Origin of the sequence: Faecalibacterium prausnitzii (genome assembly GCF_003287495.1) — a bacterium.
Taxonomy (GTDB): Bacteria; Bacillota; Clostridia; order Oscillospirales; family Ruminococcaceae; genus Faecalibacterium; species Faecalibacterium prausnitzii_I.
The window spans coordinates 1-55,657 of sequence record NZ_PRLE01000004.1; the positions used below are offsets into that span (position 1 = coordinate 1).

Here is a 55,657-nt window from a genome sequence, read left to right on the forward strand (position 1 = left end):
CACCGTGCTCCTGAACTGGTGCGCGGTTTTCTGGAAAAGATTCTTGCTCCCAAGCAGGAGCGCACCATGAATGTGCCGCAGAAAAACCGCAAGCGTGGGCAGGATATGGAACTTTGATTTTCGGAGGATACCATTTGAACAAAAAGAAGAAGTCAAACAAATCCGGCTACCCGGATGAAGCAATCAAGACCCTTGCACGTTGCTTTTATCCCTCCATGGTTGAGTTTTTCAACAGCGAGGAAGGCCAGCGTGAATATGAGGAATGGCTGAAAGAGCAGGAAGCTCTACAAGCCTTGCCTGTTGCAGCATAAAAACAGCAGGACGCTCCCAGTAAAGGGAACGCCCTGCCTTATATAGATGTATCTCACCGAGGTGTGTCCAGTTGGGCACACCTCTTATTTTTTTGCCCTCAATCTTCTAGCCCATGGCTCCCGGCTGCATTTTTCAAATATTCCTCCGGGTCACCGTTCAGAATCAAATCCGCATAGCCCAGTGGGTCGTTGTAGATGAGGTAGTCCAGTTCAGTCTGCTGGGCCATGGTCACATCCAGCGCATCCTCGACCCCGGTACAGTCGATGGAGATTTTTCTCCCATCCCGGAGCCGCAGCTCCACACATCCAGTGTCCATGTTGAAATGGCAGGCTCTTGCATCGTACTTCATAATCGCATCCTCCAAATCTCGTTATTGGCTTACGGTCTATGACAAGGTATCGGAGTTTTACGCCGTCCACGGGAGCCTTCATTCTCAAACCCGAAGAAAACGAAAAATCCGAACCCTTCTCCAATCGGAAATAGGTTCGGATTTTTCTTGTTTGGTGGGCGCGGGTGGATTCGAACCACCGAAGCTGAAAAGCAGCAGATTTACAGTCTGTCCCCATTGGCCACTCGGGAACACGCCCATATTCTTTTCACAGTCCGTGCCGGACTGCCTGTATATCTTACCACTGCCCCGGGGATTTGTCAAGTTTTTTGCCGCAAATTATTTTACAGGAATGCGGGCAGCCTCTTCCCAAAAGAAAAACACCCGAACCCTCAACGGATTCAGGTGCCTTAAATGGAGCTGGTGACAGGAGTTGAACCTGCAACCCACTGATTACAAATCAGTTGCGCTGCCATTGCGCCACACCAGCAGACATTACATGGGATATTATATCACCAGAATGCCGGTTTGGCAAGTTCAACTTTTGCAGCTGCTTCATTTTGCTTTTTCTTATGCGTTGGCCGCTTTCAGCGCCTGCTGGATGGCGGCAAAGTCCTCCAGGGTCAGCGCCTCGGGGCGGATACGGGCGTCGAAGCCTGCGGCCTCAATGGCGTGGATGACATTCTCTTTGGGCAGCGAGAGGCCGCTGGCGATGGCGTTGGCAGCGGTCTTTCGGCGCTGGCCAAAGGCCGCGCGGATGAGGGCAAAATAGCCCTCCTCGTCCTCTACCTGCACGGCGGGGGTGGGGCGGATGTCCATGCGGACCACCGCGCTGGTCACCTTGGGAGCCGGGTAGAAGCTGCCCGGAGCGGCGGTGAACATCATCTTCGAGGTGGCGTAGTAACTCACCGCGCAGCTGATGGCGCTGGAAGCCCGGGTGCCGGGGGTCGCGGCCAGACGGTCGGCTGCCTCTTTCTGGACCATGACGGTCAAGCTCTCGATGGGCAGGCGGTCGCCCAGCAGCTTCATGACGATGGGGCTGGTGATGTAATAGGGCAGGTTGGCGCAGAGGGCCACTGGCATCCCGGGGAATTCCTCGGCAATGAGGGCCCGGAGGTCCACTTTCAGCACGTCCTGCATGACCAGTTTAAAATTGTCCACCCCGGCCATCGTCTCAGCCAGCAGGGGCGGCAGGCGCTCGTCCACCTCAATGGACACTACCTTGGCAGCCCGCTTGGCCAGCTCCCGGGTCAACACACCGATGCCAGGGCCGATCTCAATGACACCATAGCGCTTGTCCACGCCGCTGACGTCCACGATCTTCTGGGGGATGCCCGGGTTGATGATAAAGTTCTGCCCGAATCCCTTGGAAAGGGCAAAATCGTATTTTTCGCACAAAGCGCGGACGTAAGACAGGTCAGTCAGCTCCGGCATAGGTTCCATCCTTTCGTGTTATCACATTTCTGGCAAAAAGGCCTCCGGCACTGCGCCGGGGGCCTTTTGTTGATTCACTTGTTGTTTCAGCCGTTGGAGGATGCGGCGCTTTCAGCCGCCTCACTGGATGCTTCGGAAGATGCAGCCTCGCTCTCGCTGACGGCTTCGCTCTCCGCGGCAGACTCGCTTTCAACGCTCCCTTCACTGTCGGCACCGGCATCCTCTGCAGCCGCGCTGGAAGCGGCCTCGTTGACACCGCCCACAGTGGTAGTACCGCTGAGCTGTTGAGCCGTGCTGACGGCACGCTGGATCTGCGGGTCGGTATCGAGGGTAAAGTCGTAGTAGCTGGTCTGCTCATCGGCAGTCAGGCTGCGCTCCACATCCACGGTCAGGCCCGTGCCGTCAAAACAGGAGCCGTCGCCGCAGAGCAGCTTTGCCACCGTGACCACCACAGCGCTGCCATCGGACAGACGCTGGGGGCTGGACTGGATGGTGCCCTTGCCCATGGTGGTGGTGCCCACCAGCCGGGCCCCGCTTAGGGTACGCAGGCTGGATGCAAACAGCTCCGCCGCGCTGGCCGTGTTGCCGTTGACCAGGCAGACCAGCGGCAGGGCGATGGCGCTTTCGCCGGTGCTGCTGCCCAGTAGGGTGCGGTTGCCGTACTTATCCTCGGCATAGGCCAGCGTCCCCTCCGGGGTGATGAGGTCGATGCAGCTGATGGCATCTTCGAGGATGCCGCCGCCGTTATCCCGCAGGTCAAACACCAGGCTGGTGGCCCCGCTGGCGGTCAGGCTGCGCAGGGCGTAATCCAGCTCACTGGGAGTGGTGCCATCGAACTGCCAGATTTTGATGTACCCCACCGAATCCTGCAGCAGAGCAGAATCCACGGTGGTAGCGGTATAGCCGGAATGGGTCAGGTCCGCGTTGTGCTCCGAGGCCTCACTGTCCAGCCAGGTGACTTTGACACTGGTGCCGGACTCGCCCCGCAGGCGGGTCTGGACGGCGTCCACACCCGACATGCTCTTGACATCATCGCCGTCCACAGCGGTGATGTAATCGCCCACTTTGATCCCTGCTTCCTGGGCGGGAGAATCCGTATACACCTTGGTGACCTTGGCATAGCCGGACTGGTCGATGGCCAGCTCCACACCAATGCCCAGCAGGGTGCCGTTCTGGACGTTGATCAGGTCGGTATAGGCGGAGGCAGTGTAGTACCGGGCGTACTTATCGCCGGTGCCCAGCAGGTAGCCGGCGCTCAGGCGGTCGTAGAGCACCGTCTCGTCGATATCATAGTAATCGTTGCCGCGCACATAGCGGTCTACTTCGGCCAGCTTGTTGTACATGCTCTCTTTTTCTTTGACGCTGGACACGGTGCTGTCAAACAGCCGCATGGCCAGCAGCATGGTAATGGAGAACGTAACGGTCATGGCCAGGATGACGATGGTGACCGCCATCCCCAAAGAGATCTTCCGATTCATTTCCGTTCCTCCACGCTCAGACCAGCAGCATCAGCACCACGCTCCCGAGGACCGAGAGCAGGAACACCCCTGCAAGCAGCAAACAGCCAACGCGCAGAAAGCGCTTGCGTTTTTCTTCGTTCATAATCGCCAAATGGCCTCCTTTATCTCATGGGGATATAACCGCGGGGGTTGACCGCGTTCGCCTTGGAACCGCCGCGCCACACTTCCAGGTGGAGGTGGTTGCCCGTGGAATTGCCAGTGCTGCCCACATAACCGATGACCTCACCCTGCTTGACATACTTGCCCGCCGAGGTGGCCACCGAGCGCATATGGCCGTACAGCGTACTGTAAGCCACACCGTCCGACATTTTGCCGTGATAGATGATGACATAGTTGCCATAGCCGCCGCTGGACCAGCCAGCCACCTGCACATAGCCGCTGGCGGCCGCGTAGATGGGCGTCCCCCCCGGGGCGGCAAAGTCGGTGCCAGCGTGGAGCTTGTTGACGCCGGAAACCGGGTTTTTGCGCCAGCCGTACTCACTGGAGATGCGGGTATAGCTCTTGAGCGGGCAGATGAAGCCGGTAAAGCTCAACTGGGGCTGCGCCGCCGCAGCCGCGGCGATCAGCTTCTGGATCTCTTTCTTGACGGCCTCGTAGTTCATCTCATCAGACTCGATGGCCGCCTTGGCATCCTGCTGGGCTTTCTGGGCCTCAGCCGCACTCAGCTGGGCTTCCCGGACGCTGGAATTCAACTCGTTCTGCTTGGACTGCATCTGGCTGTTCTGGGCGTCCAACTCGGCCTTTTTGCTCTGGAGCTGGGTGCGTTCCTCTTCCAGCACAGCCTTATCGTTCTGGAGCGCCTCTTTGGCGTTCTTCATGTTGTTGAGGATCTCGGTGTCTTTGATGGAGATATCCTGCATCACTTCATTGAACGTCAGCAGCTCGTACAGGTCGTTCACCGAGGCCAGCATGGCCACGCTGCCGCCGTCCCGCAGCTCCTGCATGGCGGCCATGTGCTGCTTGAAGCCGTCCCACTGGTCCGCGATCTCCGCTTCCTTGGCGGCGATCTCCGCTTCCTTGGCGGTGATCTCCTGCTCCTTGACGCCGATGCTGTTCTGCACATCGGCGATCTGGCTCTTGAGCACGCCGATCTGCCCCTGGATGACCGTGACCTTTTCTTTCAGGTCGGACTCCAGCTGCTTGGCGGCGGCCTCTTTCTTCTTGGCATTCGAGAGTTCTTTCTTGTGCTGCTCAATGGACTGCGAGAGCTTGTTGAGCTTGTTCTGCAGTGAGGACATGCTGGTGGCTGCAGAGGCCGGATAGACCGTGACACTCAGGGTCAGGCAGGCCGCCGCCACAAAGAGGCTGGCTGCCCGGAGGAACGTGCCGCGGCCGCCGCGGGGCTTTTCGTGGGCCGGGCGGTGGTACAGGACAAACCCTGCGGAATGTTTTGGGTGTTTCACTGAGGGTGCTCCTTTCGCTTACACATTGAGATGTTTGCGGATGGAGAACATACTGCCGAAGCCGCCGACGATGGCACCGCCGGCCAGGCTGTAGACCAGGATGTTGCGCCAGACATATTCCAGCGGCACCAGAGCCGTGCCCATCAGCAGCTGCCACAGGCCGCCCAGCGTGCTGGACGCCTGCACGATATACGCGTACCCGCCGATGGTAACGCCCGCTGTGAGCAGACCGGAGAGCAGGCCCATGGTCAGACCCTCAATGACGAACGGCAGGGTGACAAGGGCGTTGGTGGCGCCCACATATTTCATGATCTCAATTTCCCGGCGGCGGGCAAAGACGCTGAGGCGGATGGTGCTGCCCACCGTGATGATGCTGACGATCATCAGCACCAGCACGATGCCGCGGCCCATCTGCGTGACGGCCTGCTGCACCTGCACAAACGTGTTGGTCATCTCAATGGGAGCCGCCACGCTGTACACGCCGGGGATCTGCTGGAACGTCTGGCTCATGGCGCTCATCTGGCTCAGGTCGCCCAGTGAGACGCGGTAGTTGGCCTTGAACGGATTGTCCGTCTCAAATTCATCCAGCAGGACGGCGTAATCCGCCATATACCCCCGGTACTGGTTGAGGACGTCCTCTTTGGACATATACTGCATCCGGCTCACACCCGGGGTGGCGGCGATCTTCTCCCCTACCGACTGGATGGTGGCGTCGTCCGCATTGGGGTCCACATAGACCACCATCTCGTTCTGCTGGCCCAGGTAATTGACCATGCTGTCCACATTGACTTCGACCAGGGTGGCAAAAATGTTCAACGTCATGCAGACGCTGAGGGAGGCGATGCAGGCAATGGTCATGGCCCAGTGCTTGCCCAGGTTGCGCACGCCGCGCTTGGTAAGGAACGCGAAAGTCGAGGGCTTCATACCAGCACCTCCTTTTTATCCGCGGGAACGTCCGAGATGATGCGGCCCTCTTTCAGGGTGACGACACGCTGATGGAAGCGGTGCACGAGCTCGTGCTCATGGGTAACAACGAGGACGGTAATGCCCATTTCGCTTACCCGCTCCAGCAGCTCCATCATCTCAAGGCTCAGCTCGGGGTCGATGTTGCCAGTGGGCTCGTCTGCAATGACCAGCTTGGGGGCGTGGGCCAGGGCGCGGGCCACGGCCACACGCTGCTGCTCACCGCCGGAGAGGAACTCCGGGTAGACATTGGCCTTATCCTCCAGATGCACCAGCTCCAGCATGTAGCCCACCCGCTCTTTGATCTGTTTGCGGCCGATGTTGGTCACATGCATGGCAAAGGCGATGTTCTCATACACCGTCATACTGGGGATGAGGCGGAAATCCTGGAAGATAATGCCCATCTGGCGGCGCAGGTAGGGGATCTGGCGGCGGCGCATCCGGGCCACATCCCGGCCGTCCACAAGCACCTTGCCCTCGCTGGGCACTTCCTCGCGGAGAATGAGCTTGAGCAGGGTGGATTTGCCCGCGCCGGAGTGGCCCAGCAGGAACACGAACTCGCCGTCGTCCACATGGAAGTTCACATCCTCCAGCGCCAGCTTGCCGCCCTTTTTATATTCTTTGGAAACGTGTTCAAAATCTATCATGAGATGGATACTCCTGACTTTTGAATTTGCGGGTCAAGAATTTTTCCCGAAAAAAGAACCGGCCAGCATCGGGTTTCGAGCGGCCGGTTCTGCGCCGGCGGCCCTTGCAGCCGCCTTGGCGAAACATCAATATTTGGCCGGGTTGTTGGACAGGTACTTCTTGACCATCAACGCCACCTTGAAGACGATAGCGTCATCGAACTCACGCAGGTCCAGGCCGGTCAGCTTTTTGATCTTTTCCAGACGATACACCAGCGTATTGCGGTGGACAAACAGGCCGCGGCTGGTTTCAGAAACGTTCAGGTTGTTTTCAAAGAAGCGCTGGATGGTGAACAGCGTCTCCTGATCCAGGCTCTCGATGCTGCCCTGCTTGAACACCTCGCGCAGGAACATCTCACACACGGTGGTGGGCAGCTGGTAGATCAGGCGGGCGATGCCGAGGTTATCGTAGCGGATGATCTGCTTCTCGGCATCAAACACCTTGCTCACTTCCATGGCGATCTGGGCTTCCTTGAAGCTGGTAGCCAGATCCTTGACGTTGGCAATGGGGGTGCCAATGCCGACGACAGCCTTGATGTAATGCTCGCCGGAGAGGGTATCCACAATGCTGGCGGCCAGCTTCTCCATATCGGAGCGGTCGATGCCCTTGCGGATCTCCTTGACGAGGACGGTGTCCGTCTCGCTGATATTGAAAACGAAGTCCTTCTGCTTATCAGGGAACAGGCTGCTGACCACATCGTAAGCGGAGATATCGCCGCCGGAGGTCACGCGCACGATGAACACCACACGGGAAACATCGGTGGCAAAGTGCAGCTCGCGGGCCTTGGCGTAGATATCGCCGGGCAGGATGTTGTCCAGCACGACGTTCTTGATAAAGTTGGACTTATCGAACTTTTCGTCATGATACTGTTTGATGCTCTGCAGGCTGATGGAGAGCACCGCGGCAAACTGGCCAGCCGTCTCGTCAGCGCCTTCCACAAACACGGCATAGTCGTTATGCTTTGCGCTGGAGAACTGCTGGTAGGTGTAACCGTCCCGCACAAAGCGGTCGCCCGCGGTCAGGCGTTCAGCCATAAAGCCCTCACGCACCTCGCCGATCAGGTTCAGCTCGGAGCAGGAGATCACCGCGCCGGTCTCATCCACCACGCCGACCACACGGTCGATCGCGTCTTTCATCTGGTAGATCACGCTCTGAAATACTCTATTGGCCATAAATGGATACCCCTTTTCCTCTTTTGTGCAAGCCGCTGTGGCATGGATTGTGATTTTTAACAATTTCGCCGCTTTACAATCTATATTTTACACAAAAGAATTTACTTTTGCAACATATTTCACCAAAAAAGTTTCTATTTTCTTGGTCAAATTATCTGCCGGAGTCGCTTTTCGGCCAAAAAGTGCCTTTTTGCGTGGTTCTTGGCCCTATTTTAACGGCTAAATGTGATGCTTTTTTGAAATCCGCGTGAAAAGCCGACCTCATTTCGTGGTAATTTCTGCCACTTCAGCCGCCGTCAGCTCCCGCCACTGGCCCGGAGTCAGCGTTTTGTCCAGCTCCAGCCCGCCGATGGCATCCCGGTGCAGCCCGTTGACGCCTGCGCCGTACACGCCGAACATCCGCTTGATCTGGTGGTACACCCCCTGTTTGAGCACCACCCGCACCACAAGGCCGTCCTCCGAGAGGGCGCTCACCTCTGCCGGGGAGAGGGCCGTGCCGTCCGCCAGGGTAACGCCCTCGGCAAAGCCCTGCCGCATCTCTTCGGTCAGCGGGGTGTCCAGCGTGACGGTGTAGGTCTTGGAGACATGGCGCTTGGGGGCCAGGATGTCGTGGGCAAAGCCGCCGTCGTCCGTCAGCAGCACAAAGCCGGTGCTGGTCTTGTCCAGCCGCCCGGCCGGGAACAGCTCCCGCCGGGGGTAGGCATCCCCTATCAAGTCCACCACGGTGGTGTCCCGCTTGTCGGTGGACGCGCTCACCACCCCCTCGGGCTTGTTGAGCATGAGGTAGACGAATTGCTGGTACGCCAGCGGCTGGCCGTCCACGGCCACGGTGTCGCTGTCTTTGAGCTGGGTGTCGCCTTTTTTGCAGACGGCTCCATTGACCGTCACCCGCCCCTTTTGCAGCAGGTTTTTTGCCTCGCTCCGGGTGCACTGGGCCGTTTCGGCCAGATATTTATCGAGACGCATTGTTTTGCTCCTAAAATCATTTTTGTCCCATTTTATCATGTATCGTGTTTTTCCGCAACAGAAAAGAGGCCACCGCCTTACGGCAATGGCCTCTCCATTCTGATTCTCAGACGCTCAAACTCGCGTGCTGCTCCACAGCATCGGGGTTGGCGTCAAAAATGGGCTTGAGGATGTGAGCGATGAACTCGTCCACCTGCTGGGGTGCACGGCCCACAAAATTCTCCGGCACCAGACCGGCCACGATCTCCTCTTTGGTCAGGCCAAAGGCGGGGTCCGCCGCAACGCGGTCCACCATATCGTTGGGCAGGCCCTCTTCCTTGACCTGCTTGCCGGCGGCAATGGCGTGCTGGCGCAGGCGCTCGTGCAGCTCCTGACGGTTGCCGCCCTTTTCCACGGCCTGCATCATGATGTTCTCGCTGGCCATGAACGGCAGCTCTGCCATCAGACGGCTGCGGATGACCTTGGGGTAGACCACGATGCCGTCGGTGACGTTGAGCATGATGTTCAGGATCGCGTCGGCAGCCAGGAAGCCCTCGGCCATGGCGATGCGCTTGTTGGCGCTGTCGTCCAGGGTGCGCTCAAACCACTGGGTGCCCGTGGTGATGCTGGGGTTGAGCACGTCCACCATCAGGTAGCGGGCCAGGGCGCAGATGCGCTCGCACCGCATGGGGTTGCGCTTGTAGGGCATGGCGGAAGAACCGATCTGATTCTTCTCAAAGGGCTCCTCCATCTCCTTGAAGTTGGCCAGCAGACGCAGGTCGGTGGCAAACTTCATGCAGCTCTGGGCAATCCCGGCCAGCGCGTTGAGGATGAATGCATCCACCTTGCGGCTGTAGGTCTGGCCCGAGACAGGGATGACGGCCTCGCGGTCAAAGCCCATCTCCTCGGCGATGGAGGCATCCACGGCGCGGATCTTGTCGGCGTCGCCCTTGAACAGCTCCATAAAGGAAGCCTGGGTGCCGGTGGTGCCCTTGACGCCGCGCAGCTGCAGGGTAGCCAGCCGGTGGTCGATCTCGTTGAGGTCCATCACCAGCTCGTTGGCCCACAGGGTGGCGCGCTTGCCCACGGTGGTGGGCTGGGCGGGCTGGCAGTGGGTGTAGGCCATGCAGGGCATGTCCTTGTACTCCTTGGCAAAGTGGGCCAGCTTGGCCAGCACGCCAATGAGCTTTTTGCGGATGAGCTCCAGGCCCTGCCGCATCACGATGATGTCGGTGTTGTCGCCCACATAGCAGCTGGTAGCACCCAGATGGATGATGCCGGCGGCCTTGGGGCACTGCTGGCCGTAGGCATAGACGTGGCTCATCACGTCGTGGCGGACCAGTTTCTCCCGGGCAATGGCGACGTCATAGTTGATATCGTCCACATGGGCTTCCAGCTCGGCCACCATTTCGGGGGTGATATTGGTCAGGCCCTGCTTCATCTCGGCCCGGGCCAGCGCCACCCACAGGCGGCGCCAGGTGCGGAACTTGTTGTCATCCGAGAAGATGTACTGCATCTCATCGGAGGAGTAGCGGGTGGAAAAAGGGCTGATATAACGGTCATGCTGAGACATTGGTTTTCCTCCTGAAAGTAACTCCCCCAGTCGCCTTCCGGCGACAGCCCCCTCAAAGAGGGGGCCTTTCAGCCTCCCTCTCCGAGGGAGGTGGCATCGCGCCAGCGATGACGGAAAGAGTTTTTTCTCTATTCTACCATCAAACCTTGAAATAGTCTACGCCGCCCTCAAAGATCGGCTGGTACTTGTCGCCAGTCACGTTCTTGTACAGGAACTCGCCGCTGCGCTCCGAGTGGCCCATCTTGCCAAAGACGCGGCCGTCCGGGCTGGTGATGCCCTCGATGGCCAGCACCGAGCCGTTGGGGTTGTAGCTCTGGTCCATGGTGGGCTGGCCCTCCAGATCAACGTACTGGGTGGCGACCTGGCCGTTGGCGATCAGCTTGTCCAGCACCTGCTGGGGAGCCACAAAGCGGCCCTCGCCGTGGCTGATGGCCACGGTATACTCGTCGCCCACGGCGCACTTGCTCAGCCAGGGGCTGCCCGTGGAAGCAATCCGGGTGCGCACCAGCATACTCTGGTGGCGGCCAATGGTGTTGAACGTCAGGGTCGGGTCATACTGGCTGATCTCGCGGATATCGCCGTAGGGCACCAGACCCAGCTTGATCAGGGCCTGGAAGCCGTTGCAGATGCCCAGCATCAGGCCGTCCCGCTTCTGGAGCAGGCTGCGCACGGCCTCGGTGACGGCGGGGCTGCGGAAGAACGATGCAATGAACTTGGCGCTGCCGTCCGGCTCGTCGCCGCCGGAGAAGCCGCCGGGCAGCATGACGATCTGGCTGTTGTCAATGGCCTTGACCAGAGCCTCGCAGCTGGCGGTGACGTCCGCCGGGGTCAGGTTGCGGATGACGAGGATCTCCGGGTCCGCACCGGCCCGGGCAAAGGCCTTGGCGGTGTCGTACTCGCAGTTGGTGCCCGGGAAGACCGGGATGATCACTTTCGGTTTTGCCACGCCGATCTTGGGGGCGGCGGGAGCAGCCAGCTGGCCGTCGATCTTCTCCACACTGGCGCCTGCCTTGCGGTAGGGGTACACGGGCTCCAGCTTGGACTCCCAGATCTCCTGCAGCTGGGCCATATCCAGCTTCTCGCCGCAGCACTCGAACATGTAATCTTTGGTGGTCTCGCCCAGCAGCTCACCGGCCGGAGAGTCGGAGACCATTTCCAGCACGATGGAGCCGTACATGGGCTCAAACATCTCGCCGGTGGATTTATCGGCCATCATCTTGAAACCGATGCGGTTGCCCAGGCCCATCTTGAACAGAGCCTCGGCCAGGCCGCCAAAGCCCACGGAGCAGGCAGCGGCCACCATGCCCTCTTCCATCATCTGCTCCACCATCTTGTAGTTGGCTTTCAGGGAAGAGAAGTTGGGGCAGCCCGTCTCGGGGTCGAGGATGGGGCGCACCAGCACGACGGTGCTCTCCGGCTTCTTGAACTCGGTGGAGACCACACGGCCTGCCTTGCCGATGGCGGTAGCAAACGACACCAGCGTGGGAGGCACATCCAGTTCCTCAAAGGAGCCGGACATGCTATCTTTACCGCCGATGGAGCCAATGCCCAGGCCCATCTGGGCATCCAGCGCGCCCAGCAGGGCAGCCAGCGGCTTGCCCCAGCGCTCAGGCTTATTGCCCAGACGCTCGAAGTATTCCTGGAACGTCAGATAGGCGTCCTCGAAGCGGAAGCCGGAGGCCACCAGCTTGGTAACGCTCTCCACCACGGCCATACGGGCACCAACGTACTGGTTGGCGCTCGTCAGGTAGGGGTTGTAGCCCCAGGCCATGCCGGAGCAGGTAGTCGTCTCGCCGTCCACCGGCAGCTTTGCCACCATGGCGTTCTGCGGGGTGAGCTGATAGGCACCGCCAAAGGGCATCAGGACGGTAGCGGCTCCAATGGTGGAGTCGAACCGCTCAGACAGGCCCTTTTTGCTGCACACGTTCAAATCGCCCACCATGTGCTTCATCTTCTGGCCAAAGGTGATGCCAGACCACTGGGGCTGCCAGACGGTGCCCTTTTCGATATGGACATTCTGGTGCTTCTCGGCACCATTGGAGTTGAGGAACTCGCGGCTGATGTTAACGATGGACACACCGTTCCAGACCATGTTCAGGCGTTTTTCCTCGGTGACCTTTGCCACGGGGGTCGCCTCAAGGTTTTCCTCGTTGGCCAGGGCGATGAACTTGTCCACGTCTTCCGGGGCCAGGGCCACGGCCATGCGCTCCTGGCTCTCGCTGATGGCCAGCTCGGTACCGTCCAGACCGTCGTATTTCTTGGTGACCTTGTTCAGGTCGATGTACAGGCCATCGGCCAGCTCGCCAATGGCGACAGACACGCCGCCGGCGCCAAAGTCATTGCAGCGCTTGATCATCTTGCAGGCGTCTTCCCGGCGGAACAGGCGCTGCAGCTTGCGCTCGATGGGAGCGTTGCCTTTCTGCACCTCGGCACCGCAGTGGTCCAGGCTTTCGAGGTTGTGGGCCTTGGAGGAACCGGTGGCACCGCCGATGCCGTCGCGGCCGGTGCGGCCGCCCAGCAGAACGATGACATCCCCGGGGGCGGGGCACTCGCGGCGGACATGGGAAGCGGGGGTAGCACCCACGACCGCGCCGATCTCCATCCGCTTTGCCACATAACCGGGGTGATAGATCTCATCCACCTGACCGGTCGCCAGACCGATCTGGTTGCCGTAAGAGGAATAACCGGCGGCGGCGGTGGTCACCAGCTTGCGCTGGGGCAGTTTGCCGGGCAGCGTCTGGCTGACGGGTACCAGCGGGTCGCCCGCGCCGGTGACGCGCATGGCCTGATAGACGTAGCTGCGGCCGGACAGCGGATCGCGGATGGCACCGCCGATGCAGGTGGCAGCACCGCCGAACGGCTCGATCTCCGTCGGGTGGTTGTGCGTCTCGTTCTTGAAGAGGAACAGCCAGTCCTCCTCCTTGCCGTTGACATCGCACTTGATCTTGACGGTGCAGGCGTTGATCTCGTCGGACTCGTCCAGATTCTTGAGGATGCCCTGCTTTTTCAATTCCTTGGCACCAATGGTGGCCAGGTCCATCATGCAGCGGGGTTTGTTCTCCCGGCCCAGATCCGCGCGCATGGCCATGTAGCGGTCAAAGGCTTCCTGCACCACGGCGTCGTCGATCTGCACATCGTCCAGAATGGTGCCGAACGTGGTGTGGCGGCAGTGGTCGGACCAGTAGGTGTCGATCATCTTGATCTCGGTGATGGTGGGGTCCCGCTTCTCGGAGCGGAAATATTCCTGGCAGAACTTGATGTCGCCCAGATCCATGGCGAGGCCCTGCTTGTTGATAAACTCTTTCAGGCCCTCTTCCTCCAGCTGGTTGAAGCCCTCCAGCACGGCCACGGCGGTGGGGACGGGGTACTCCATCTTGAGGGTGGCCTTTTCCTCCAGCGAAGCCTCGCGGGCCTCCACCGGGTTGATGACATATTTCTTGATCTCAGCCAGCTGCTCGTCGGTCAGAGCGCCCTGCAGCAGGTAGACCTTGGCGGAGCGGACCAGCGGGCGCTCGCCCTGGCTGATGAGCTGGATACACTCGGCGGCAGAATCGGCGCGCTGGTCGAACTGGCCGGGCAGGTACTCCACCGCAAAGGACACGCCGCCATCCTGAGGCAGGGTGTCGTAGGTGTTGTCCACCGGCGGCTCGCTGAACACGGTGGTGGCGCACTGGTGGAACAGAGCTTCATCAATGCCCTCCACGTCGTAGCGGTTGAGCAGCCGCACCCCGTTCAGGGACTGGATGCCCAGCAGCGAGACCAGCTCATTTTTCAGGCCCTCGGCTTCCACATCAAAGCCGGGCTTTTTCTCGACATAAATACGATAGACCATTGGGTAAAATCCCCCTTTATTTTTAGCGTCTTAGCCCTCTCAGGCCGCCTATCGGCGTCCAGCTCTCCCAAAGGGCGAGCCCTTGGCAAAGAGGTATCGTTTTGTAGGAACGCATGGCGTTTTTTATAAACTTTACGGCCTGCCAAAGCCTCTCACTTCGGGAGAGGTGGCATTGCGCGGCGATGACGGAGAGGTTGTACAGAGCAGCTGTTATTCTTTCTCCGCAATTGCTTTCAGGGCCCGGAAGCCGATGTCCGTCCGCTTGTGCAGCTTCTCGAACGAGATCTTCTCGGCGGCGGCGTAGGCCTGGGTGATGGCAGCGGTCAGGCGGTCAGCCGTGGCCGTCACGCCCAGCACACGGCCGCCGTTGGTCACCAGCGTGCCGTCCTCTTGGATGGCCGTGCCGGAGTGGTAGACCGTGATGTTCTCCTCCCCTGCCAGCTGGCCGTCCGTCAGGCCGGAGATCGGCTTGCCTTTCTCGTAGCTGACAGGGTAGCCGCCGGAGGCCAGAATGACACAGGCAGCGGCACCGTCCGAGAACTTGACTTCCGTGTCCGCCAGCGTGCCGTTGGTGCAGGCCAGCATGATCTGGAGCAGGTCGCTCTGGAGCAGGGGCAGCACCACCTGGGTCTCAGGGTCGCCGAAGCGGCAGTTGTACTCAATGACCTTGGGGCCGTCCGGGGTGAGCATGAGGCCGAAGTAGAGGCAACCCTGAAAGGGGCAGCCCTCGGCGTTCATGGCATGGATGGTGGGCAGGAAAATTTTCTCCATGCACTCGGCGGCGATCGCCGGGGTGTAGTAGGGGTTGGGAGCCACCGTGCCCATGCCGCCGGTGTTCAGGCCGGTGTCGTGGTCATTGGCACGCTTGTGGTCCATGCTGGACACCATGGGCTTTACCACCTTGCCGTCCGTGAAGCTCAGCACGCTGACCTCCGGGCCGGTGAGGAATTCTTCCACCACCACATGGTTGCCGGAAGCGCCGAACTTTTTGTCCAGCATGATCTCTTTCACGCCGTCGGCGGCCTGCTGCTCGTTCTCGCAGATCAGCACGCCCTTGCCCAGCGCCAGGCCGTCGGCCTTGATGACCACCGGGTATTTGCCCTCGGCCTTGATGTACTCCATGACCTTGGCCGGGTCATCGAATGTCTCATATTGGGCGGTGGGGATGCCGTATTTCTTCATCAGGTCCTTGGAGAAGACCTTGGAAGCCTCAATGCGGGCAGCAGCCTTGTCCGGGCCAAAGGCCGGGATGCCGACCTTTGCCAGCGCGTCCACCATGCCCAGCGCCAGGGGGTCATCCTGCGCCACCACGACATAATCAAATTTTTCTTCGGCCGCAAAGGCCACCATGGCCTCCACATCCGTGGCCTTGATGTTCTTGCACCGGGCGTCATAGCTGATGCCGCCGTTGCCCGGCGCGCACCATACCTCGCCGCAGTCCGGGCTCTTTTTCAGCGCCTTGATGATGGCGTGCTCACGCCCGCCGCCGCCGACTACTAAGATTTTCTTTTTCATATCTGTACCTTCTTTATGAAAGCATTGTCTGTACATCGCTTCCGTTGCTCTTTGCTCAGTGATGGAACAGCCGGATGCCGCAGAACGCCATGGCGATGCCGTACTTGTTGCAGGTGTCAATGACCTGCTGGTCGCGGATGGAGCCGCCGGGCTGGACGATGGCCGTCACGCCGGAGCGGCGGGCACGCTCGATGTTGTCGCCAAAGGGGAAGAACGCGTCAGAGCCCAGGCAGACGCCCGTTACATGGCTCAGGTACTCTTTCTTCTCTTCGGCGGTCAAAGGCGCGGGCTGCTCGGTAAAGGTCTCGGCCCAGACATCGTCGCCAATGACATCCTCCGGGGTGTCGCCGATGTAAACATCAATGGCGTTGTCCCGGTTGGGCTTTGCCACATCATCGCGGAACGGCAGGTTGAGCACCTTGTCCATGTGGCGCAGCTGCCAGTTGTCGGCTTTCTGGCCGGCCAGACGGGTGCAGTGGATGCGGCTCTGCTGGCCGGCACCCACGCCGATGGTCTGGCCGCCGTAGGTGTAGCAGACGCTGTTGGACTGGGTGTATTTCAGGGTGATGAGGGCAATGATGAGGTCCCGCTTCTGCTCCTCGGTCACGGTCTTGTTCTCGGTGACCCAGTTGGTGAGCATGGTGTCGGCGTTGATGGCCAGCTCGTTGCGGCCCTGCTCAAAGGTGATGCCGTACACCTGCTTGTGCTCCACGGGGTTGGGCTTGTAGTCCGGGTCGATGGCGACCACGTTGTAGTTGCCCTTTTTCTTGCTGGCAAGGATCTTCAGGGCTTCCGGCTCGTAGCCCGGGGCAATGATGCCGTCGGAGACTTCGTGCTGGATGAGCTTTGCGGTGGGGACATCACAGACCTCGGAGAGGGCGATCCAGTCGCCGAACGAAGACATGCGATCGGCACCGCGGGCGCGGGCATAGGCGCAGGCCAGCGGGGAGAGCTCAAAATCCGGGGCAATGTGGTACATCTTCCGCTCCACCTCGGTCAGGGGCAGGCCCAGGGCCGCGCCCGCCGGGGAAACATGCTTGAACGAGGCCGCCGCGGGCAGGCCGCAGGCGGTTTTCAGCTCCTTGACCAGCTGGATGGAGTTGAGGGCATCCAGAAAATTGATGTAGCCGGGCTTGCCGTTCAACACGGTCACGGGCAGGTCGGAGCCATCTTCCATATAAATGCGGCTGGGCTTCTGGTTGGGGTTGCAGCCGTACTTCAGTGCAAGTTCATTCATTGGTGCATCCTCCTTAAAATCTCCGGTGCGTTTATTCTTCCTCAGCGTCGAGCTTCTTGAGCAGTTCCAGCTCCTCGGGCAGCAGCTCCGGCTCCTCGGGGTCGTCCAGGTCGCTGCAGACGGCGTCGTATTTGTTGAAGATCATGTCGCCGCTCTCGCCGGTCTCCAGGTCGATCACCCGGGCAAACAGGCTCACTTTGTTGTCGGCGTTCAGGCTGCTCCACAGGCCCTGGGCAAAATCGCCGATGGTGCGGGGGCAGGCAAAGCGGAGGGGCTCGCCCTCAAAGCTGGGGATGGGGCTGCCGTTGTGCTTGTAGGTGCTGATGAAGTGGCCCTCACCGGCCACAGGCTGGGGATAATCGAAGAAATAGCGCTGGACGCTCTCGCCATTGCCGTCGGCGGATTTGAGAATGCTCATCTGATAGCTGCCGTCCTCGTACACCACGGCGGAAATGCGGGGGGTGTAGTTGGGGCCGTCCGGCTCAAAGGTGCGGGTGCGCAGACTGTCGGCAAAGCTCTTGCCGCGGCTCATGCCATCGTAGATGGTATCCGTCTGGTCGCCGTTGGTCACAATGTGGGTCTTGCCCAGGGTGAGCACGGGGTTGTAGATGATGAGGCTGGGGTCTTCCAGCTTTGCCGGGTCGGCCGCGATGGTGCAGATCCCGCCCCGCTCGGGCACGGGGTCAAACACGCGGTTGCGGCTGTTCTCGCTGCGGCCCATGATAAAATAGCCAATGAACATCTGGCGGCCATCCGGGGCCTTTGCCACTGCAATGCCGCGGCCGGGGTACTCGTTGGAAGCCAGATATTCGTTCAGGTCGATCTTTTCCATTATTTTATCTCTCCATTACAAATCATGGCCACTGCCTTGGGCAGCAGCTTCCACTCGGCCTGCTCCATCACCCGCTTCTGCAGCACCTCGGGGGTATCGCCGGGCAGGATGTCCACGGCCTTTTGCAGCAGGATGGGCCCGCCGTCGCACTCCTCGTTGACAAAGTGGACGGTGGCACCCGTCACCTTGCAGCCCCGGGCCAGCGCGGCCTCGTGGGGGCGCAGGCCGTACATGCCGGGCCCGCAGAACGACGGGATGAGGGCGGGGTGGACGTTCAGGATGCGGCGCGGATAGGCCGCGATGACGCTGGGGCCCAGCACGGACAGAAAGCCCGCCAGCACCACCAGGTCGATGTCGTGCTCCTTGAGCACGGCCAGCAGGGCGGCGTCAAAGTCTTCGCTGGCGGCATAATCCTTGCGGCGGACAACAACGCCCTCCACGCCAGCCTTGGCGGCCCGCTCCAGCGCATAGACACCGGGCTTGGAGGCCACCACCAGTTTGATCTTGCCGTTGGGGTTCTCGCCCCGGGCTTCGCTGTCCAGCAGGGCCTGCAGGTTGGTGCCGCCGCCGGAGACGAGCACTGCAATGTTCAGCACAGCTCCACACCCTCGCCTTCTGCAATGACGCCCAGGCGGTAAGCCTCCGGCTCGCCGTTCGCGTGGAGGATGTCCAGTGCCTTGTCTGCCTGCTCGGCCGGGACAGTGAGCACCATGCCCACACCCATGTTAAAGGTGTTGAACATATCGTGCTCGGAGATGCCGCCCTCTTTCTGCATCAGGTGGAAGAGGGCCGGGGTGCGGACATCCTCTTTCTTGATGCGGGCGCAGCAGCCTTTCTTCAGGCTGCGGGGGATGTTTTCATAGAAGCCGCCGCCGGTGATGTGGGAGATGCCCTTGACATCCACCTCTTCCAGCACTTTCAGCACGGGCTTGACGTAAATTTTGGTGGGGGCCAGCAGGGCCTCGCCCAGGGTCTTGCCGCCCAGCTCCGCGGGAGCGGTCTTCAGAATATCGGGGTTGCCGTCGATGTCAAAGATCTTGCGCACCAGCGAGAAGCCGTTGGAGTGGACGCCCGTGGAGGGCAGTGCCAGAATGACATCACCGGGCTTCATGGTGTCGTTGTTCAGGATCTTTTCTTTGTCCACAACGCCCACGGTGAAACCGGCCAGATCGTACTCCTCCTCCGGCATCATGCCCGGGTGCTCGGCGGTCTCGCCGCCCACCAGAGAGCAATCGGCCTGCACGCAGCCCTCGGCCACGCCCTTGACGATCTCAGCGATCTTTTCCGGGATGTTGCGGCCGCAGGCGATGTAATCCAGGAAGACCAGCGGCTTTGCACCAGCGCAGATGACATCGTTGACGCACATGGCCACGCAGTCGATGCCGATGGTGTCGTGCTTGTCCAGGATCATGGCGATCTTCAGCTTGGTGCCCACGCCGTCGGTGCCGGAGATCAGCACCGGGTGCTTGTAGCCCGTGCAGTCCAGCTCAAACAGGCCGCCAAAACCGCCCAGACCACCGATGCAGTGCTCGTTCATGGTGCGGGCAACGTACTGTTTCATCAGCTCCACCGAGCGGTAACCAGCGGTGATATCCACACCTGCTGCTGCATAGCTTTCCGAATAGCTCTTTTCCATCTTGTTACTCTCCTAACTTTTTCTCGTCCTTGGGACGGTCGTTGAGATGACGCTCGTGAATATCGGTCGAAAGCACTTCCTTCGGCTTGACGGCGTATTCCCCCGTGAAGCAGGCCGTGCAGAAACCACAGTGGGCATTGGGAGCCAGCTTGACCACATGCTCCGTGGAAAGGTAGCCCAGCGTGTCCGCCCCGATGATCTCATTGATCTGGTCCACGGTGCGGCCCGTGGCCACCAGAAGCTTCTGGTCCGGGATATCCGTGCCGAAATAGCAGGGATACTTGAACGGCGGAGCCGAGACCCGGAAATGGACCTCCCTGGCACCCGCGTCCCGCAGCAGCTTGATGATGCGGGCGGAGGTGGTGCCGCGGACGATGGAGTCATCCACCAGCACCACCCGCTTGCCCTTGACGGTGCTGGTCACCGCGTTGAGCTTGATGCGGACGCTGTTCTCGCGCTGTTTCTGGCTGCCCTGGATAAAGGTGCGGCCAATGTATTTATTTTTGATGAAGCCGATGCCGTAGGGGATGCCGCTCTCCTCGGAGTAGCCGAGGGCGGCGTCCAGGCCGGAGTCCGGCACGCCGATGACCACATCGGCCTCCACGGGGTGCTCCTGCGCCAGGAAGCGGCCCGCCTGCTTGCGTGCCTCGTGGACGGACTGGCCTTCAATGATGCTGTCCGGGCGGGAGAAGTAGATGTACTCAAACACGCACATCTGGCTGTCCGGGCGGCCCACATGATCCCGGATGCTCCGCAGCTCGCCGGTCTTGGCATCGGCCACCACGATCTCACCGGGTTCCACATCCCGCAGGAGAGTGGCTCCAGCGGCGTCCAGGGCGCAGCTCTCGCTGGCGAAGACATAGCCGCCGCCCGGCAGGGTACCGATGCACAGGGGCCGGTAGCCGCGGGGGTCACGCACCGCGATGAGCTTGGTGGCGGACATGATGACGAGGCTGTAAGCACCCTCCAGCACGTCCATCGTCTTGCTGATGGCAGTCTCAATGCTGCCCATCCGCAAGCGGTTGCGGGTAACGAGGTAGCAGATCACTTCGGTATCAGAGGAGCCATGGAAGATGGCCCCCTCATTTTCCAGCTGGCGGCGGAGCTCCAATGCATTGGTCAGGTTGCCGTTGTGGCACAGGGCCATGGTGCCCCGGCCATGCCGGACGATCATGGGCTGAGCATTGGCCCGCACCCGGCTGCCGGAAGTGGCATACCGGACATGGCCGGTAGCCATGTGGGCGGTAGGCTTTGCCAGAGAGGCCAGCACCGCCGGGGTGAACACCTCGTTGACAAGGCCGAGATCCCGGTGGCCCTCAATGACGCCATCGTCGTTGACGGCGATGCCGCAGCTCTCCTGGCCGCGGTGCTGCAGCGCGTACAGGGCGGAGTAAGCGGCAGCGGCCACGTCCTCCGTCCCGGCGCGGTCATAGATGCCAAAAACGCCGCACTCTTCGTGAAGCGGATATGCAAAATCAGACATTACAGTTCCTCGATCTCTTTCTGCAGTTTTTCCTCTTTGGCGGCGATCTGTTCCGCCATGGCCGCGCGCTCGGCAGCCAGCTTGGCGGCCAGAGCATCGTCGCTCAGGGCCAGGATCTCAGCGGCCAGCCAGGCGGCGTTCTTGGCACCGTTCAGGGCCACGGTCGCCACAGGGATGCCGCTGGGCATCTGCACGGTGGCCAGCAGGGCGTCCAGGCCGTCCATGGCACCGCCTTTCATCGGGATGCCGATGACGGGCAGGGTGGTGTTGGCGGCAAAGGCACCGGCCAGATGGGCGGCCATGCCGGCAGCGCAGAGAATGACGCCAAAACCATTCTCTTTTGCGCCCTTGGCAAAGGCAGCCGCCTCCGCCGGGGTGCGGTGTGCCGACAGGATGTGTGCCTCAAACGGGATGTCCAGCGCCTTGAGCTGGGCACAGGCCCCCTTGACCACCGGCCAATCGCTGTCCGAACCCATAATGACTGCAACTTTCCGAACCATCGAAATCCAACCTCTCTTTCTCTTTTCCGATCCACGGCAAACAAAAAAGGCTGTGGTACACCTGCACCACGGCCTTTTATTTCTGCATTTGTTCCAGAGCGGCGCACCCCAAGCGGGTGTTCTGGCATGAAGTTACACCGAGGCCCTGATGACCCTCACCGCACTGGCGGCCGATGGTTTTCAGCAGCATGTTTCGCATTCCGCTCGTCCTCCGCAACTTCATTGTCCCGCGCCCTGTCGCGGCGTGCTCCAGCTCCGGTTTTTGGGGGCTGGCGTTCGCCTTACACATACAGTTTACGGCAAAAAAACAGCTTTGCAAAGAGCGTTTCGGCAATTTCTCCCTTGTGTTCTCCTGCTGCCAAAAAACTTTCAAAAGTTTTGTGCAGTTTCGCCATTCTTTTTCTTTTTAAGTACGACTTATTGGAACGATACTTATTAGAACGATAAATATTGTTAAATCTTTAGAAAATGATGTGTGCCGTTGTGGCGCGGGCTGCCTTGATGAGGTCGGCCGGGGCGCAGCACACCTGGGTACCGATCCGCCCGCCGGAAACATAGACTTTCGGCTGGGCCAGCACGCTCTCATCAAACACGGTGGTGTACTGCTTTTTCATACCCACCGGGCTGCAGCCGCCCCGGACATAGCCGGTCACCTTGTTGATATCGGCCACATGGATCATGGCCACGCTCTTTTCACCCACGCTGCGGGCGGCGGCTTTCAGGTCCAGCTCCGCTGCCACCGGGATGACGAAGACGAAATAATTTCTGCTGGCCCCCTGGGTCACCAGTGTTTTATACACGCAGGCAGGGTCTTCCCCCATGCTGGCAGCTACCGTCACGCCGTCCACCGCCACGCCCTCCTCGTGGGCGTATTCATGGGCGGTATAGGGCACCTTGGCCCGCTCCAGAATACGCATGGCATTGGTCTTTGCTTCTTTTCCCATAGCTCTATCACTCCTATCGTGCTCCTATTCTACCACGTTTGCGGAAAAATTTCAAAAAAGCCTTGACTTCACAAAACTGAAGTGGTATGCTATGCCCATGCTCAAGATACTTCACGAAACTGAAGTTCACGATACTGATTTGCAGCAAGGGAGCCGTTCTCCCTGCCGCTTTGGGAAACTGGTAAGGAGAAAGCGCTATGATCATTGTCTTAAAACAGAATGCCCCCGACGTACAGGTGCATGAGTTCTGCCGCGAGCTGGAGGGCATGGGCCTGCAGATCAACGACTCCAAGGGCAGCGACACCCATATCCTCGGCCTCATCGGCGATACCAAGGCCATTGCAGAGAGCTGGGTACTGGCCAACCCCGTGGTGGAGGCCTGCCGCCGCGTGTCCGAGCCCTACAAAAAAGCCAACCGCAAGTTCCACCCGGACGACAGTATCATTGATGTGAACGGCGTCAAGATCGGCGGCGGAAACTTTGCCGTCATTGCAGGCCCCTGCAGCATTGAGAGCGAGGAGCAGATCACCTACTGCGCCCAGCGGGTCAAGGCCGCCGGTGCTTCCCTGCTGCGGGGCGGCGCGTTCAAGCCCCGCACCTCTCCCTACTCGTTCCAGGGAATGCGAAGCGAGGGCCTGGATCTGCTCAAGCTGGCCCGCCGGGCCACGGGTGCTCCCATCGTGACCGAGATCATGAACACCGAGCATCTGCCCCTGTTCGAGAACGTGGACCTCATCCAGGTGGGTGCCCGCAACATGCAGAATTTTGAACTGCTCAAGGCCGTGGGCCGCCAAAAAAAGCCCGTGCTGCTCAAGCGGGGCCTGGCCAACACGCTGGAAGAGTTCGTGATGAGCGCCGAGTACATCATGGCCGAGGGCAACGAGAACGTCATCCTCTGCGAGCGCGGCATCCGTACTTTTGAGACCAGTATGCGGAACACCCTGGACCTGGCCGGTGTGGTGATGCTGCACAAGATGACCCACCTGCCCGTGGTGGTGGACCCCAGCCACGCCTGCGGCCACGCCTGGATGGTGCCGGAGCTGGCAAAGGCTGCCGTAGCGGCCGGTGCCGACGGCCTGATGATCGAGGTGCACAACAACCCCGCCAAGGCCAAGTGCGATGGTGCCCAGAGCCTGACCCCCGACCAGTTTGATGAGCTGATGCAGTTCATCCGCAAGGAAGTGGAGTTCTTCGGCAAAAAGCTGAACTGATCCGAAGCAGCATCTTACCGCCTGGCTCCGCCAGCACAGCCGCGCTGCCCCAATTCGCTGTTTCCCAGCCATTCCCCGCACCTTAAAATTTTATCTTGATTTTACAGACAGAATCCGGTATAATAACTTTGTTATCTTATCGTGCCGGTGTGTCGGAATGGCAGACGAGGGGGACTCAAAATCCCTTGTGCGAATAACACGTGTGGGTTCGACCCCCACCACCGGCATAAAAAACAGCTTCAAGCTTAGGCTTGGAGCTGTTTTTTTATTTTGCCGGGGTGCGGGGCCAAACAGAGCCGGTGATTCACACCAGCTCAACAAACGCTTTCATCTGAGGGGTCAGCCATTTATCCCGGTGGTAAAACAACTGGCGGTGCATGGATATCTGGCACTCGGGGACGTTGAGGCGGGCCAGGCGGTGGGCCGCCAGCTCATTGCGGACGATGTATTCCGGCAGGAACGAGAGGCCCATCCCCCGCTCCACCATCTCGGCCAGCATGGCGGCGCTGCCCAGCTCAATGTAGGGCTTCAGAGCCAGGTGATGGGCGTCCATGCACTGATCCAGAGCGTCGCGGTAGCTCATTCCCCGCTCGGTGAGCAGAAACTCCTGCTTCGCAAGCTCCTCCAGCGTGACCACCTCCTGCCGGGCCAGCGGATGGTTTGGCGGAGCCACCATGCAGATGGGCTCCAGCTCGTTGAACGCCAGCACAAGATTGGGCTGCAAAATGGGCTGATCGAGGGTGTAAGCCAGATCGACCTCGTTGGAACTCAGCCACTGGAGCATCTCGTCGGCAGTGGCGGTGCGGAGCACCAGCTCCACCTCCGGGCAGCGGGCGTGGTAGTGGAGCAGCAGGTCGGGCAGAAAGGTGCTGCACACCGAGTCCGCCAGTGCGATGCGGAGGGTGCCCCGCACCTCCCGGGCGGGCTGCAGGGCCGCTTTGGCCTGCTGGGCCGTCGCCAGCAGGGTGCGGGCGTAATCCTGAAACGTGAGCCCCGCGTCGGTCAGGCGGACGGTCTTTCCCACCCGGTCAAACAGCGGGGTGCCCAGCTCGGCCTCCAGCTGGGCGATCTGAGAGGAGACAGCCGACTGGGAGTAGCCCAGCTCCCGCGCAGCGCGGGAAAAGCTGTGCAGCTCCGCAATGTGCAAAAAGGTGTTGATGGTTCGCAGCTCCATGAGCAGTTCCTCCGGTCAGCGGCGGGTGATATCCGTCACGGTCAGGGTCTCGCCGTCCACGGTGAAATGCACTTCCAGCCCGGCAAACTCCATGCCGTACACCCGGGCAGGGTCATGCTGGTAGGAGGGGCGGGGGTCATGGGCCAGCACGCCCCGCAGGCCCTCCTGCTCTGCCTCCGGGACCCTTGCCCAGAGGGCGGGGTCACACTCCACATTCAGGTGGTTCATCCGGGTCTGGGCCGTAAAGCCCGCCGAGGCATCCGGGTGGCAGTCGGCGTACGGGATATAGGGCTTGATGTCGTAGATGGGGGTGCCGTCCATGAGGTCGGCGCCCCGCACGATGAGGACCGGGCCCACCTCGGGCCGGATCTCGATTTTTTCCAGCTGGACGCTGGACAGGCCCAGCGGATTGGGCCGGAACGGCGAGCGGGTGGCAAACACGCCCATCCGGGTGTTGCCGCCCAGGCGGGGCGGGCGGACCGTGGGCGACCAGGTATCCCGCACGGCCCCGGAGAACTGCCACACCAGCCAGATGTGGCTGAAATCTTCCAGCCCGCGCACGGCGTCCGGGTTGCGGTACTCCGGGGTAAAAATGATCTCGCCCCGCAGGCTGTCTACCAGCCCGCTCTGGCGCGGGATGCCAAACTTGGTGGGGAACGCCGTGTGGATGTGGGCGATGACGTTCAGGGTCATCGCTTCTGTGGAAGCTTTTTCCATGATAATCTCCTCCTGCCGTAGGCCGCAGGGCACTGCTGTGCCGGAGCCCATCGGGCGAATTTTTGAAACAAAACCGACCTGCCAAGGGCTCCCCTGGCAGAGGAGCTGGCATCGCGGAGCGATGACGGAGAGGTTTATAAACCTCTGCAGAAGCCGACCGCCCTGCCCTCGATCTGGATCTCCTCCAGCTGGGAGCCTGCATAGATCATGGGCGGGCAGACGGCGGCGTTATCGGCCAGGAGCATGACCGTGCTGCCCTGGCGGTGAAAATGTTTCAGGGTGGCTTCGTCCCCGATGCGGACCGCGGCGATCTCTCCCTGCTCCACCTCCGGCTGGCGGCGGATGCAGACGATGTCACCATCGCAGATGGTGGGAGCCATGCTGCTGCCGTGGCAGGTCAGGGCAAAATCCGCGTGCCACGCGGCGGGGACCCCGATATAGCTCTCGATGTTCTGCTCCGCCGTGATGGGCGTGCCGCAGGCAATGGAGCCCACCAGCGGCACCCGCACCATTTCCGGCAGGGGCTCAAACCCCGGAGGCGGGGCGGCGGCGGTCTCAATGCCCAGCAGCCAGGCCGGAGTGGTGTCCAGCGCGGCGGCCAGCTCTTCCAGCTTGGACTGGGGCAGGTCGTTGACCCCTTTTTCCAATTTGGTGATGGAGGATTTGGAGCGGTATCCCATCCGGTCGGCCAGTTCCTCCTGTGACAGGCCGAGAGCGGCCCGGCGCTCCCGGACGCGGCGTGCCAGTTCTGACATAAAAACTCCTCGCTTTCCCTTGCGTGTGCAGAAAAACTGCTCTCTGAAGATAGAATAGCAGAACATTTCCTAAAAATCAACTGTTTTTGCTCTATTTTCCCAAAAGAGTTGACATCTAATCAACTTCTCGCTATAATACAACCAAAGATTGTGCATCGCATCCAGAATTTGAAACTAAAAGGAGGCATTTTTTATGACAGATACCATGCTGCTCCTCTCCTGCATGAAGTGCAAACGCATCACACTGGGCTATGCAGCCGAGGTGCTTGGCATCAGCAGCTCCACCCTGCGTTATAAGATCAACAACGACCGGGATTTCAAAGTCAGTGAGGTGGACAAGCTCTGCCACCTGCTGGGGCTCAACCGGGACCAGCGCGACCTGTACTTTTTCCGGCATGTCCGCTGAGAGGAGGCATTTTCATGACACAGCAGCAGCGCCGCGCCACCCGCAACGCCCTGGCCCGCTACGGCCAGCGGGGATACCGCCAGACGTTCGAGGGCCGCGGCTGGAGCCTGGCCATTGAGCAGGCACTGAGGTATTATGACCAGACCGACCCCATCCGTGCCCAGCTGCTCCGGATGCGCTACTTTGAGCATCGGAGCATCGAGGATGTCATGGAGCAGCTCAACCTGAGTTACAGCACTTACCAGAAAGCTCACAGCGACCTGTTGAGCACCATTGCGGTCTACGCCGCCCACAATGGGCAGCTGTAGCACAAAACCCCCGGACAGCCAATGGCTGCCGGGGGCTTTTTGATGCATCAGGTATTCTGGTTGGATTTCGGCTGCTCACAGCCGTCGTGGTGGTGGCAGGAGGCACAGTTGCCGCCGCAGCCCTCCCCTTTCCAGCCGCCCTGCTTGGAGATCCAGACCACGACCAGCCCAAACAGGATGGCCAGGACCAGAACGGTGATAATTCCGCGAATCGTCATAAAAAAGACCTCTCTCTGGCGTGAAGTTGCGCTCGAGGATAGTATACACCATTTTGCCGTTTTGGGCAACTGTTCTCACAGCACTCCAAAACAAACCAGCCCCAGCACCGCCGCGATGCCGATGACCTTGGGGATGGCCATTTTCTTTTTGCGGAGGAGCCAGAAGCAGAGCAGGCCAATGCCAAGGCCCGCCCAACTGATGCCCTCTGCAAAGTAGGTACTCCCGCTCAGGGTAATGAGGACTGCAAAGATCATGCCCACGCAGATGGGCTTGACCGCCCGCATGATATAAAGCATGACCTTGCTCTCCCGGAATTTCTGGAAGAAGAGGGCCGCCACAAGGGTCAGCGTCAGGGTGGGGGTCAGCACACCAATGACGGCTGCCGTACCGCCCAGCACTCCGGCGGTCTGGGTACCGGCAAAGGTGGCGCAGTTGACGCCCAGGGAACCGGGGGTCATCTCCGCAATGGCCACGATATTGGCCACATCGTCGGCTGTCATCCAGTTGTGAGAGAGCATTTCTTCCATGATCAGGGGGATCATCGAGGTGCCGCCAAAGCTGGTAAAACCAATTTTGGCAAAGGCGAGGAAGAGCTGGAACAATGTTTTAATCATGCTCCTTCACCCCCATCCAGACAAGGCCCAGCACGGCACCGCCGATCACCAGCACCAGATTACTGATGGACGTAAACAGGCAGATGCAGAGAGCAGCGAGGCAGAGCCCGATCGCAATTTTATCCTTGAGGGCCTCTTTGCTCAGGGAGATGGCCGCACTGCCGATGATGGGCACCACGGCACACTGGACCCCCTTGAGGGCCGCAAAGACCCAGTAATTGTTCTTGATGAGGTCATAAATGGCAGTAACAACGGTCATCACAACGACAGCCGGCACGCACAGCCCCACCGCTGAGAGGATGCCGCCCAGCGGCCCGGCCAGCTGGTAGCCGAACAGCAGCACGATGTTGGCCACCATGATCCCCGGCAGGCTCTTGCCCACGGCGATAAGCTCCAGCAGGTCGCTCTGCTCCACCCAGTGGCGCTTGTCCACAAACTCCTGCTCCATCTGGGCAATGATGCTCCACCCGCTGCCAAAAGTAAAGGCACCGAGTTTGATGAACTCCCAGAACAGGAGCAGGGCCATTTTGATGCCCGTCGGGCGGGAAACGGTTTCGGTCAGTGGAAAGGGTTTTGTCTGCATCTGCTGCTCCTTTTGCATCCGGGGTGGTAAAAATTCTTTACCTATTATATAACACGTTTTCAGAGCCTTGACAAATGGCTATTTTTCATAGAAACACATTCCATCGTTTCCTGAAACGACATTACGCGGCGTGCTCCATCCAGTTGGCGCGCCAGGTGTACAGGACCATCAGAACAGCACCCAGCCCCCAGGAAACCGGATAGAGGACGAACACGCCCTCAATGCTGTGGAAGAACGGCAGAATAAACTGGATCCAGGCCACCCGGAACAGGCAGAGGGAGAGCAGCAACACCACCATGGGCGGCACGCTCTTGCCCGTGCCGCGCACGGCACCTGCCAGGCTGTGCAGGATGGCCAGCAGGAAATAGAACGGGCAGAAATACTTCATGGCCGCCACGCCAAACTCCACCACGGTATCGTCCTGGGTGAACAGGTGCAGGATGGGGTAACGGAACACCAGCAGCAGGGCACCCGTAAAGAGGGTATAGCCCACGCTCATGGCCAGCGTGACCCACAGGCTCCGCTTGACACGGTCCAGCTTGCCCGCGCCAAAGTTCTGGCCCACAAAGGTAGTGGCCGCCATGCTGAAGCTCATGACCGGCAGGATGTTGAAGCCATCGATCTTCATGTACGCGGCAAAGCCTGCCATGGCAACAGCGCCGTAGCCGTTGACGCTGGACTGCACCAGAACGTTGGAGAACGAGATGACCATGTTCTGGATGCCCGTGGGCAGGCCCACCCGGATGATGCGGGCGGACATTTTGGCATCGGGGCGGATCTTGCGCAGCGTGACCCGGTAGTCATCCTCCACCCGCATCAGGAAGCGGAGGGAGAGGATGCAGGACACCAGCTGGCTGATATCGGTGGCGATGGCCGCGCCCTCCACCCCCATCCGCAGCCCGGCAATGAGAACGAGGTCGAGGATGATGTTGGTGATGGAGGCGCAGCCCAGGTAGATGAGGGAACGCTGGGAGTTGCCCGCCGCGTTGAGGATGCCGGCCGCCATGTTATAAATGACGCTGAACAGCACGCCGCCAAAGTAGATCCGCATATAGGTCACGGCGTCTTCCAGCACCTCAGCCGGGGTGTTCATCCAGACCAGCAAGCTGCGGCAGACCAGGATGCCGCCCACCGTCAGCACAACGCCCAGGATGGCTGCAATGGCCAGCGAGGTGTGCACGGCAATCTGGGCATCCTCCCGATCCTTGGCCCCCAGGTACTGGGCCACCACGACGCCGGCACCCACGGCCACGCCCTGGCTGAAGCCGATGAGCAGGAAGATGGGCGAGCCGCTGGAGCCAACGGCTGCCAGAGCGTTGCTGCCCAGGAAATTGCCCACGATGATGGAATCGGCCGTATTGTACAGCTGCTGGAGCAGGTTGCCCAAAATCAGCGGCACAGCAAACAACAGCAGGTTTTTAAAGATACCGCCCTCGGTCATCAGCCGTGTCTTTTTGCGCGGCGCAGTGGTAGTTTGTGGCATGATGTTCTCCTTACCTTAAAAGATAGACAGTATTTTTAACAATAACGCTTGCAGGAGAAATTGTCAAGAGGCAGCGGCCGCAGTACGCAAAATAAAAAAAGGGCCGGGAGCTTTCCCGGCCCAAACAAAAAACCTGCCGGATGGTGCGGTTGCAAGCCACCATCCGGCAGGATCCTTACTTCTTCGGAGTCATAAGCCTCTTATCCTCGGTTTCCTCATTTTTCGGTCTGTACCGTACGTTTCATTGGAATGATCTCCTTTGGAAACGATGAAGAACTTGGAATTTTCAGGGGACACATTACTTAGTACATTGGATTGACCCTTTTCTCAACTGTTGGAGTGCGGAACACGAATCATGGAGATGAATTTCATATTACCACATTCTTTCGAGTTAGATTTTCCAAGGGGTTCCACTACTTAGTACATTGGAGGTTCTCCTTTTCGGTTATTCAAATACAGGTCTCCGTAAAGTTTTCATAAGGATCACTCTCCGGCGGATCTATTTGAATTGCCATGGGATTTTATACTCGACAGACTGTTCTGTTGTTCGCATTATTTGATGCTCAAGACCGGCTCTCGTTTTTGTGTTTTTATACGGGGGAAACATCCCGTTTGTGGTGAGCCTCTGTTTTGCTTCTCAGCGATCCCCGACAGTCTGTCCACACTGTGCGGGTTCCATATCAACCATCGGTCTTCGCTCCTTTCTGCTTCAAGTCAGCGGGGTTAGCTCTCGTTTGAGCTTCTGCTGTACTTCTCTGGTTTCTGGCTTTATTATACCCAAAGGTCAGCAGTTTGTCTATTCGCAGAGTGCACAATAATATACACATTATTTTTCCATATTCAACAGATAAATTAGATAGATTTTACAACATATTCAAATCAATCCAGTTCATCTTTGTCCGGCAGAGCTTTTTTCAGTCGAGCTTCTCCCCCCTTACAGCTTTCCACAAAACTTATTGTCTTCAAGGGGATCGTTTTCGGCAAAATAGGAGAACCCTTTCTCCGCCTCTTACACGACGCCTGAAATTGTGCTATGATAAGCGGCAATGAATGGTAGTCGCGCAAAGACAGACGAAGGTTCCGCCCTCGTCTGTCTTTTTTTGTTTGTGCGGCGATGGTTCGCCTGAATTTTCCCCCATCAACCAAAAAGGAGTTACAAACTATGCCGAAAACCCTGCTGGAAAAAGTCGTCTTCACCATTGTCATGGCCACCATTATGGTCTATGGCATGATCGTTTACAATGTTGCCCTGAACACGGGCGGCGTGACCAACGCCACCTTTCTCATGGCGCTGCATGAAATGCCCATCATGGTCCCGGTTGCCTGCATCCTGGATTTCTTTGTCGTGGAGAAACTGGCCACCGCGCTGGCCTTTACCTTTATGCGCCCCACAGACCGGCCTCAGTTCATCACCTATGCCATCTCCCTGATGATCGTCGCCATCATGTGCCCGGTCATGAGCCTGGTGGCAACCGTCCTGTTTAAAGAGCCCAGCTTTGGCATGTGGGTGCACACCTGGGGCTGCAATATGCCCATGGCCCTGTGCTGGCAGATGCTCTACTGCGGCCCGCTCTCCCGGTTCATCTTCCGGCTGGTGTTCCGCCGCGGCAAGGCTGAGAACCCCGCCACCTGAGCTTTTCACTCTATTAGATAGGTATCGCGGCCATACAGGGTGGACATCTCTGAAGAAAAATCAAGCCGCTTGCGCGCCGGATAAGTCATATAAATTTTATATATCAGATATACCAGCGATATATACTGTATGGATTTTTTCGACAATTTGCCTGGTCATCTCCCTTAAACAGTTAAAATTTAGTTAAGATTTTGTGCACTTATCACATGTTACAAGCTACTTTCTTGTGCAAATCAGCAACAAATATTCATCCATTCTGGTACGGAATATAACAAAAAGTAGAAACTTTGCAAGAGGGCTTATCAATCCGCGCCTTTCGTGCTATGATACCAGACGAAAAAAGCAGGCAAAGAGAATACAGCAAAGGAGGGCGTGCAGCGGAGTTTCCGGCCGCCTCCTTTCTTTTTCTCGTAGAGCAGTGCTTTTCTCAATTTCAAAATGTTACGGAAAGGAGATCGAGTGAAAACGGTATCGGATTCAATCTCTCAACCTCTGACCTCGACCCGGAGGAAGGAGGCAGCACGATGAACGCATTGACGGCAGCTCTGAAAGAAGAGCTGAACGTGGAAATGATCTCCATCGGCGGCCTGCAGATCCCGGAGTCGGTGGTAGTCAGCTGGGGCATCATGGCGTTCCTCGTCATCGGCTCCATTCTCCTCACCCGGAACCTCCGGGTAGACCACATCACCAAGCGGCAGGCCATCCTGGAGACCGTCGTGACGTTCATCAACGACTTCTTCGTGGGCTTGCTGGGTGAAAAAGGCAAGCGGTATGTGCCCTACCTCATCTCGGTAGCGCTCTACATCGCCTGCTCCAACCTCATTGGCGTGTTTGGCATCAAGCCCCCCACAAAGGATCTGAATGTCACCGCCGCCCTGGCCTTAATGAGCATCTGTCTCATCGAGTATGCCGGGATCCACGCGCGCGGCGGGGTCGGCTTCCTCAAGAGCCTGACGGCTCCTACCGCCATCATGACCCCCATGAACATTCTGGAGATCGCCATTCGGCCCACCAGCCTGTGTATGCGACTGTTCGGCAACGTGCTGGGCGCGTTCGTCATCATGGAGCTCATCAAGCAGGTGGTGCCTGTCTTTGTGCCGGCTGTGTTCAGCCTGTACTTTGACCTGTTCGACGGCCTGATCCAGACCTATGTGTTCGTCTTCCTGACTTCCCTGTTTATGAAAGAGAATATCGGAGACGAAGAATGATTTCACCCGAGAGCGCAGGGCCCACGCCCTGCCGGAAAATCGGGCCCGTTTCCTCCGGCAGGAGCTGAACCGGCCTGCCAAGGGCTCCCCTGTTAGGAAAGACTCCCCCGGCCGGGGGAGGTGGCACGAAAGTGCCGAAAGGGGGCGGCTGGACGCGAAGCGGACTGAGAGGTTTTACGCATTTACAAAGGAGATATTTATTATGAACGGATTGGTAGCTCTGGGCGCTGGCATTGCAGCGCTGACTGGTATTGGCGGCGGCATTGGCATCGGCATTGCAACCGGTAAGGCAACGGAGGCCATCTCCCGCCAGCCGGAGGCCTCTAGTAAAATTCAGACCAACCTGCTGCTGGGCGCCGCTCTGGCAGAAGGTACTGCAATTTTCGGCTTCGTCGTTGCTCTGATCATCATCCTGTTCCTGGGTTGATCACGGAGGCATGACGAATGCTGACACTGAATCTGAACCTTTTGTATACAGTCGTCAACGTTCTGGTGCTGTTTTTGCTGCTCCGCAAGTTCCTGTACAAGCCTGTCATGAACATCATTGCGCAGCGCCAGAAGCAGGTAGACGACGCTCTGGCTGCCGCTGAGACCTCTAAAAAAGAGGCGGCGACAGCTCTGAACACCGCGCAGGACAAGCTGCGCAATGTGGACGCGGAGGCGGCTGCCCGCCGCACGGCCTATGAAGAGCAGGCCGAAAAAGAGAAGCAGCAGCTCCTGGCGGATGCCCAGAAGCAGGCCGACGCCATTGTGGCCGAGGGCAAGCGGAACGCCGAGGCCGAGCGCCAGCACAAGCTGCGTGAGGCCGACGCCCAGACCACGGCTCTGGCTCGTGAGATGTGCGAGAAGCTGCTGGCCCGCAACCTGACCCAGCAGGACGACGCGCGGTTGCTGGACGATCTGTTACAGAAAGCAGGTGTGGACGATGGCAACTGAGTTCAGCCGCGAGTTCTTCTCCACCAACCGGATCGTCAAGGCCGACCTGCGGGCTGCCCGCCAGCCCCGCGAGGACGACATCACCCGCATCAAAGCCGAGGTCAAAAAGCTCTATGACGCCACCGAGGTGCTGCTGAATATCACCGTGGACGAGAGCCTGCTCTCCGGCTATGTCCTGCAGATCGGCGACCGGGTGTTCGACAACTCCGGCCGCCACGCCCTCGACCAGATGATGGAGGGCAAGCCCTCGCTGGCTACCCTCAAGACTCGTGTGGAGGACTACAAGCCCGCTGCCACCAGTGCAGAGGGCGGCGTGGTCATCGCCTCCGCCGACGGCATCGTCCAGGTGGATGGCATGGACCGCGCGGTCTACGGCGAGATCGTCACCTTTGAGAACGGCGCCAAGGGCATGGTGGAGAGCGTGGACCCCGGCAAGCTGGGCGTCATGCTCTTCGATGGTGCGGAGAGCGTCGGCGTGGGCACCCTCGTCACCCGCAGCGGCAAGCGCGCGGGCATCCCGGTGGGCGACGCGTTCCTGGGCCGTGTCATCGACCCGCTGGGCGAGCCCATCGACGGCAAGGGCCCCATCGAATCCGTGGGCTACAACCCCATTGAGAAGCAGGCCCCCGGCATTCTGGAACGCCAGAGCGTGGATACCCCGCTCCACACCGGCATCCTGGCCATTGACTCCATGTTCCCCATTGGCCGCGGTCAGCGTGAGCTGATCATCGGCGACCGCCAGACCGGCAAGACTTCCATTGCCACCGATGCCATCCTGAACCAGAAAGACACCGGCGTGCTCTGCATTTACGTCGCCATCGGCCAGAAAGCTTCTTCCATTGCCCGCGTGGCAGGGGATCTGAAGAAGCACGGTGCCATGGATTACACCACCATCGTGGCGGCCACCGCTTCCGACAGCGCCCCGCTGCAGTACATTGCCCCCTATGCCGGCACGGCTCTGGCCGAGTATTTTATGGCACAGGGCAAGAGCGTCCTCATCGTTTACGATGACCTTTCCAAGCACGCGGTGGCCTACCGTGCCATCTCCCTGCTGCTGCGGCGCTCCCCCGGCCGTGAGGCTTACCCCGGCGATGTCTTCTATCTGCACTCCCGTCTGCTGGAGCGCTCCTGCCGGATGCGGGATGACCTGGGCGGCGGTTCCATCACCGCCCTGCCCATCGTCGAGACCCAGGCAGGCGATGTCTCCGCTTACATCCCCACCAACGTCATCTCCATCACCGATGGCCAGATCTTCCTCGAGAGCGCCCTGTTCAACGCAGGCAACCGCCCGGCTGTCAATGTCGGCCTGTCCGTCTCCCGTGTGGGCGGCGCGGCACAGACCAAGGCCATGAAGAAAGCCAACGCCAACCTCCGCATCGAGCTGGCCCAGTACAAGGATATGGAGTCTTTCGCCCAGTTCAGCTCTGATCTGGACGCCGAGACCCGCCGCCAGCTGGAGCACGGCAAGGCCCTGATGGAAATGCTCAAGCAGCCGCTGTACCAGCCCAAGTCCGACGCCGAGCAGGTCGTCACCCTGACGCTGGCTTCCCACGGAATGCTGGATTCTCTCCCCACCACCGAACAGCGCGCCAAGACCACCGCTTTTGTGCGGCAGTTCCGCGCCGACGTCTCGGGCACCATGGACGCTATCACCGCCACGGGCAAGATCACCCCGGAGCAGGTAGATGCCATCCTGAACGCCTGGAACGCATTCGTGGGAGGCGACAGCCATGCCGTCCACTAAGCTGCTGAAAGAGCGCATCGAGAGCATCCAGGACACCATGAAGATCACCAACGCGATGTATCTCATCTCGTCCTCCAAGCTCCGCAAGGCGCGCAAGAATTACCAGAACGTGCTGCCCTACTTCACCCGGATGCGGGACACCATCTCCCGTGTGGTTCCCCACCTGCCGGAGGAGCCGGTGCACCCGTTCTTCCATGTCCGCGATGTTCCTGCTCCCAAGCGCGCTTATGTTGTGCTGACGGCAGATAAAGGCATGGCGGGCGCATTCAATCAGAACACGCTCAAATTCCTCAAGGCGCAGGCAGGCGATGACCCCAACGCCAAGTTCTACGTCATCGGCCAGGTCGGTTATCGTGCCCTGCTGCACAAAGACCCCCGCCTTGTGGAAGAGTTCCAGTACAGTGCCACCGCCCCCTCTCTGCAGCGGGCCCGTGACATCACCGTGGATGCCATCGACGATTTCAAGGCAGGCAATCTGGATGAGATCTACCTGATCTACACCAAGATCCAGAATGCCCTGACCAGTGAGCCCGTCATGGTGCGGCTGCTGCCGCTGGATCGAGACCATCTTCAGCCCGCCCCCAAGGGTCTGGGCGACCCCAAAGGCGATGTGGAGATGTTTCCTGACGCCTGGACGGTGTTCGAGCAGACGGCCCCCATCTACATGCACGGCATGATCTTTGGTGCCATGACCGAGAGCTTCTGCGCCGAGCAGAGCGCCCGCATGACCGCCATGGATTCCGCCACCAAGAGCGCCACCGAGATGATCCACGACCTGCAATTGGAGTACAACCGCACCCGGCAGGGCTCCATCACCCAGGAGATCACCGAGATCATCGGCGGCGCGGCAGCAGTACAGAGTTCAGAATAACCTTTCCGTCATCGCTAACGCGATGCCACCTCCCCTAGCAGGGGAGCTGTCGAGCGAATGCGAGACTGAGAGGTTTCACACAATGATTACAAGAGGCAAAACGTATGATACAGGGAACTATTATCCGCGTAGCGGGCCCTGTGGTGGACGTGCAGTTCACCGCGGGCAAGCTGCCTGCCCTGCAGGAAGCGCTCACCGTGTCCGCTGAGGGCACCGAGCGCACCATGGAAGTAGCGCAGCATGTCAATGAGACTACCGTGCGCTGCATCATGCTTTCTGCCAGCGAGGGTCTGGGCAAGGGCATGACCGTGAACGCAACGGGCCACGGCCTGACCGCCCCCGTGGGCGAGGCCACGCTGGGCCGCATGTTCGACCCCCTGGGCCGCCCCATCGACGGCAAGGGCCCGGTGGACGATGTGCCGCACTGGCCCATCCACCGCAAGGCCCCCAGCTTTGCTGAGCAGAAACCTGCAACTGAGATCCTGGAAACGGGCATCAAGGTCATCGACCTGCTGGCCCCCTATGCCAAGGGCGGCAAGATCGGCCTGTTTGGCGGTGCCGGTGTCGGCAAGACCGTCCTGATCCAGGAGCTGATCCACAATGTGGCCACCGAGCACGGCGGCTACTCCATCTTTACCGGTGTCGGCGAGCGCTCCCGTGAGGGCTGTGACCTCTGGGGCGAGATGAACGCCTCCGGTGTTCTGAACAAGACCGCGCTGGTCTTTGGTCAGATGAACGAACCCCCAGGAGCCCGTATGCGCGTGGCCGAGACCGGCCTGACCATGGCGGAGTACTTCCGTGAAGAGACCCATAAAGACGTGCTGCTCTTCATTGATAACATCTTCCGTTTCGTGCAGGCAGGCTCCGAGGTCTCCGCTCTGATGGGCCGTATGCCCTCCGCCGTTGGCTACCAGCCTACGCTGGCCAATGAGCTGGGTGCCCTGCAGGAGCGCATCACCTCCACCCGCGACGGCTCCATCACCTCGGTGCAGGCCGTTTACGTCCCCGCCGACGACCTGACCGACCCGGCTCCCGCCACCACGTTCGCACATCTGGACGCCACCACCGTCCTGAGCCGTAAGATCGTGGAGCAGGGCATCTACCCCGCCGTGGATCCGCTGGCTTCCACCTCCCGTATTCTGGAAGCCGACATCGTGGGCGAGGAGCATTACCGCGTGGCCCGCAAGGTGCAGGCCACCCTGCAGCGCTATCAGGAGCTGCAGGACATCATCGCCATCCTGGGCATGGACGAGCTGGGCGAGGAAGACAAGCTCACCGTCACCCGTGCCCGCAAGCTGCAAAAGTTCCTCTCCCAGCCGTTCTCGGTGGCTGAGAACTTCACCGGCCTGCCCGGCAAGTATGTCCCGCTGGCCGAGACCGTCAAGGGCTTTGCCGCCATCGTGGACGGCGAGTGCGACGACATCCCTGAGTGGGCATTCTTCAACGTGGGCACCCTCGACGACGCCAAGAAGAAGTATGCCGACAAGCTGGCCGAGGAAAAGGGCGGTGCCGTCTGATGGACAAGTTCATCCTGAACATCACGGCTTCCAGCGGCGAGTTCTATCAGGGCGACTGCGAGAGCCTGACCCTGCCCACCAGTGATGGCGTGTACGGCGTGCAGGCCGGGCACAACCCGGTGCTGGTGGCCCTCCACATGGGGCTGATGCACTTCACCGTCAACGGCGAGGAGCATGAGGTGCTGGTGGGCGACGGCATTGCCGAAGTGACCCCCACGTTCGTGCTGCTCCTGGTGGACAGCGCCGAGCGCCCCGAGGACATCGACCGCAACCGTGCCGAGGCGGCCCGCATCCGCGCCGCCGAGCGCCTGCAGCATAAGCAGAGCATGCACGAGTATTACCAGACCAAGATCGCCCTTGACCGCGCCATGCAGCGTTTGCAGACCGCGGCCAAATATAAACGCTGACGCTCCTTTCCCGTTTTATCCGGCGGCGTTTCCACATTTTCCAGACAAGAGGGCCTGCCCTTGCCGCACCTGCGGCGGGGCGGGCTCTTTTTTTGCGTCCCTCTCTTGACAGCGGTGCGGCAAAGTGATATGATTTTGATATCACAAAGAAACGTTTCCGATCCCATAAGGAGGGAACTGTTATGGAAGAGAAAATTTTGAACGCCCGCAAAAACGGCATGGCGGCACTGCTGCTCACCCTGCTGGGCTATGTGGCATCCATTGCCCTGTTCGTTTACAGCGTCCTGCTGCTGGAGGACGACCGGCTGCTTCTTGGCATCCCGCTGCTGATTTTGTCCATTGGCTATTGGATCGCAGGCATTTTTCTGTTCTGCGGCCTGAAGGTACTCAAGCCCCAGGAGGCGCTGGTACTTACCCTCTTTGGCGATTATGTGGGCACCCTGAAAGGCCAGGGCTTTTACTGGGTAAACCCCTTCTGCGCCGCCGTCAACCCTGCCGCAGGCACCCGGCTGAGCCAGAGCGGGGACGTGACCAGCAAGGAGAGCGGCGCAGCCGCCCTGCTGAGCGTCAGCGGCCAGAACAGCCAGCTCGCCTCAAGCAGCGTAAGCAAAAAGATCTCCCTGAAGATGATGACCCTGAACAACTCCCGGCAGAAGATCAACGACTGTCTGGGCAACCCGGTGGAGATCGGCATCGCCGTGATCTGGCGGGTCACCGACACTGCCAAGGCGGTGTTCAATGTGGACAACTACAAGGAGTACCTCTCCCTCCAGTGTGACAGCGCCCTGCGGAACGTGGTGCGGGTGTACCCCTACGATGTGGCCCCCAACGTGGACACCACCGGAGACGGCGTGGCCGACGAGGGCAGCCTGCGGGGCTCCTCGGAGGTGGTGGCGGCCCGCATCCGGGACGAGATCCAGAAAAACGTGGCTGAGGCAGGCATCGAAGTGGTGGAGGCCCGGATCACCTATCTGGCCTATGCGCCGGAGATCGCCGCAGTGATGCTCCAGCGCCAGCAGGCCAGCGCCATCATCGACGCCCGCAAGATGATCGTGGACGGCGCCGTGGGCATGGTGGAGATGGCACTGGACCGGCTGAGCGAAAACAAAGTGGTGGAGTTGGATGACGAACGTAAAGCGGCCATGGTCTCCAACCTGCTGGTGGTGCTCTGCGGCAACCGGGACGCACAGCCCATCGTGAACAGCGGCAGCCTGTACTGATGGCAGAGCCCAAAAAGCAGATCCCCCTGCGCCTGAACGCAAAGCTCTACGAGGCCCTTGCCGCATGGGCTGAGGACGATTTCCGCTCGGTGAACGGGCAGATCGAGTATCTCCTCACCGAGTGTGTGCGTCAGCGCAAAAAGAACGGCCGGTACGTCTCCGATCAGATCGACCTGCCGCCGGAGCTGGATATTGAATGACCCTGCTCCCCTCCGGGGGCAGGCCTTGCAAAAGCGCCGATGGTATATCGGCAGGGAGGATAACTATGACAGTAGGTATGGTACCCGGGGCAAGCATCGCAGGCATGGTGTTTTCCCTTGTCGTCTCCTTCGCACTTCCCATAGGCCTCTTTGTTTACGCAAAGAAGAAGCTGGGTGCGAAGGCTGCACCGTTCTTTATCGGGTGCGGCGTTTTCTTCGTGATGGTGCTGATGCTGGAAGCTGCCATCCATCGCATCGTGTTCCAGCTGGCCGGAGAAGCGCTGACTGGAAGCGTGATCCTATACGCAGTCTATGGCGGCCTGATGGCAGCTCTTTTTGAAGAGACCGGTCGTTACATCGCCATGAGGTTTCTGGTGAAGCCGATGGATTTTCCGAATGCCTTTATGTATGGTGCCGGACACGGCGGCATGGAGGCAATGCTTCTGTGCGGCGTGGCATCTATCAGCAACATCGCAGGTGCCGTGATGATAAATTCCGGCACCATGTCTGCACAGCTGGCGACTCTTAACGCAGAGAAGGCGGCAGACACGGCAGCGGCTCTTTCGGCGCTGTGGACGACATCGAGCTTGACGTTTTTTGCAGGCGGCGTAGAGCGGATCATTGCGGTGGTGCTCCATCTGAGCCTGTCGATTCTGGTGTTCCAGTCCATCCGCAAAAAGGCCCCCATGGAGCTGGTGCGGGCCTACCTGTTCCACTTTGTCATCGACTCGCTGTCCGTTCTGCTCAGTGCAGTGGCATCTGTCTGGGTGGTGGAGCTTGTCGCCGCACTCGTGACCGGCGGGGCTGTCCTAATGGCAAGGTATGCCTGCATGGAAGAGTGAACGCGCGGAAATATTCTTGATATGTAATATACAAAAGTCCCCTCTTCGTCATTGGAGCAAGAACCGTGACGAAGAGGGGACTTTCGCTTTCTGTTACTTTTTCTCGTGGCTGCTCCACCCGCTGGACGTCACAAGCTGTCCATCGGTGGTGCACCAGAGGGCTTCCACGCCGTCGAGGCTTTCCACGATCTTCTGGCCCTCTTCCAGCGGCATACAGAACAGGCCGGTGGTCAGGCAGTCGGCCACGCCGGAGTCCGGGGCCAGCACGCTGACGCCGTTGAAGTAAGCGGCGGGCCAGAGGGTGGCCGGGTCGATCAGATGGTGGTAGCGCACACCGTCCACGACGTAATACCGCTGGTAGTCGCCGCTGGTCACAAGCGCCATATCGCTCATGTTCACCGCCGCCACATAGGAGGAATCGGAGGTATAAAACTCCGAGGCGTTCCACGGGTTCTCCACGCCGCCGGACCACTGGGAGCCGTCGGGCTTCGTGCCGATGGCCCGCAGGTTGCCCCCCACGCTGATGAGGGCGCTGGTCAGGCCCCGGGCCTCAGCGGCCTGGGCCACCATTTCCACGGCGTAGCCCTTGCCCACGCTGCCCACATCCAGCGACATTTCCGGGTCCGCCAGATAAACGGTTTTGGCTTCTTCATCCATGACAAGGTTGTTGATGTCGCAGTGCCGGGCGGCGGCGTCCAGCTCTTCCTGGCTGGGCAGCTTGTTGTCCGCGTCCGTCTCGGTCTGCCCGGCGGCCTCCCGGTAATCGTGCCAGATGCGGAGCACGCTGCCCATGGCAATGTTCAGCTTGCCGTCAGTGGTATTGTACATCTGCCGGGCCAGCTCCAGCATCCCCAGGATTTTATCGTCCACCTGCACCGGGGCAGTGCCCGCGTTGTCGTTGATGGTCTTGATATTGGTCACGCCGTCGTAGTCGTTGTAGATATCATAGAGCTGGTGATACTCCAGCAGGTCGGCGTGGAGGGCGTCCATCTGCCGGGTAAACTCTTCCTCGCTGTCGCAGTAGGCAATGACCTGGGTCACCGTGTCAAAGGCATCATAAAAGATGGTGGAGTAGCGCTGAGGCCCCTCCTGCGCCGCTGTGCCATCCGAAGAGCCTGCCGGGTTCTTTCCCGTGCAGCCTGCCAGAAGCCCTGCACAGAGCACCGCAGCCGTCGCTCCGGCGGCAAGGCGCTTCCATTGTTTCAGTTTCTCGCGGATGCTCATGCCTGCTCCTTTGCCGCCGCGGTAAAGGCTGCGTGCTCTTCCTGCAGGTGGGCCAACAGGTCGCCGAAGACCCAGTTTTTATTGCTGGGCGTCACGATGGCCTTGAGCGGGATATTCACCTTGGCCTGCTTCATCAGGTCCAGCAGGGTGTCCACATCTTTTTCCCTGAAGTTTGCCAGCACCAGCGCGGGCGGGTACGCACCCGGCTCCAGCACCAGCGTGCGGGCCGCTTTCGTCTCCACCTCGCCCAGCAGCTGGGCCACGGTCTTGCCCGCGTCGGCAGGCGAGACGAGCAGCAGTTTCATTCCAAAGGCCGGTGCCATTCCCTCCAGAATGCCCCGATCTGCCGCCGAGAGATTCCACCCCAGCGCCAGCGGCACCCCGGCGTTCTGGTTGCGTGCAATGTGTGCTTTCATATCCTACCTCTTTCACGGCAGGGAATTTCCCCTGCACGAATTTTTCCGATAACAGAGTATACCACATTTTTGCGCAAAAGGAAACGAGAGAGTGTCTCGTATCCCATCCAAGAAAAGGATTTCCCTTTTCTTTTGTTCTCTCTTGTTTCTGCTTCGCAAAAAAGCTACAATAGATTCAGAAACATTCATCACCGTACAGATTGGAGAACAGCGATTATGGAATTTGTATTGAAGCTGTTTGATGATATCCTGCTCTCTTTTACAGCTCATCGGACGTTAAACGGCACAGAGGTCCATATCACCTCTTTTGATCCATCCAAAAGAGCCAGGCTTCCTCTTGGCACGGAAGCCACCGATTCCTCTTTAGAGCGTTGGCTCCGGCATCGCACCATTCCTGCCAATCGGGCTTATGTTCAAAATTTTCTCTCCAAAAACGGTCTGAGCGAGAATGATTTCATCGGAATTTTGTCAGTCTGCAAAGGTCTTTCTCTGATCGACTGCTATTGGGTCACGACCCCCGATGATAAAAAAACTTTTCAGCAGGTCAACCTGTTTGACAATCGTTTCAGCCAGGTTTTATCGCAAATTGCTTTTACCGGCTATGGCAGTTCCCCGCTTTCAAAGTTTCGTTCTTCTCCTGAGTTTACAACAAACGGGATGCTTCCAAAAGCCTGGCGCAGGGTGAAAGGTGAAATTTACCTTTATAAGGGCGGTACAAGCGGTTTTGCCAATACCGGGAAAGAGCCTTTTTCCGAATTCTATTCCGCTCAGGTTGCAGCCGCCATGGGGCTCGACCATATCTATTACAGTCTTTCCATGTGGAAAGGCCAGCTTTGCTCCACCTGTAAACTCTTTACCAGCAAAGAGATTTCTTTTATCCCCGCTTCCACTTTAATGGATACTTCCCGTATTACAGAGATCATCGCCTGGTATGACCGCCATGGCTGGAAAGAAAGCCTTTCTGACATGCTGGTATTTGATGCCGTGATCCGCAATACAGACAGACATCTTGGAAATTTCGGTTTTCTGGTAGATAGTCACACGAACAAACTTCTTCAGCCTGCCCCCATCTTTGACAATGGCTTATCTTTGTATTGCTATGCATTGGATTCCGACCTTGCAAACATTCCCCAGCAGGAAAAGACATTATCTCCTGCGCTTTATGCTGATTTTGATGAAGTTGCCCGCCATGTCATGGAAGCAAAGCAACGAGAGGCTCTTCGGCATCTGCTGAATTTCCACTTTAAAAAGCATCCCCGATATAACCTGAGTTCTCAGCGCCTGCATCTTCTGGAAGCAGCGATCCAATCCAAAGCCCGCGCTTTATTGGACTGCTGAGTTTTCATCGATTCGGTCTGCATAACCCAAACGATCCATTCAAAAGGAGAAACACTATGGAACCCATTCTTTCTGCCCCTTGCACCCCGGCACAGCGTCAGCGGGATGTGCTGCTGGGGGCCCTTGTGGGGCTTGCCCGCTCCACGGTCAACGAGCCCAAGACCGAAGACACTGACCGCATCCTTGCCGCCGGGCTGCGGCAGGCGGCGAACGCCGACGCTGCCGAGGAAGCATTGGCCCGGATGACCCGGATCGTGGAGACCGAAAAGCACCGCGTGGCCCCCAACTGCGCCACCTGCACGATGCGCTGCGGCAACACCGATAATTACGATTTGGCCCGGTTGTGGACGGCCCCGGAAAACATCCGCGCCCTCAAGCTGCGGATGCTGCGTTGTGTGTTCCAGCTGGCGCAGGGCCGCCCGGATGCCGCCGCCCAGGAAGTGATCGACCAGGACCTGTTTGTGCTGGCCGAGGACTGGGACGAAGACCTGCTCCTGCCCGTGGTCCAGCGGGCGGAGGCACTCTGCGGCCGATAAACTTTCCTGTAACCGCCCCGGTGTTTTGCTGCCGCGATCCGCCGGGGCGGTACTGTTTTTTTCGCCCGTTTCAGCCCTTATTTTCAGCCGTAAGGGCGTAATTTCTGCAAAAATGAGTTTGCCGGGCCGTTTCTTTGCGAAATTGGACCGGATTTTTGAAAAAACGCTTTACAAATGACGCACAAAATTTTATTATATAAGCAAGTGTTTCCAAAAAAGATTGGAACATCGCACCTAAGTTTTCCGGAGTCATCCAAACCGTTCCCACGAACATGCATTTTTACGAAAGAAGGTAGAAGATATGTCCGAGAAAAAGACTGCTGTCCCTGCAGCACCGGCTGCTGAAGTGCCCGCCTCGGAACCGAAGACCCGCAAAGCTTCCGGCACCCCTGCGCGCCGCGGCCGTCCTCCCCTTACTCCTGAGGTCTATGTGGAGTACGGCGGAAACCAGTACAACATCACCGATGTGGTCGAGCGCGCCAAGGCCGATTACCGCACCACCCACAAAGTGGGCGTCCAGTCCTGCAAGGTTTACGTCAAACCCGAAGAGGGCGCTGCTTACTACGTCATCAACAAAGTTTCCGGCAAACTGGAGCTGTAATTTTCCCTGCGATGACTCCTCTCATACTCCCCCAGCCCCAAGAAAACAGGAAACAAAAAAGACTGCCGCAGAAAGGTCATTCCCTCTGCCGCAGTCTTTTTTGTTATTTCCGGGTGTTACAGGCCGTACAGCTCACTGAATTTCCGGGTCAGGTAGTCGGTGTAGTAGTGCGGGTCAAAGGTGCCGCAGGCGTTCTTGACCACATCCGCCGGGACATACAGCCCGCCGTACTGGTGCACTTTCTCGTGCAGCCAGGCTGTGATGGGGGCCAGCTCGCCCTTTGCGATGCTGTCCTCCACATCCACGTCCTGCTCCATGTTGTGGAGCATCTGGGCACCGTAGGCGTTGCCCAGCGCGTAGGAGGGAAAGTAGCCGAACGCGCCGCCGGACCAGTGGCTGTCCTGCAGGCAGCCGTCCCGGTCGTTGGGGACGTCGATGCCGAGATATTCTTTGTAGAGCTTCGCCCATTCCGCCGGGACATCCGTGGCTTCCAGCGTGCCGCCGATGAGCTGCTTTTCGATCTCATACCGCACCATGACGTGCAGGCAGTAGGTCAGCTCGTCGGACTCGGTGCGGACGAGGCTGGGCTGGGCCTTGTTGACCGCCCGGTAGAACTGCTCGGCGCTCACGCCGCCCAGCTGCTCCGGGAAGAATTGCTGCACCGTGGGGTAGATGGCCTCGATGAAGCCCCGGGAGCGGCCCACCAGATTTTCATAGAAGCGGGACTGGCTCTCGTGCACGCCCATGGAGACGCCGCCTGCCAGGCAGGTATACTGCAAGTCGTCCCGGATGCCCAGTTCATACAGAGCATGGCCGCCCTCGTGCAGGACAGAGTACATGGAGGACGCCACATTGCGGGTGTCGTAGTTCGTGGTAATGCGGACGTCCTTGTTGTTGAATTCCAGCGTGAACGGATGCTCCGTCTCGCCCAGGCCGCAGTGGCCCCGGTCCAGCCCCATGACCTGCATCAGATCATCCGCAAAGGCTTTCTGCTTGTCCACCGGATAATAGTTGTGCAGGAAGCTGTCGTCGATCTGGGGCTTCCGGGCAATCTTCTGCAGCAGCGGCACAATGGTCTGGCGCAGAGTGGCAAAAAATTCGTCCAGCATTTTGGTATCCACGCCCCGCTCGTACTCGTTCAGGAGGGCATCATAGGGGGCTCTGGTGCTGTCGTAATAGGCGGCAAATTTGCGGTTATACTCTACCAGCTCCTGCAGCAGGGGGCAGAACATTGCAAAGTCATCTTTTTCTTTTGCCTTGTGCCAGACATCTCCCGCTTTGTTCACCAGCTCACTGTAGGCGATATACTCTTCGGCAGGGATGCGGGTCAGCTGGTCACAGCGGCGGCGCAGCTCCTCCACCTCGCGGCGGTGGAGAAGATCCAGCTCGTCCTTTTGGCGGTCCAGCTCATCCAGCAGGGCTCGGGTCTCGGGGCAGATCATGAGCTGCTGCTCCTCGCCTGCCAGCACACCCAGCGCCACACCCCGGCCCTCTGAGGTGTTCTTCGGGGCCACGGTGTCGGCATCCAGGTTCATGGCCGAACAGGCGTAGTGGATGGCGTAGAGCTTTTTCTGCAGCTGTTCCAGCTGCTGCAACGCATGTTGTTTTTCCATGGGATTCATACCTCAATTCTCGGTCGTAAAGGCCGGATTTTTCCAAAAGAATTTTTGCCGGGCGGTCGGGTCCGGATCGGGGATCTCAAACAGGTACCGCTCTGTGGCGTTGATGACCGTCGTCCGGCCATGGGTGCAGACGCGGGGGAGTTTGGCGTCGTAGCTCAGGTGCACATGCCCGTGCACGAACCACTTGGGCTGGTAATCTTCCAGCAGGCCGTTGAACGTCTCAAACCCCATGTGGGCCTTGTCGCCGCCGTCGTTCAGGCCTTTGGCCGGGGCGTGGGTCAGCAGCAGGTCGATGCCGCCCGCCCGGTGGGCCTTGAACCAGAGTTTTCGGGCACGGCGCCGCATCTCTTTTTCGGTGTACTGGTAGGTGTCCTCCCGGTTATACCGGATGCACCCGCCCAGCCCCATGATGCGGAGCCCTTTCCAGATATAAACTTCATCGTCCACGCAGATGCAGCCGCCGGGCTCATCGCCCTTATAGCTGCCATCGTGGTTGCCGTGAACATACAAAATGGGGGCTGCGGTAAAGTTGGTCAGATACTCCAAATATTTCTTGGGCAGATCCCCGCAGGAGAGGATGATGTCCACGCCTGCCAGCTTCTCCCGGGTGCAGTAATCCCACAACGCTTTGGAGGGGACATCGGAAATTGCAAGTATTTTCACGTTTCGCACTGCTCCATTCCGTTCTTCTTTTTTTACCGCGGCATGTCCTTGTAGCGGTCCAGCCCGTTGACTTCCAGCAGGAACCGGCTCTTGACATTCAGCTCTTCGTACCGGGGCATCTCGCCCTCCACGCACTCGTCCAGCCAGTCCATCTTCATCAGCTCCTGAGGAGTGTAAATGCCGGTGGCAGCGCCCTGCTTGCGGTGGCCCTGGGCGTACTCCTCGCTGGGGAACACCTGCACATCGTCCTTTGCGATCTGCTTTTCCACCAGCCGCAGCAGCTGCATGGTGCCGCTGTTCTGCCCGGCGCTGTAGCTGATCTGCTCCGCGCCGCTCCTCATGCCCCACCAGTAGTTGATGGCGCGGCCGTTGGCGCTGTTCCAGGTGCCGTCGAACACCGAGCGGACGATCTCGATGAAGAACGTGTCCCACCGCCATTCCGGCAGGCCGATGGGCTGCAAAATGCCGTCCGGCAGACGGCGGCAGAGGCCGTAGTCCCGGTGGGTGCCCTCCGGCTCCCGGTCATCCCGGGCATAGAAGACTTCAATGTCTTTCCGGTCCGAGAAATCCAGCGGATGGGCCGGGTCCGGCAGGCAGGCCCAGCGGAGGACCACTCTGCCCTCTGGCCGGACGCTCCTGAGCCCCTGTACAAAGGCATTGATGGCCGCCGGCACGCCGTAGACCGGGTTTGCCGCCACATAGCCCACATGGTCGGAGCGGGAGGTGATGCCCGCCAGCATTCCCAGCAGATACGTTACCTCATAGGTGCGGGGGTAATAGGTGCGCACCAGCGGGTGGGGCGCGTTGAGGGAACAGTTCAAAAACCGGGTGCCGGGGTGCTGCGCCGCCACTTTCAGGCAGGCGGGGTGCATCCGGGCGCTGGTGGTAAACACGATGTCGGCATTGTCATGGGCCACATCTTCCAGCACCTGCTCCGCATCCACCTCCGGGTTGACGTTTTCCCGGCAGCTGACACGCACCCGGCCCGGGAACGCCTTGAGCAGCGCGTCCCGGCCCTTATCCTGACCCCGCACCCAGGCACTGGTCTGGGCGTTGTGCTCGTGCAGGAGCACCACCCGCAGCTCACTGGGCCGCGGGCTGAAAATATTCAGCTTGCTGAGCAGCGGTTCCGCGCCCTGCTTGGTGGCGGGCTCCAGCTGCAGCTCCACCGCCTGCGGCCGGGTCAGGATCTTGATCTCATCCCAGAGCTTGGAGAGGTTCTCCCGCACCTGGGCAGGGGTGGATTCAATGGCGTCGGAGTAGCGGTAAACCGCCAGGTACACCAGCAGCGCATCGCCGGGCGTCAGCCCAAGGGCCGAGCCGCCCAGTGCATAGAACTGCTGGCTGAACATGGTGTAAAGGGAAGCGAAATTCAGCCGGTCGTCGTCTGTCCAGCTCTCGCCCGTAGCCTTGCAGGCCAGCGTCTGCAATTTGGCATAGCCGCCCAGCCGGGAGAAATGGACATAGTTGATCTTGGAGAGCTTGTAAAAATCCAGGAACTCATAGTAGATCTTGTTTTCCAGCGTCTCGTTCCGCTCCGGCACCAGCCGGGTCACGGTGCCGGGGATCTTGACCGCCTCATAGTACTTGAGCACCGAGACCCGCTTGTTGCCCTCTTCCACATAGAATTTGTTCAGGTATTCGTAGGCCGTAACGGGATACCGGATGCCTTCTTCCAGATGGGCGTCGCAGAGGTTGGACCACTTGCGGGCAAACTCGCTGTCGGCTTCCAGGATCGGCATGAAATTGGGGGCAAAGGCCGTGTGGCGGCCCGCCGTTTTGGTGCCCACAATGCTCTCGGCCGGGATGTCCACCAGCCCCAGCGGCTCCTGTGCCACAATGTTGACACCTCTTAAAATATCGTCCAGTACCGCCAGGTAGGGCGACTGACCGCGTGCCTGCGCGGCACGGGTAGCGCGCTGACCCGCGCGCAGGGCGTTTCTGTAATCTTCCAGCATCGGCAGGACTCCTTTTCAAAAACGAGTTCCAATTATTTCTTCTGAGAAACGGGGCGCTGCAGTCTGCCCGCGCTGCCCCGGGTACAGTATACCATGAAATTCCGCTTTGTGGAACTTTTCTCCGGCAAAGGTGTTGAATTCTTGCAAAATTTCAGGTACGATAGGAGAAACGATCGAAGTAAAGAGGTACCAGTATATGAATACACAGCAGCTGCCCAGACTGGAAGCAGGCGAATATCCCGGCGGGGTCTGGTATTACGAGCCCCATACTTACCAGCCCTACCGTTTTGTGCTGGGCCGGGTGGGCCGCCACCCGCTGGTCTGCATCGGCATCAACCCCAGCACCGCCCAGCCCGGCGCGCTGGACCCCACCCTGAAAAGCGTGGAGCGGCTGGCCGCCGCCAACGGGTTCGACAGCTGGATCATGTTCAACGTTTACCCCCAGCGTGCCACCGACCCCAACGATATGGACAAGACCCCGGACCGCGCCCTCTGTGACGAAAATCTGCTCTGGCTGCGGGCGGTACTGGCCGAGACGGAACCCACCATGTGGGCCGCCTGGGGCACCCTGATCGAAAAGCGGGATTACCTGCCCGGCCTGATGCGGGAGATGGTGGCCCTGACCCGGGAGCGGGACATTCCGTGGGTCACGTTCGGCAAGCGGAGCAAAAAGGGCCACCCGCACCACCCGCTCTACCTGCGCAAGGATTCCACACCCGAGCCTTTTGATGTGGAAAACTATCTGGATACCTGTTTCTGATTTCTTTTTCGGGAGGGATGTTCCATGACCCCGGAACAATACCGTAAAATACGCGATGGGCTGGATGCCCGGCCCACCCTGCGCCAGCTGGTCCTCTTCTGCAACCATTGGCTTCCGGCCGTGCCGTTCGTCTGCTACCCGGTGCTGCTGGTCATCTTGAATGTGCAGTGGTTCGCCCTGCTGCGGGTGGGCTCTGCCGCCGCCCTTGATTTTATGCAGCAGATTGCCCGGGCCATTCTCGTGCCGGGCATCACGTTCTGGTTCGGCACGGCCCTGCGGGCCCGGCTGAACCGCCCCCGCCCCTATGAGCAGCCCGGATTTGTGCCGCTGGTGGCCAAGGAGACCAAAGGCCACTCGTTCCCCTCCCGCCACGCGCTGAGTGCCGCCGTGCTGGCCATGACCTGGCTCCGCTTTTTCCCGGCCGTGGGCGTCGCTATGGTCATCATCACCCTGCTCATCTGTGCACTGCGGGTACTGGTAGGAGTGCACTCGGTGCCGGACGTTCTCTTTGGCGCTGCCCTGGGCTTCGGGCTGGGGGCTGTGGGCATGTGGCTGTTGTAAGTTCCCGGCCCTGCGAAACGCGGAAAAAGAAAAAACGGGAATTTTCAAATTTGTTCTTGACAGGGTCCCCCGAGTATGGTATTATACTTCTCGCAGCGTGTGCCGACACACACTGCCGCCATACAGGAACCCAATGGGATAACAACGTGCGCCCGTAGCTCAGGTGGATAGAGCAACTGCCTTCTAAGCAGTGGGCCGGGGGTTCGAGTCCCTTCGGGCGCATTGATATGGTGCCCATAGCGTAGTCGGTTAACGCGCCAGATTGTGGATCTGGAGACCGTGGGTTCGAGTCCCACTGGGCACCCCACCAAAAAATCCGCTGTTGCTTTTGCAACGGCGGATTTTTTCTTTCAGTCCAGTGGGACTCGAACAGGGCGGCGGCTGCAAGCCGCAACTAACAGCCCAGTGCAACGACGACGACCACTGCCTGCGGCAGAAACAGGGAGGAGTTGTTGGGGCCGCGTTCTGATTTTTCAAAGCCTCGCCAAGAGGCTGTGGAAAAATCAGCAAACGCAACCCGTCGCTGTTGGTTAGTCCGCGGGTCCTAGACCCGTAGGAATGTCTACCGTGGCAGTACCAGGTGCCCAGTGGGACTCGAGATAAAATGCATCTAAAATCTGCGGCAGCGCCGCAAATCGAAAAATCCCCAAAATCGGAATAGCGTCTGTGCGCAGGCACACCGCCCGATTCTGGGGATTTTTCTACTTCATTGGGGTTATTAGGGGCGAGCAGCCCCTGATTCGTGCCCGCGCCTCGAAAAAGCGGTGCTTTTCTGGTACTCTTTTGGCACGCAAAAGAGTACAAACATTCAGCTGTTCAACTGCTTCATGATACTCTTCACTTCCTCACTCGAGTACCCCTCTTTCAGCAGCTCGTTCCGGATCGCACTGTCGCTCCGCCCCTGGCTGCGCAGGCGCGCCGCGCTGTAAGGCACCAGCGTCCCGCTGGAAACACCGCTCTTCCCGGCCGTCAGCCCGCTGCCGGAAAGACCGCTCTCCGCCTTGGCGCTGGCATTCGTACTAGCCTGCCGGGCACTCTGGGCCGCTTTCGACTGCTTGAGCGCCCACTCGCCCTTGGCAATGTTCAGCTTCTCCGAGGCAAGATCGTTGCGGAACTGCTGCTGGCGCATCGTATCCTGATACTCCCGTTCGGCCAGCTCGTTTTTATATTGCTGCTGGGTCAGGCTGTCCTGCCGCTGCAGCTCCTTCATCTGCTGCTCCCAGGCGGTATCGGCCCGGCTGTCCGCATAGGCCCGCTCACTGGCCGCCCGGTTATAGCGGCTGTTGGCCAGATTGCCCGCCAGCGTGCCCAGGCCCGTGGTGCCCGTGATGGCCAGCTGGACCACATCGCCCAGGAAGCCCAGCACTTTCATGGTGCGGTTGAATTTTTCCTGCTTCCGGCTGGCGGCCTGCTGCTCCTGCGCCGCATAGTAGCCATACAGGGTGTCCAGCCGATTCAGGTAATCCTGATACTGCCCGTAGTCCTGCGCATAGGCCGCGTTGTAGGCGTCGCCTTTCTGCTGCAATTGGGTGTAATAATCGGCCAGCTCATTGTTGTAGAGGTTCTGGTCGTTCTGTTCCCGGGCACCCAGCTGGTCCAGCTTGGTCACCAGCTCCTCGCCGCCGCCCGTGTAGGTATCCAGCGCCAGCCGATATAATGTTGGGATGGCCTCACTCAGGGCCCCGATCTGCTGCTGGTAGGCCTGCTGTGCCACGCTGGCCGCATAGCTGGAGCCATAGCCGCCCGTCAGGGCTGCCGCCTGCGCGGCGGCATCGGCGCTGGCGTTGGCTGCGTTCTGGGTGTACAGCTGGGCGTACTGGCGGTAGAGCGGGTCCTGTGCGTAACTGTACCGGAAACTGTCCCGCCCCAGCAGGGCATCCATCAGCTCGTCCATCTTGTCCTGATAAGCGCTCTGGTACTGCCCCGGGCGGTTCTGCTGCCACTGCTTCAGGTCATTGGCCGCGTCCGTCACGTTCTGGGAGGGCCGGTACTCCGCCCCGGCCAGGGCGTTCTGCACGTCGGAGCGGCTGTTCAGGTCTGCCGTGCTGTAACCGCTCTGCGGGGCAGCCGCCTGCCGCGCCGCCTCGGCCGTTTTTTGCGCCTGTGCAAGCTGCTCTTCTTTCTTTTTGCTCATCTGTTCTGATCCTTTCTTAGGGGAGCTTCTGCAGCCGGGTGCGCAGCTCTTCGGAGAGATTCTCCGTATCCAGGTTGCTCAGCACATACTGCAATTGCTCCTGCATCTGGTACAGGTAATTCCGCAGGGCCCGGGCGTCGTCCGGGTCCATGTTCTCGCTCAATCTGGGCAGGCCGATCTTTCCCAGCCCCGTGATGCTTGCCATCGTTCAGCCCTCCTTTCTGGCGGCAAAGATGCCGCCCTGTGCTTTTGCCATCGTCTTTGCCAGGCCGCGCAGGGTGATCTGCCCCGCTCCTTCCAGACGCAGCCGGAGCGTGCCGCACCGCCGGGGCACAAAGGGCAGGTCGATGCTCTGCTGCTTCGCCTCCACGGTCTTTTCCGCCAGCTTCTCCCAGGGGCCGCCGTCGTAGCTGACGCTCACTTCCAGTCGGCTGGGCACTTCGGCGTCCAGCCGCAGGGTCAGCCGGGAGAGATACTGCTCCTCCGGCGCGTCCATCCCGATGTCCCCGGTGGTCAGCGCAAAGGGGATGCTCTCCTCCACGCCGTCCGTGTTCTGTCCGTCCGGCTCCCGGCTTGGGTCGGCGGCCCAGAGGGCCTGCCCGTCCCACAGGTAGAGCTGCCCGCCCGTACCGGCCATCTCCTCCGCGCGGAGGTCTTCCTCCTGCCACAGCCCCCGCTCCGTGTCATACACCAGCAGCCGGGCCGTGTTTTCTTCCCCGCTGCCGCGGGAGAGACAGAGGTAATACCGCCCGTCCAGCGCTCCGCCCAGCGCCCGCTGCACGTTGGAGAGCCGGGCGGCATCCAGCGCCGTGGACACCTTGGTGGGCAGGCTGCCATCCCAGGCCATCACCCCGTCTGCCGAGAGATAATAAAGCGTCTCGTTCAGCACACAGAGGCTGCGGCCCGCATTCCGGGCCACGCCCCGGCAGCGCAGAGAGCTGAGCTGAAAATCCGAGGGCTTGGAGCCATAGAGCTTGTGGAGGGCATTTTCCTTGAAGAACAGTGCGTACCCCATGCAGGTGGCCGCCCCGGTAAAGGGGCCGTCGCTGCCCACGGTCACGGCATAGCTGTCCGCCGCAATGCCACGGTAGGAGAACCAGTTGGTCGGGTCGCCCAGCTTGCAGGCGTAGATGACGTTTTCTTTGCTGGAGCAGCCCCACACCCGGTTGTCGCACTCGGTCACAAAATCAAGGTCGGGGATTTTCCGCTCCACCTGCACCGGGCCCTCCACGGTGTACACGGCCACCTCGCTGCCATCAATGCTGGTCCATTTGGCGGTGGTGCCGTTCTGGGCAAATTTCCCGTAGAAATGCGCCCCGCCCGGCGTTGCTTTCACCCGCAGCCAGCCCTCCTGCACCTCGTAGACGATGCGGTCCCCGTCCAGTTCCTCAAACTGGCCGCCCTGCTTTGCGGCGGTGCCCTGCACCGTCACGGTATCCCAGGCCCGGAACCCTTTCCCGATGCCCCCCGCCGTGACGCGGCAGTAGTCCAGCGGGATGGCCGACCAGTTGCCAGACACCGCGCTGTAAATTTCCAGCGTGCTGTCGCTGCTCCACGGGCGGCGGATGTCCTCCACTTTCAGGAACAGTGCTCCGTCCGCCGGGTGTTCCGGCTCGGTCCGGCCATATTCCTCCGCTTCGTAGGTCCTGCCCTCGGCGTCGCAGGGGGCAAACTCCACCTGTTCCCCGCTCCACGCGGCCCCCAGCGGCTGGAGGGTCCGCTCTGCCGTGTCAAAGGCTGCTTTGTCCGGGAAGATCAGAATTTTTGTCCCGATGCCCACCAGCGTTTTTTTGCTGTCCGCCACGGCGTTTTCCAGCGTCACCGCCGCAGCACCCGCTTCGTCGGGCGTGTAGATCAGATCTTTTCCGCAGACGGTCAGCAGCCCGTTGAGGTGATACATCCCGTTCAGGTTTTCCACCTCTCGCAGCTTCCTGCGGGGCGTCCGGGTGCTCAGGGCCGGGAAATTCCGGGCCGAAAAATTGATGCCCGCGCTGTACTCCGCCTCCGAGCAGGCGTAGGTCTCGTTCAGCCCGCCAAAGGCCCGCAGGAGGGTACGGCTGTTCTGGATGCCGCTTCGGTTTGCCAATGTCACAGGTACTGTCCCTCCTTTCACCAGCGCCACCGCGCCCCGGCCCGGGGCGGGTACCGCTGCCTCAGCCAGACGGCCAGCTCTGCGGCCAGCGCGTTATATTGGGACTGCTCCCCGGCATAGCGGGCCGTCTCGCCCAGAGCGGCGTCGATCCTGGCACAGAGGTAGTGCGGGTAGAGGGCATCAAAAGGGGCCGGGGCCAGCAGTTCAGCGTCCTCCGCCAATTGATCGTTCCCTGCCCGGTCCGCGCCCACGGCATCGTAACTGCCTGCCGGGCAGTTTTTAAAAAATTTCTCCCGCAGCATCCCGTCCAGCTCCACCAGCCAGCGCTGCCGGGTGCGGGCGGTGATCCGGCACCCCGGGCGGAGCTCCTCGGCCCGGGCCAGTGCTTCTCCAACGGTCATGGCTCCCTCCTCAAGTGTCACTCATCTCCGCCGCTGCAATGCGGGCGGCGGTGCGCTCGTCCTGCTGCTGGCTGTGCTCCAGCACCTCGGCCACCTCCGGCGGCACCTCCACTTCCACGCCCCGGCGGATCTTATAGTTCACGCCGTTGACGCTCACAAACAGGTCTCCCTTGTAACGGCTGTTGTCCTTGAACAGCCGGATCCGAACATTTTCCATCTTCCATCCTTTCTGCCCTCTGTCACAGGGCCCGCACTTTTGTGCATTTTCAAAACTTTCGCGGTCTGGTGCCGTGGCCCGGCCTGCCAAGGGCCATCCTCCCTCTGTCGCTTGCAGCGCCATCTCCCTCCGGCCGGAGGGAGTCTTTCCTGCTAGGAAAGACTCCCCCGGCCGGGGGAGGTGGCACGCAAGTGCCGAAAGGGGAACGGCTGTCGAGCGATCGCGAGACTGAGAGGTCCTGCCGGGCCAGCACTCTTTAGTTCGCCGTCACCATGCCGGAGTAGCTGGACACACTCTCAATGCGCACCATGTACTGCTCCACCAGACGCTCCGCCGCGCGCATTCCTTTCCAGCCCACGGAGGCGCGCTGGTTCAGCGGGTCGTCGCCGTAGCCCAGCTGCTTGACGATGTGCTCCAGGCCGCCGCCCTCCAGCTCGGTCACGCCGTAGGCGTGGGCACCCAGCACCAGCGTGCCAAAGACAGCCAGACCCGCGGGGCAGGTCTCATCCCGCCAGATCTTGGCCTCGCTGGTCTCCACGAAGCGGATGTTGCCCAGCTTGCCGATCTCGCCGCGGTACATGGTATCCGGGTCGGCGTACTTGTGCACCTCCACAAACTCCTTGCTGGTCTTCAGGTCGTAGGCCGCATAGGGGTGGATGATGGCAATGTAGCTGTCACCGATGGGGTCCGCGTTCATGGCCCCCAGCTGTGCCGCGGCCCGGAAGAAGATCTTCGGGGTCAGGGTGCAGGTCTTGTCCAGCGCCTTGCGG

Annotated in this window: 57 protein-coding genes and 5 tRNA genes (1 of these 62 cut by a window edge); 23 read left to right on the top strand and 39 right to left on the bottom strand. The window is 59.9% G+C overall.

Features of this window, described 5'->3' with window-relative positions:
- The first annotated feature begins 134 nt into the window (after window positions 1-134).
- Window positions 135-311, top strand: coding sequence for a hypothetical protein (locus tag C4N22_RS07865; RefSeq protein WP_223387700.1), 177 nt, complete (start codon window positions 135-137; stop codon window positions 309-311).
- A gap of 98 nt (window positions 312-409) precedes the next feature.
- On the opposite strand, the gene C4N22_RS07870 is transcribed toward C4N22_RS07865, so the two are convergent.
- From C4N22_RS07870 to ybaK, 21 genes are all read right to left on the bottom strand, one after another.
- Entirely contained in the window at window positions 410-661 is a 252-nt protein-coding gene (locus tag C4N22_RS07870; protein ID WP_112148573.1) for a DUF6061 family protein, read from the bottom strand.
- A gap of 152 nt (window positions 662-813) precedes the next feature.
- Window positions 814-899: transfer RNA gene (locus C4N22_RS07875), tRNA-Tyr, on the bottom strand.
- A gap of 156 nt (window positions 900-1,055) precedes the next feature.
- Window positions 1,056-1,130: transfer RNA gene (locus C4N22_RS07880), tRNA-Thr, on the bottom strand.
- 80 nt (window positions 1,131-1,210) lie between these two features.
- Window positions 1,211-2,074: a 16S rRNA (adenine(1518)-N(6)/adenine(1519)-N(6))-dimethyltransferase RsmA gene (gene rsmA / locus C4N22_RS07885; RefSeq protein ID WP_022257038.1), complete on the bottom strand. Its 864-nt coding sequence runs from the start codon at window positions 2,072-2,074 to the stop codon at window positions 1,211-1,213.
- 86 nt (window positions 2,075-2,160) lie between these two features.
- Window positions 2,161-3,552: a S41 family peptidase gene (locus C4N22_RS07890; protein WP_112148574.1), complete on the bottom strand. Its 1,392-nt coding sequence runs from the start codon at window positions 3,550-3,552 to the stop codon at window positions 2,161-2,163.
- Window positions 3,553-3,695: 143 nt separating this feature from the next.
- Window positions 3,696-4,997, bottom strand: a complete 1,302-nt coding sequence (locus C4N22_RS07895; protein ID WP_112148575.1) for a M23 family metallopeptidase — start codon at window positions 4,995-4,997, stop codon at window positions 3,696-3,698.
- Window positions 4,998-5,015: 18 nt separating this feature from the next.
- Window positions 5,016-5,921, bottom strand: coding sequence for a cell division protein FtsX (locus C4N22_RS07900; protein WP_112116008.1), 906 nt, complete (start codon window positions 5,919-5,921; stop codon window positions 5,016-5,018).
- Window positions 5,918-6,607: a cell division ATP-binding protein FtsE gene (ftsE, locus tag C4N22_RS07905; protein WP_022257043.1), complete on the bottom strand. Its 690-nt coding sequence runs from the start codon at window positions 6,605-6,607 to the stop codon at window positions 5,918-5,920. Before ftsE ends, C4N22_RS07900 begins: the two co-directional genes overlap by 4 nt.
- A 126-nt stretch (window positions 6,608-6,733) precedes the next feature.
- Window positions 6,734-7,819, bottom strand: a complete 1,086-nt coding sequence (locus C4N22_RS07910; RefSeq protein ID WP_022257044.1) for a PucR family transcriptional regulator — start codon at window positions 7,817-7,819, stop codon at window positions 6,734-6,736.
- A 261-nt stretch (window positions 7,820-8,080) separates the two neighbouring features.
- Complete coding sequence (locus tag C4N22_RS07915) at window positions 8,081-8,785, bottom strand: pseudouridine synthase (protein ID WP_112148576.1); 705 nt, start codon at window positions 8,783-8,785, stop codon at window positions 8,081-8,083.
- Between the two features lie 106 nt (window positions 8,786-8,891).
- Window positions 8,892-10,337: an adenylosuccinate lyase gene (purB, locus tag C4N22_RS07920; RefSeq protein WP_022257046.1), complete on the bottom strand. Its 1,446-nt coding sequence runs from the start codon at window positions 10,335-10,337 to the stop codon at window positions 8,892-8,894.
- Window positions 10,338-10,476: 139 nt separating this feature from the next.
- A complete protein-coding gene (locus C4N22_RS07925) occupies window positions 10,477-14,169 on the bottom strand; it encodes a phosphoribosylformylglycinamidine synthase (protein ID WP_112148577.1) in 3,693 nt (1,230 codons plus the stop codon).
- 210 nt (window positions 14,170-14,379) lie between these two features.
- On the bottom strand, window positions 14,380-15,684 hold the full coding sequence (purD, locus tag C4N22_RS07930) for a phosphoribosylamine--glycine ligase (RefSeq protein ID WP_112148578.1): 1,305 nt from the start codon (window positions 15,682-15,684) through the stop codon (window positions 14,380-14,382).
- Between the two features lie 55 nt (window positions 15,685-15,739).
- Entirely contained in the window at window positions 15,740-16,921 is a 1,182-nt protein-coding gene (locus C4N22_RS07935; RefSeq protein ID WP_112148579.1) for a phosphoribosylaminoimidazolecarboxamide formyltransferase, read from the bottom strand.
- Window positions 16,922-16,952: 31 nt separating this feature from the next.
- Complete coding sequence (locus C4N22_RS07940; RefSeq protein ID WP_112116012.1) at window positions 16,953-17,753, bottom strand: IMP cyclohydrolase; 801 nt, start codon at window positions 17,751-17,753, stop codon at window positions 16,953-16,955.
- Window positions 17,753-18,349: a phosphoribosylglycinamide formyltransferase gene (purN, locus tag C4N22_RS07945; RefSeq protein ID WP_112148580.1), complete on the bottom strand. Its 597-nt coding sequence runs from the start codon at window positions 18,347-18,349 to the stop codon at window positions 17,753-17,755. Before purN ends, C4N22_RS07940 begins: the two co-directional genes overlap by 1 nt.
- Window positions 18,343-19,389 (bottom strand): phosphoribosylformylglycinamidine cyclo-ligase, encoded by a 1,047-nt coding sequence (gene purM, locus C4N22_RS07950; RefSeq protein ID WP_022256625.1) that lies wholly within the window; start codon window positions 19,387-19,389, stop codon window positions 18,343-18,345. The genes purN and purM overlap by 7 nt, the downstream gene beginning before the upstream one ends.
- A gap of 4 nt (window positions 19,390-19,393) precedes the next feature.
- Window positions 19,394-20,872 carry an amidophosphoribosyltransferase gene (gene purF / locus C4N22_RS07955; protein WP_112148581.1) on the bottom strand — a complete coding sequence of 493 codons (1,479 nt, stop codon included), beginning with the start codon at window positions 20,870-20,872 and terminating at the stop codon, window positions 19,394-19,396.
- Complete coding sequence (gene purE / locus C4N22_RS07960; protein WP_022256627.1) at window positions 20,872-21,372, bottom strand: 5-(carboxyamino)imidazole ribonucleotide mutase; 501 nt, start codon at window positions 21,370-21,372, stop codon at window positions 20,872-20,874. The genes purF and purE overlap by 1 nt, the downstream gene beginning before the upstream one ends.
- 76 nt (window positions 21,373-21,448) lie before the next feature.
- Entirely contained in the window at window positions 21,449-21,571 is a 123-nt protein-coding gene (locus C4N22_RS13150; protein ID WP_278320324.1) for a hypothetical protein, read from the bottom strand.
- Window positions 21,572-21,833: 262 nt separating this feature from the next.
- Window positions 21,834-22,316 carry a Cys-tRNA(Pro) deacylase gene (gene ybaK / locus C4N22_RS07965; RefSeq protein ID WP_022256628.1) on the bottom strand — a complete coding sequence of 161 codons (483 nt, stop codon included), beginning with the start codon at window positions 22,314-22,316 and terminating at the stop codon, window positions 21,834-21,836.
- A 197-nt stretch (window positions 22,317-22,513) separates the two neighbouring features.
- On the opposite strand from ybaK, the gene aroF reads away from it, so the two are divergent.
- Window positions 22,514-23,527 (top strand): 3-deoxy-7-phosphoheptulonate synthase, encoded by a 1,014-nt coding sequence (aroF, locus tag C4N22_RS07970; RefSeq protein WP_112148582.1) that lies wholly within the window; start codon window positions 22,514-22,516, stop codon window positions 23,525-23,527.
- A 143-nt stretch (window positions 23,528-23,670) separates the two neighbouring features.
- A tRNA-Leu gene (locus C4N22_RS07975) sits at window positions 23,671-23,754 on the top strand.
- 77 nt (window positions 23,755-23,831) lie between these two features.
- On the opposite strand, the gene C4N22_RS07980 is transcribed toward C4N22_RS07975, so the two are convergent.
- From C4N22_RS07980 to C4N22_RS07990, 3 genes are all read right to left on the bottom strand, one after another.
- Complete coding sequence (locus tag C4N22_RS07980) at window positions 23,832-24,701, bottom strand: LysR family transcriptional regulator (protein ID WP_022256630.1); 870 nt, start codon at window positions 24,699-24,701, stop codon at window positions 23,832-23,834.
- A 15-nt stretch (window positions 24,702-24,716) separates the two neighbouring features.
- A complete protein-coding gene (gene tsaA / locus C4N22_RS07985) occupies window positions 24,717-25,418 on the bottom strand; it encodes a tRNA (N6-threonylcarbamoyladenosine(37)-N6)-methyltransferase TrmO (RefSeq protein ID WP_112148583.1) in 702 nt (233 codons plus the stop codon).
- 134 nt (window positions 25,419-25,552) lie between these two features.
- A complete protein-coding gene (locus tag C4N22_RS07990; RefSeq protein WP_112148584.1) occupies window positions 25,553-26,173 on the bottom strand; it encodes a LexA family protein in 621 nt (206 codons plus the stop codon).
- Window positions 26,174-26,366: 193 nt separating this feature from the next.
- Between C4N22_RS07990 and C4N22_RS07995 the strand changes: the two genes are divergently transcribed.
- Window positions 26,367-26,579, top strand: a complete 213-nt coding sequence (locus C4N22_RS07995; RefSeq protein WP_112148585.1) for an XRE family transcriptional regulator — start codon at window positions 26,367-26,369, stop codon at window positions 26,577-26,579.
- A gap of 14 nt (window positions 26,580-26,593) precedes the next feature.
- Entirely contained in the window at window positions 26,594-26,887 is a 294-nt protein-coding gene (locus C4N22_RS08000) for a hypothetical protein (RefSeq protein ID WP_112148586.1), read from the top strand.
- Between the two features lie 47 nt (window positions 26,888-26,934).
- Here C4N22_RS08000 and C4N22_RS08005 read toward each other — a convergent pair whose 3' ends face one another.
- The 4 genes from C4N22_RS08005 to C4N22_RS08020 all read right to left on the bottom strand — a co-directional run bounded on the left by C4N22_RS08005 (window position 26,935) and on the right by C4N22_RS08020 (window position 29,786).
- Window positions 26,935-27,105 carry a FeoB-associated Cys-rich membrane protein gene (locus tag C4N22_RS08005; protein WP_112148587.1) on the bottom strand — a complete coding sequence of 57 codons (171 nt, stop codon included), beginning with the start codon at window positions 27,103-27,105 and terminating at the stop codon, window positions 26,935-26,937.
- Between the two features lie 75 nt (window positions 27,106-27,180).
- A complete protein-coding gene (locus C4N22_RS08010; protein WP_022256636.1) occupies window positions 27,181-27,720 on the bottom strand; it encodes a chromate transporter in 540 nt (179 codons plus the stop codon).
- A complete protein-coding gene (locus C4N22_RS08015) occupies window positions 27,713-28,303 on the bottom strand; it encodes a chromate transporter (protein WP_112148588.1) in 591 nt (196 codons plus the stop codon). Before C4N22_RS08015 ends, C4N22_RS08010 begins: the two co-directional genes overlap by 8 nt.
- Window positions 28,304-28,424: 121 nt before the next feature.
- Window positions 28,425-29,786, bottom strand: a complete 1,362-nt coding sequence (locus C4N22_RS08020) for an MATE family efflux transporter (RefSeq protein WP_022256638.1) — start codon at window positions 29,784-29,786, stop codon at window positions 28,425-28,427.
- A 1,162-nt stretch (window positions 29,787-30,948) separates the two neighbouring features.
- Here C4N22_RS08020 and C4N22_RS08025 point away from each other — a divergent pair.
- The 11 genes from C4N22_RS08025 to C4N22_RS08075 all read left to right on the top strand — a co-directional run bounded on the left by C4N22_RS08025 (window position 30,949) and on the right by C4N22_RS08075 (window position 40,364).
- Entirely contained in the window at window positions 30,949-31,419 is a 471-nt protein-coding gene (locus C4N22_RS08025) for a DUF2798 domain-containing protein (protein WP_112148589.1), read from the top strand.
- Window positions 31,420-31,943: 524 nt separating this feature from the next.
- On the top strand, window positions 31,944-32,627 hold the full coding sequence (locus C4N22_RS08030; protein WP_112148590.1) for a F0F1 ATP synthase subunit A: 684 nt from the start codon (window positions 31,944-31,946) through the stop codon (window positions 32,625-32,627).
- 202 nt (window positions 32,628-32,829) lie between these two features.
- The gene (atpE, locus tag C4N22_RS08035) at window positions 32,830-33,054 is read left to right on the top strand and encodes an ATP synthase F0 subunit C (RefSeq protein ID WP_022256641.1); all 225 of its coding nucleotides are present in this window, start codon (window positions 32,830-32,832) and stop codon (window positions 33,052-33,054) included.
- Between the two features lie 17 nt (window positions 33,055-33,071).
- The gene (gene atpF, locus C4N22_RS08040; protein WP_112148591.1) at window positions 33,072-33,563 is read left to right on the top strand and encodes a F0F1 ATP synthase subunit B; all 492 of its coding nucleotides are present in this window, start codon (window positions 33,072-33,074) and stop codon (window positions 33,561-33,563) included.
- Window positions 33,553-35,307, top strand: coding sequence for a F0F1 ATP synthase subunit alpha (atpA, locus tag C4N22_RS08045; protein WP_112148592.1), 1,755 nt, complete (start codon window positions 33,553-33,555; stop codon window positions 35,305-35,307). Before atpF ends, atpA begins: the two co-directional genes overlap by 11 nt.
- A complete protein-coding gene (gene atpG / locus C4N22_RS08050; protein ID WP_022256644.1) occupies window positions 35,294-36,178 on the top strand; it encodes an ATP synthase F1 subunit gamma in 885 nt (294 codons plus the stop codon). The genes atpA and atpG overlap by 14 nt, the downstream gene beginning before the upstream one ends.
- Window positions 36,179-36,282: 104 nt before the next feature.
- On the top strand, window positions 36,283-37,695 hold the full coding sequence (atpD, locus tag C4N22_RS08055) for a F0F1 ATP synthase subunit beta (protein WP_022256645.1): 1,413 nt from the start codon (window positions 36,283-36,285) through the stop codon (window positions 37,693-37,695).
- Window positions 37,695-38,102: an ATP synthase F1 subunit epsilon gene (gene atpC / locus C4N22_RS08060; protein WP_022256646.1), complete on the top strand. Its 408-nt coding sequence runs from the start codon at window positions 37,695-37,697 to the stop codon at window positions 38,100-38,102. The genes atpD and atpC overlap by 1 nt, the downstream gene beginning before the upstream one ends.
- Before the next feature lie 182 nt (window positions 38,103-38,284).
- The gene (locus C4N22_RS08065; RefSeq protein WP_112116024.1) at window positions 38,285-39,322 is read left to right on the top strand and encodes an SPFH domain-containing protein; all 1,038 of its coding nucleotides are present in this window, start codon (window positions 38,285-38,287) and stop codon (window positions 39,320-39,322) included.
- The gene (locus C4N22_RS08070) at window positions 39,322-39,522 is read left to right on the top strand and encodes a hypothetical protein (protein WP_015563606.1); all 201 of its coding nucleotides are present in this window, start codon (window positions 39,322-39,324) and stop codon (window positions 39,520-39,522) included. The genes C4N22_RS08065 and C4N22_RS08070 overlap by 1 nt, the downstream gene beginning before the upstream one ends.
- Window positions 39,523-39,587: 65 nt before the next feature.
- Complete coding sequence (locus tag C4N22_RS08075; protein ID WP_181567190.1) at window positions 39,588-40,364, top strand: YhfC family intramembrane metalloprotease; 777 nt, start codon at window positions 39,588-39,590, stop codon at window positions 40,362-40,364.
- A 93-nt stretch (window positions 40,365-40,457) separates the two neighbouring features.
- On the opposite strand, the gene C4N22_RS08080 is transcribed toward C4N22_RS08075, so the two are convergent.
- The gene (locus tag C4N22_RS08080) at window positions 40,458-41,588 is read right to left on the bottom strand and encodes an FAD:protein FMN transferase (protein ID WP_112148594.1); all 1,131 of its coding nucleotides are present in this window, start codon (window positions 41,586-41,588) and stop codon (window positions 40,458-40,460) included.
- A complete protein-coding gene (locus C4N22_RS08085) occupies window positions 41,585-42,004 on the bottom strand; it encodes a DUF3783 domain-containing protein (protein ID WP_112148595.1) in 420 nt (139 codons plus the stop codon). The genes C4N22_RS08080 and C4N22_RS08085 overlap by 4 nt, the downstream gene beginning before the upstream one ends.
- Window positions 42,005-42,220: 216 nt before the next feature.
- Here C4N22_RS08085 and C4N22_RS08090 point away from each other — a divergent pair, with 216 nt between their 5' ends.
- The 3 genes from C4N22_RS08090 to C4N22_RS08100 all read left to right on the top strand — a co-directional run bounded on the left by C4N22_RS08090 (window position 42,221) and on the right by C4N22_RS08100 (window position 44,479).
- Window positions 42,221-43,342: an XRE family transcriptional regulator gene (locus tag C4N22_RS08090; protein ID WP_112148596.1), complete on the top strand. Its 1,122-nt coding sequence runs from the start codon at window positions 42,221-42,223 to the stop codon at window positions 43,340-43,342.
- Window positions 43,343-43,398: 56 nt separating this feature from the next.
- Complete coding sequence (locus C4N22_RS08095; protein ID WP_112148597.1) at window positions 43,399-43,878, top strand: hypothetical protein; 480 nt, start codon at window positions 43,399-43,401, stop codon at window positions 43,876-43,878.
- A 301-nt stretch (window positions 43,879-44,179) separates the two neighbouring features.
- On the top strand, window positions 44,180-44,479 hold the full coding sequence (locus tag C4N22_RS08100; RefSeq protein WP_112116030.1) for a DUF6465 family protein: 300 nt from the start codon (window positions 44,180-44,182) through the stop codon (window positions 44,477-44,479).
- 116 nt (window positions 44,480-44,595) lie between these two features.
- On the opposite strand, the gene C4N22_RS08105 is transcribed toward C4N22_RS08100, so the two are convergent.
- The 3 genes from C4N22_RS08105 to C4N22_RS08115 are packed head-to-tail and all read right to left on the bottom strand — an operon-like array spanning window position 44,596 to window position 48,722.
- A complete protein-coding gene (locus C4N22_RS08105) occupies window positions 44,596-46,092 on the bottom strand; it encodes a carboxypeptidase M32 (protein WP_112148745.1) in 1,497 nt (498 codons plus the stop codon).
- A 12-nt stretch (window positions 46,093-46,104) separates the two neighbouring features.
- Window positions 46,105-46,764 carry a metallophosphoesterase family protein gene (locus tag C4N22_RS08110; protein ID WP_112148598.1) on the bottom strand — a complete coding sequence of 220 codons (660 nt, stop codon included), beginning with the start codon at window positions 46,762-46,764 and terminating at the stop codon, window positions 46,105-46,107.
- 32 nt (window positions 46,765-46,796) lie between these two features.
- On the bottom strand, window positions 46,797-48,722 hold the full coding sequence (locus tag C4N22_RS08115) for a BMP family ABC transporter substrate-binding protein (protein WP_112148599.1): 1,926 nt from the start codon (window positions 48,720-48,722) through the stop codon (window positions 46,797-46,799).
- A gap of 196 nt (window positions 48,723-48,918) precedes the next feature.
- Between C4N22_RS08115 and C4N22_RS08120 the strand changes: the two genes are divergently transcribed.
- The 4 genes from C4N22_RS08120 to C4N22_RS08135 all read left to right on the top strand — a co-directional run bounded on the left by C4N22_RS08120 (window position 48,919) and on the right by C4N22_RS08135 (window position 50,350).
- The gene (locus tag C4N22_RS08120; RefSeq protein WP_112148600.1) at window positions 48,919-49,482 is read left to right on the top strand and encodes a DUF1643 domain-containing protein; all 564 of its coding nucleotides are present in this window, start codon (window positions 48,919-48,921) and stop codon (window positions 49,480-49,482) included.
- A gap of 24 nt (window positions 49,483-49,506) precedes the next feature.
- A complete protein-coding gene (locus C4N22_RS08125; protein ID WP_112148601.1) occupies window positions 49,507-50,043 on the top strand; it encodes a phosphatase PAP2 family protein in 537 nt (178 codons plus the stop codon).
- Between the two features lie 148 nt (window positions 50,044-50,191).
- Window positions 50,192-50,265, top strand: a tRNA-Arg gene (locus C4N22_RS08130).
- A gap of 8 nt (window positions 50,266-50,273) precedes the next feature.
- Window positions 50,274-50,350: transfer RNA gene (locus tag C4N22_RS08135), tRNA-His, on the top strand.
- Window positions 50,351-50,851: 501 nt separating this feature from the next.
- Here C4N22_RS08135 and C4N22_RS08140 read toward each other — a convergent pair.
- The 6 genes from C4N22_RS08140 to C4N22_RS08165 all read right to left on the bottom strand — a co-directional run.
- A complete protein-coding gene (locus C4N22_RS08140) occupies window positions 50,852-52,177 on the bottom strand; it encodes a cell envelope biogenesis protein TolA (protein WP_112148602.1) in 1,326 nt (441 codons plus the stop codon).
- Window positions 52,178-52,193: 16 nt separating this feature from the next.
- Window positions 52,194-52,382, bottom strand: a complete 189-nt coding sequence (locus C4N22_RS08145; protein WP_022256659.1) for a hypothetical protein — start codon at window positions 52,380-52,382, stop codon at window positions 52,194-52,196.
- 3 nt (window positions 52,383-52,385) lie between these two features.
- Complete coding sequence (locus tag C4N22_RS08150; RefSeq protein ID WP_112148603.1) at window positions 52,386-54,269, bottom strand: hypothetical protein; 1,884 nt, start codon at window positions 54,267-54,269, stop codon at window positions 52,386-52,388.
- A 17-nt stretch (window positions 54,270-54,286) separates the two neighbouring features.
- On the bottom strand, window positions 54,287-54,670 hold the full coding sequence (locus C4N22_RS08155) for a hypothetical protein (protein ID WP_112148604.1): 384 nt from the start codon (window positions 54,668-54,670) through the stop codon (window positions 54,287-54,289).
- Between the two features lie 10 nt (window positions 54,671-54,680).
- Window positions 54,681-54,887 (bottom strand): hypothetical protein, encoded by a 207-nt coding sequence (locus C4N22_RS08160; protein WP_022256662.1) that lies wholly within the window; start codon window positions 54,885-54,887, stop codon window positions 54,681-54,683.
- A 256-nt stretch (window positions 54,888-55,143) separates the two neighbouring features.
- On the bottom strand, window positions 55,144-55,657 hold the 3' portion of the coding sequence (locus tag C4N22_RS08165; RefSeq protein ID WP_431602983.1) for a N4-gp56 family major capsid protein. 506 nt of this gene lie beyond the right edge of the window; only the last 514 of its 1,020 coding nucleotides appear in the window; its start codon lies beyond the right edge, outside the window; its stop codon occupies window positions 55,144-55,146.

Coding starts and splice junctions, on each gene's coding strand:
- C4N22_RS07870 (WP_112148573.1), bottom strand. CDS start 661: ATGAAGTACGATGCAAGAGCCTGCCATTTCAACATGGACACTGGATGT.
- rsmA (WP_022257038.1), bottom strand. CDS start 2,074: ATGCCGGAGCTGACTGACCTGTCTTACGTCCGCGCTTTGTGCGAAAAA.
- C4N22_RS07890 (WP_112148574.1), bottom strand. CDS start 3,552: ATGAATCGGAAGATCTCTTTGGGGATGGCGGTCACCATCGTCATCCTG.
- C4N22_RS07900 (WP_112116008.1), bottom strand. CDS start 5,921: ATGAAGCCCTCGACTTTCGCGTTCCTTACCAAGCGCGGCGTGCGCAAC.
- ftsE (WP_022257043.1), bottom strand. CDS start 6,607: ATGATAGATTTTGAACACGTTTCCAAAGAATATAAAAAGGGCGGCAAG.
- C4N22_RS07910 (WP_022257044.1), bottom strand. CDS start 7,819: ATGGCCAATAGAGTATTTCAGAGCGTGATCTACCAGATGAAAGACGCG.
- C4N22_RS07915 (WP_112148576.1), bottom strand. CDS start 8,785: ATGCGTCTCGATAAATATCTGGCCGAAACGGCCCAGTGCACCCGGAGC.
- purB (WP_022257046.1), bottom strand. CDS start 10,337: ATGTCTCAGCATGACCGTTATATCAGCCCTTTTTCCACCCGCTACTCC.
- C4N22_RS07925 (WP_112148577.1), bottom strand. CDS start 14,169: ATGGTCTATCGTATTTATGTCGAGAAAAAGCCCGGCTTTGATGTGGAA.
- purD (WP_112148578.1), bottom strand. CDS start 15,684: ATGAAAAAGAAAATCTTAGTAGTCGGCGGCGGCGGGCGTGAGCACGCC.
- C4N22_RS07935 (WP_112148579.1), bottom strand. CDS start 16,921: ATGAATGAACTTGCACTGAAGTACGGCTGCAACCCCAACCAGAAGCCC.
- C4N22_RS07940 (WP_112116012.1), bottom strand. CDS start 17,753: ATGGAAAAGATCGACCTGAACGAATATCTGGCTTCCAACGAGTACCCC.
- purM (WP_022256625.1), bottom strand. CDS start 19,389: ATGGAAAAGAGCTATTCGGAAAGCTATGCAGCAGCAGGTGTGGATATC.
- purF (WP_112148581.1), bottom strand. CDS start 20,872: ATGTCTGATTTTGCATATCCGCTTCACGAAGAGTGCGGCGTTTTTGGC.
- purE (WP_022256627.1), bottom strand. CDS start 21,372: ATGGTTCGGAAAGTTGCAGTCATTATGGGTTCGGACAGCGATTGGCCG.
- C4N22_RS13150 (WP_278320324.1), bottom strand. CDS start 21,571: ATGCGAAACATGCTGCTGAAAACCATCGGCCGCCAGTGCGGTGAGGGT.
- ybaK (WP_022256628.1), bottom strand. CDS start 22,316: ATGGGAAAAGAAGCAAAGACCAATGCCATGCGTATTCTGGAGCGGGCC.
- aroF (WP_112148582.1), top strand. CDS start 22,514: ATGATCATTGTCTTAAAACAGAATGCCCCCGACGTACAGGTGCATGAG.
- C4N22_RS07980 (WP_022256630.1), bottom strand. CDS start 24,701: ATGGAGCTGCGAACCATCAACACCTTTTTGCACATTGCGGAGCTGCAC.
- tsaA (WP_112148583.1), bottom strand. CDS start 25,418: ATGGAAAAAGCTTCCACAGAAGCGATGACCCTGAACGTCATCGCCCAC.
- C4N22_RS07990 (WP_112148584.1), bottom strand. CDS start 26,173: ATGTCAGAACTGGCACGCCGCGTCCGGGAGCGCCGGGCCGCTCTCGGC.
- C4N22_RS07995 (WP_112148585.1), top strand. CDS start 26,367: ATGACAGATACCATGCTGCTCCTCTCCTGCATGAAGTGCAAACGCATC.
- C4N22_RS08000 (WP_112148586.1), top strand. CDS start 26,594: ATGACACAGCAGCAGCGCCGCGCCACCCGCAACGCCCTGGCCCGCTAC.
- C4N22_RS08005 (WP_112148587.1), bottom strand. CDS start 27,105: ATGACGATTCGCGGAATTATCACCGTTCTGGTCCTGGCCATCCTGTTT.
- C4N22_RS08010 (WP_022256636.1), bottom strand. CDS start 27,720: ATGATTAAAACATTGTTCCAGCTCTTCCTCGCCTTTGCCAAAATTGGT.
- C4N22_RS08015 (WP_112148588.1), bottom strand. CDS start 28,303: ATGCAGACAAAACCCTTTCCACTGACCGAAACCGTTTCCCGCCCGACG.
- C4N22_RS08020 (WP_022256638.1), bottom strand. CDS start 29,786: ATGCCACAAACTACCACTGCGCCGCGCAAAAAGACACGGCTGATGACC.
- C4N22_RS08025 (WP_112148589.1), top strand. CDS start 30,949: ATGCCGAAAACCCTGCTGGAAAAAGTCGTCTTCACCATTGTCATGGCC.
- C4N22_RS08030 (WP_112148590.1), top strand. CDS start 31,944: ATGAACGCATTGACGGCAGCTCTGAAAGAAGAGCTGAACGTGGAAATG.
- atpE (WP_022256641.1), top strand. CDS start 32,830: ATGAACGGATTGGTAGCTCTGGGCGCTGGCATTGCAGCGCTGACTGGT.
- atpF (WP_112148591.1), top strand. CDS start 33,072: ATGCTGACACTGAATCTGAACCTTTTGTATACAGTCGTCAACGTTCTG.
- atpA (WP_112148592.1), top strand. CDS start 33,553: ATGGCAACTGAGTTCAGCCGCGAGTTCTTCTCCACCAACCGGATCGTC.
- atpG (WP_022256644.1), top strand. CDS start 35,294: ATGCCGTCCACTAAGCTGCTGAAAGAGCGCATCGAGAGCATCCAGGAC.
- atpD (WP_022256645.1), top strand. CDS start 36,283: ATGATACAGGGAACTATTATCCGCGTAGCGGGCCCTGTGGTGGACGTG.
- atpC (WP_022256646.1), top strand. CDS start 37,695: ATGGACAAGTTCATCCTGAACATCACGGCTTCCAGCGGCGAGTTCTAT.
- C4N22_RS08065 (WP_112116024.1), top strand. CDS start 38,285: ATGGAAGAGAAAATTTTGAACGCCCGCAAAAACGGCATGGCGGCACTG.
- C4N22_RS08070 (WP_015563606.1), top strand. CDS start 39,322: ATGGCAGAGCCCAAAAAGCAGATCCCCCTGCGCCTGAACGCAAAGCTC.
- C4N22_RS08075 (WP_181567190.1), top strand. CDS start 39,588: ATGACAGTAGGTATGGTACCCGGGGCAAGCATCGCAGGCATGGTGTTT.
- C4N22_RS08080 (WP_112148594.1), bottom strand. CDS start 41,588: ATGAGCATCCGCGAGAAACTGAAACAATGGAAGCGCCTTGCCGCCGGA.
- C4N22_RS08085 (WP_112148595.1), bottom strand. CDS start 42,004: ATGAAAGCACACATTGCACGCAACCAGAACGCCGGGGTGCCGCTGGCG.
- C4N22_RS08090 (WP_112148596.1), top strand. CDS start 42,221: ATGGAATTTGTATTGAAGCTGTTTGATGATATCCTGCTCTCTTTTACA.
- C4N22_RS08095 (WP_112148597.1), top strand. CDS start 43,399: ATGGAACCCATTCTTTCTGCCCCTTGCACCCCGGCACAGCGTCAGCGG.
- C4N22_RS08100 (WP_112116030.1), top strand. CDS start 44,180: ATGTCCGAGAAAAAGACTGCTGTCCCTGCAGCACCGGCTGCTGAAGTG.
- C4N22_RS08105 (WP_112148745.1), bottom strand. CDS start 46,092: ATGGAAAAACAACATGCGTTGCAGCAGCTGGAACAGCTGCAGAAAAAG.
- C4N22_RS08115 (WP_112148599.1), bottom strand. CDS start 48,722: ATGCTGGAAGATTACAGAAACGCCCTGCGCGCGGGTCAGCGCGCTACC.
- C4N22_RS08120 (WP_112148600.1), top strand. CDS start 48,919: ATGAATACACAGCAGCTGCCCAGACTGGAAGCAGGCGAATATCCCGGC.
- C4N22_RS08125 (WP_112148601.1), top strand. CDS start 49,507: ATGACCCCGGAACAATACCGTAAAATACGCGATGGGCTGGATGCCCGG.
- C4N22_RS08140 (WP_112148602.1), bottom strand. CDS start 52,177: ATGAGCAAAAAGAAAGAAGAGCAGCTTGCACAGGCGCAAAAAACGGCC.
- C4N22_RS08145 (WP_022256659.1), bottom strand. CDS start 52,382: ATGGCAAGCATCACGGGGCTGGGAAAGATCGGCCTGCCCAGATTGAGC.
- C4N22_RS08155 (WP_112148604.1), bottom strand. CDS start 54,670: ATGACCGTTGGAGAAGCACTGGCCCGGGCCGAGGAGCTCCGCCCGGGG.
- C4N22_RS08160 (WP_022256662.1), bottom strand. CDS start 54,887: ATGGAAAATGTTCGGATCCGGCTGTTCAAGGACAACAGCCGTTACAAG.